The organism is uncultured Demequina sp. (genome assembly GCF_913055775.1).
In the GTDB taxonomy this organism is placed as follows: Bacteria; Actinomycetota; Actinomycetes; order Actinomycetales; family Demequinaceae; genus Demequina.
Map to the genome: position 1 here is coordinate 1 of NZ_CAJXJX010000001.1, position 57,671 is coordinate 57,671.

General features: G+C 67.0%; 45 protein-coding genes (1 of these 45 running past the window's edge). 10 read left to right on the forward strand and 35 right to left on the reverse strand.

The genetic code is table 11. The features are described from left to right. Positions 1-1,816: hypothetical protein (locus tag QZ483_RS00005; RefSeq protein WP_297080751.1), on the reverse strand; the 1,816-nt coding region annotated here is incomplete at its 3' end. A gap of 104 nt (positions 1,817-1,920) precedes the next feature. Between QZ483_RS00005 and QZ483_RS00010 the strand changes: the two genes are divergently transcribed. Further along, positions 1,921-2,520: a dienelactone hydrolase family protein gene (locus tag QZ483_RS00010; RefSeq protein WP_297080752.1), complete on the forward strand. Its 600-nt coding sequence runs from the start codon at positions 1,921-1,923 to the stop codon at positions 2,518-2,520. Positions 2,521-2,543: 23 nt separating this feature from the next. Here the strand turns inward: QZ483_RS00010 and QZ483_RS00015 are convergent, their stop codons facing one another. The 3 genes from QZ483_RS00015 to QZ483_RS00025 form a co-directional block, all read right to left on the reverse strand. Then, on the reverse strand, positions 2,544-3,476 hold the full coding sequence (locus tag QZ483_RS00015) for a thermonuclease family protein (protein ID WP_297080754.1): 933 nt from the start codon (positions 3,474-3,476) through the stop codon (positions 2,544-2,546). A gap of 123 nt (positions 3,477-3,599) precedes the next feature. Beyond that, positions 3,600-4,178, reverse strand: coding sequence for an aminoacyl-tRNA deacylase (locus QZ483_RS00020; RefSeq protein WP_297080757.1), 579 nt, complete (start codon positions 4,176-4,178; stop codon positions 3,600-3,602). A 56-nt stretch (positions 4,179-4,234) separates the two neighbouring features. Then, positions 4,235-4,621 carry a hypothetical protein gene (locus QZ483_RS00025; RefSeq protein WP_297080758.1) on the reverse strand — a complete coding sequence of 129 codons (387 nt, stop codon included), beginning with the start codon at positions 4,619-4,621 and terminating at the stop codon, positions 4,235-4,237. 276 nt (positions 4,622-4,897) lie between these two features. On the opposite strand from QZ483_RS00025, the gene QZ483_RS00030 reads away from it, so the two are divergent. Together QZ483_RS00030 and QZ483_RS00035 are read left to right on the forward strand one after the other, a co-directional pair. Further along, entirely contained in the window at positions 4,898-5,131 is a 234-nt protein-coding gene (locus QZ483_RS00030; RefSeq protein WP_297080760.1) for a hypothetical protein, read from the forward strand. 121 nt (positions 5,132-5,252) lie between these two features. Next, complete coding sequence (locus QZ483_RS00035; RefSeq protein ID WP_297080763.1) at positions 5,253-5,732, forward strand: CoA-binding protein; 480 nt, start codon at positions 5,253-5,255, stop codon at positions 5,730-5,732. Here QZ483_RS00035 and QZ483_RS00040 read toward each other — a convergent pair. From QZ483_RS00040 to QZ483_RS00100, 13 genes are all read right to left on the reverse strand, one after another. Beyond that, positions 5,729-6,190 (reverse strand): hypothetical protein, encoded by a 462-nt coding sequence (locus QZ483_RS00040; protein WP_297080764.1) that lies wholly within the window; start codon positions 6,188-6,190, stop codon positions 5,729-5,731. The genes QZ483_RS00035 and QZ483_RS00040 overlap by 4 nt on opposite strands. 20 nt (positions 6,191-6,210) lie before the next feature. Beyond that, the gene (locus QZ483_RS00045; RefSeq protein ID WP_297080766.1) at positions 6,211-7,542 is read right to left on the reverse strand and encodes a DUF2130 domain-containing protein; all 1,332 of its coding nucleotides are present in this window, start codon (positions 7,540-7,542) and stop codon (positions 6,211-6,213) included. Continuing rightward, positions 7,535-9,253, reverse strand: a complete 1,719-nt coding sequence (locus tag QZ483_RS00050; protein ID WP_297080768.1) for a DUF222 domain-containing protein — start codon at positions 9,251-9,253, stop codon at positions 7,535-7,537. The genes QZ483_RS00045 and QZ483_RS00050 overlap by 8 nt, the downstream gene beginning before the upstream one ends. 67 nt (positions 9,254-9,320) lie before the next feature. Next, positions 9,321-9,797, reverse strand: coding sequence for a hypothetical protein (locus QZ483_RS00055; protein WP_297080769.1), 477 nt, complete (start codon positions 9,795-9,797; stop codon positions 9,321-9,323). 94 nt (positions 9,798-9,891) lie between these two features. Further along, a complete protein-coding gene (locus QZ483_RS00060) occupies positions 9,892-11,490 on the reverse strand; it encodes an S-layer homology domain-containing protein (protein ID WP_297080771.1) in 1,599 nt (532 codons plus the stop codon). A 128-nt stretch (positions 11,491-11,618) separates the two neighbouring features. Then, complete coding sequence (locus tag QZ483_RS00065; RefSeq protein WP_297080772.1) at positions 11,619-12,347, reverse strand: energy-coupling factor ABC transporter permease; 729 nt, start codon at positions 12,345-12,347, stop codon at positions 11,619-11,621. Positions 12,348-12,365: 18 nt separating this feature from the next. Further along, the gene (locus tag QZ483_RS00070) at positions 12,366-13,193 is read right to left on the reverse strand and encodes a DUF6390 family protein (RefSeq protein ID WP_297080774.1); all 828 of its coding nucleotides are present in this window, start codon (positions 13,191-13,193) and stop codon (positions 12,366-12,368) included. Beyond that, entirely contained in the window at positions 13,190-14,113 is a 924-nt protein-coding gene (locus QZ483_RS00075) for a DMT family transporter (RefSeq protein ID WP_297080776.1), read from the reverse strand. The genes QZ483_RS00070 and QZ483_RS00075 overlap by 4 nt, the downstream gene beginning before the upstream one ends. After that, positions 14,110-14,334, reverse strand: a complete 225-nt coding sequence (locus QZ483_RS00080; protein WP_297080778.1) for a HypC/HybG/HupF family hydrogenase formation chaperone — start codon at positions 14,332-14,334, stop codon at positions 14,110-14,112. The genes QZ483_RS00075 and QZ483_RS00080 overlap by 4 nt, the downstream gene beginning before the upstream one ends. Next, entirely contained in the window at positions 14,307-14,822 is a 516-nt protein-coding gene (locus QZ483_RS00085; protein ID WP_297080780.1) for a hydrogenase maturation protease, read from the reverse strand. The genes QZ483_RS00080 and QZ483_RS00085 overlap by 28 nt, the downstream gene beginning before the upstream one ends. Continuing rightward, entirely contained in the window at positions 14,819-16,126 is a 1,308-nt protein-coding gene (locus tag QZ483_RS00090) for a Ni/Fe hydrogenase subunit alpha (RefSeq protein WP_297080783.1), read from the reverse strand. The genes QZ483_RS00085 and QZ483_RS00090 overlap by 4 nt, the downstream gene beginning before the upstream one ends. Further along, positions 16,123-16,953, reverse strand: coding sequence for a hypothetical protein (locus tag QZ483_RS00095; protein WP_297080789.1), 831 nt, complete (start codon positions 16,951-16,953; stop codon positions 16,123-16,125). Before QZ483_RS00095 ends, QZ483_RS00090 begins: the two co-directional genes overlap by 4 nt. A gap of 1 nt (position 16,954) precedes the next feature. Further along, positions 16,955-17,869 (reverse strand): FAD/NAD(P)-binding protein, encoded by a 915-nt coding sequence (locus tag QZ483_RS00100; protein WP_297080793.1) that lies wholly within the window; start codon positions 17,867-17,869, stop codon positions 16,955-16,957. Between the two features lie 204 nt (positions 17,870-18,073). Between QZ483_RS00100 and QZ483_RS00105 the strand changes: the two genes are divergently transcribed. Further along, positions 18,074-18,283: a hypothetical protein gene (locus tag QZ483_RS00105; protein ID WP_297080795.1), complete on the forward strand. Its 210-nt coding sequence runs from the start codon at positions 18,074-18,076 to the stop codon at positions 18,281-18,283. A gap of 14 nt (positions 18,284-18,297) precedes the next feature. On the opposite strand, the gene QZ483_RS00110 is transcribed toward QZ483_RS00105, so the two are convergent. Then, positions 18,298-18,732 carry a helix-turn-helix domain-containing protein gene (locus QZ483_RS00110; protein ID WP_297080797.1) on the reverse strand — a complete coding sequence of 145 codons (435 nt, stop codon included), beginning with the start codon at positions 18,730-18,732 and terminating at the stop codon, positions 18,298-18,300. A gap of 82 nt (positions 18,733-18,814) precedes the next feature. Beyond that, positions 18,815-20,002, reverse strand: coding sequence for a 4Fe-4S dicluster domain-containing protein (locus QZ483_RS00115; RefSeq protein ID WP_297080799.1), 1,188 nt, complete (start codon positions 20,000-20,002; stop codon positions 18,815-18,817). Between the two features lie 362 nt (positions 20,003-20,364). Between QZ483_RS00115 and QZ483_RS00120 the strand changes: the two genes are divergently transcribed. Continuing rightward, positions 20,365-23,454, forward strand: coding sequence for a hypothetical protein (locus tag QZ483_RS00120; RefSeq protein WP_297080802.1), 3,090 nt, complete (start codon positions 20,365-20,367; stop codon positions 23,452-23,454). A 39-nt stretch (positions 23,455-23,493) separates the two neighbouring features. Here the strand turns inward: QZ483_RS00120 and drmC are convergent, their stop codons facing one another. The 9 genes from drmC to QZ483_RS00165 form a co-directional block, all read right to left on the reverse strand. Further along, positions 23,494-24,237 (reverse strand): DISARM system phospholipase D-like protein DrmC, encoded by a 744-nt coding sequence (drmC, locus tag QZ483_RS00125; RefSeq protein WP_367117074.1) that lies wholly within the window; start codon positions 24,235-24,237, stop codon positions 23,494-23,496. Beyond that, positions 24,221-26,233: a DrmB family protein gene (gene drmB / locus QZ483_RS00130; RefSeq protein WP_297080807.1), complete on the reverse strand. Its 2,013-nt coding sequence runs from the start codon at positions 26,231-26,233 to the stop codon at positions 24,221-24,223. The genes drmC and drmB overlap by 17 nt, the downstream gene beginning before the upstream one ends. Beyond that, positions 26,226-29,948, reverse strand: a complete 3,723-nt coding sequence (drmA, locus tag QZ483_RS00135) for a DISARM system helicase DrmA (RefSeq protein WP_297080809.1) — start codon at positions 29,946-29,948, stop codon at positions 26,226-26,228. The genes drmB and drmA overlap by 8 nt, the downstream gene beginning before the upstream one ends. Then, complete coding sequence (locus QZ483_RS00140) at positions 29,945-33,610, reverse strand: Eco57I restriction-modification methylase domain-containing protein (RefSeq protein WP_297080811.1); 3,666 nt, start codon at positions 33,608-33,610, stop codon at positions 29,945-29,947. Before QZ483_RS00140 ends, drmA begins: the two co-directional genes overlap by 4 nt. Before the next feature lie 395 nt (positions 33,611-34,005). Beyond that, entirely contained in the window at positions 34,006-37,158 is a 3,153-nt protein-coding gene (drmD, locus tag QZ483_RS00145) for a DISARM system SNF2-like helicase DrmD (protein ID WP_297080813.1), read from the reverse strand. 104 nt (positions 37,159-37,262) lie between these two features. Beyond that, complete coding sequence (locus tag QZ483_RS00150; RefSeq protein ID WP_297080815.1) at positions 37,263-39,062, reverse strand: hypothetical protein; 1,800 nt, start codon at positions 39,060-39,062, stop codon at positions 37,263-37,265. Positions 39,063-39,067: 5 nt separating this feature from the next. Further along, on the reverse strand, positions 39,068-42,280 hold the full coding sequence (locus QZ483_RS00155) for a helicase-related protein (RefSeq protein ID WP_297080817.1): 3,213 nt from the start codon (positions 42,278-42,280) through the stop codon (positions 39,068-39,070). Beyond that, complete coding sequence (locus QZ483_RS00160; RefSeq protein ID WP_297080819.1) at positions 42,277-44,103, reverse strand: hypothetical protein; 1,827 nt, start codon at positions 44,101-44,103, stop codon at positions 42,277-42,279. Before QZ483_RS00160 ends, QZ483_RS00155 begins: the two co-directional genes overlap by 4 nt. Next, positions 44,100-45,302: a DUF6361 family protein gene (locus QZ483_RS00165; RefSeq protein ID WP_297080821.1), complete on the reverse strand. Its 1,203-nt coding sequence runs from the start codon at positions 45,300-45,302 to the stop codon at positions 44,100-44,102. Before QZ483_RS00165 ends, QZ483_RS00160 begins: the two co-directional genes overlap by 4 nt. Before the next feature lie 88 nt (positions 45,303-45,390). Here QZ483_RS00165 and QZ483_RS00170 point away from each other — a divergent pair, with 88 nt between their 5' ends. Beyond that, entirely contained in the window at positions 45,391-46,083 is a 693-nt protein-coding gene (locus tag QZ483_RS00170) for a DUF429 domain-containing protein (RefSeq protein ID WP_297080823.1), read from the forward strand. A 320-nt stretch (positions 46,084-46,403) separates the two neighbouring features. Beyond that, entirely contained in the window at positions 46,404-46,955 is a 552-nt protein-coding gene (locus QZ483_RS00175) for a hypothetical protein (RefSeq protein WP_297080825.1), read from the forward strand. Positions 46,956-47,022: 67 nt separating this feature from the next. On the opposite strand, the gene QZ483_RS00180 is transcribed toward QZ483_RS00175, so the two are convergent. Next, positions 47,023-48,408, reverse strand: coding sequence for a DUF2252 domain-containing protein (locus tag QZ483_RS00180; protein WP_297080827.1), 1,386 nt, complete (start codon positions 48,406-48,408; stop codon positions 47,023-47,025). 204 nt (positions 48,409-48,612) lie between these two features. Here QZ483_RS00180 and QZ483_RS00185 point away from each other — a divergent pair, with 204 nt between their 5' ends. From QZ483_RS00185 to QZ483_RS00195, 3 genes are all read left to right on the forward strand, one after another. Then, entirely contained in the window at positions 48,613-50,046 is a 1,434-nt protein-coding gene (locus QZ483_RS00185; protein WP_297080828.1) for a serine hydrolase, read from the forward strand. A 63-nt stretch (positions 50,047-50,109) separates the two neighbouring features. Beyond that, complete coding sequence (locus QZ483_RS00190; protein ID WP_297080829.1) at positions 50,110-50,385, forward strand: type II toxin-antitoxin system VapB family antitoxin; 276 nt, start codon at positions 50,110-50,112, stop codon at positions 50,383-50,385. Next, entirely contained in the window at positions 50,379-50,777 is a 399-nt protein-coding gene (locus tag QZ483_RS00195; RefSeq protein ID WP_297080831.1) for a type II toxin-antitoxin system VapC family toxin, read from the forward strand. Before QZ483_RS00190 ends, QZ483_RS00195 begins: the two co-directional genes overlap by 7 nt. A gap of 158 nt (positions 50,778-50,935) precedes the next feature. Here the strand turns inward: QZ483_RS00195 and QZ483_RS00200 are convergent, their stop codons facing one another. From QZ483_RS00200 to QZ483_RS00225, 6 genes are all read right to left on the reverse strand, one after another. After that, the gene (locus QZ483_RS00200; protein ID WP_297080833.1) at positions 50,936-51,892 is read right to left on the reverse strand and encodes a 5'-nucleotidase; all 957 of its coding nucleotides are present in this window, start codon (positions 51,890-51,892) and stop codon (positions 50,936-50,938) included. Positions 51,893-51,991: 99 nt separating this feature from the next. Continuing rightward, positions 51,992-54,295, reverse strand: coding sequence for an alpha-L-arabinofuranosidase C-terminal domain-containing protein (locus QZ483_RS00205; protein ID WP_297080834.1), 2,304 nt, complete (start codon positions 54,293-54,295; stop codon positions 51,992-51,994). A 69-nt stretch (positions 54,296-54,364) separates the two neighbouring features. After that, a complete protein-coding gene (locus QZ483_RS00210; RefSeq protein ID WP_297080836.1) occupies positions 54,365-54,751 on the reverse strand; it encodes a hypothetical protein in 387 nt (128 codons plus the stop codon). A 32-nt stretch (positions 54,752-54,783) separates the two neighbouring features. Beyond that, positions 54,784-55,701, reverse strand: coding sequence for a carbohydrate ABC transporter permease (locus QZ483_RS00215; protein ID WP_297080838.1), 918 nt, complete (start codon positions 55,699-55,701; stop codon positions 54,784-54,786). Further along, positions 55,694-56,569: a carbohydrate ABC transporter permease gene (locus QZ483_RS00220; protein WP_297080839.1), complete on the reverse strand. Its 876-nt coding sequence runs from the start codon at positions 56,567-56,569 to the stop codon at positions 55,694-55,696. Before QZ483_RS00220 ends, QZ483_RS00215 begins: the two co-directional genes overlap by 8 nt. A gap of 50 nt (positions 56,570-56,619) precedes the next feature. Then, a protein-coding gene (locus QZ483_RS00225; RefSeq protein ID WP_297080840.1) for an extracellular solute-binding protein crosses the window boundary here: on the reverse strand, positions 56,620-57,671 show its 3' portion. It continues 208 nt past the right edge of the window; the window shows 1,052 of its 1,260 coding nt (coding positions 209-1,260); its start codon lies beyond the right edge, outside the window — the gene reads right to left on this strand; its stop codon occupies positions 56,620-56,622.

The window sequence follows — 57,671 nt, forward strand, 5'->3', positions numbered from 1 at the left end:
AGTACGGCGTCGGCGCCCACGGGTGGTACAGCCGCGGCCAGAAGTTGGTGAGGTCCCACAGCACCCCCACGCCGCGGCGCGACTCCCGGTTCCCCGACGCCGAGAACACGAAGTACAGGACCGACGCCGCGGGCACGAACAGCGCGAGCACCACCGCGCCCATCGTGAAGGCGGTCGCGGGCACGGACGGGTGATCGATCCCCGCCGTGCCAGGGAGGTCGGTGTCGAGCCTCGCCCACGCGAGCAGGTCCACGCCGCCCTGGTCCACGAGCCACACCAGCGCCCCGACCGCAGCAATGCCCACCGCCGCGATGGCCAGCGCGCCCCGCCTGCCGCGGCACACGCGCACCACCAGATAGGCCACGAACAGCCAGCCCACCGCGCCCAGCACCATCCGCGGCTCGGTGAGAACGCTCGCCAGCCGCTCCGCCCAGGTCGCTCCCTCGAAGGCCAGGCGGAGGAGCTCGGCGAGCACCAGCACCAGCGCCGCGATGAGCAGCCCTGTCCCGGCGCGGCGCAGATCGCCGGTGGCGCCGTTCACGGCGGCACGCAGACGGCGAGCGGCGTCCACCCCATGCTCGCCAGCGGGCGCGAGCGGCCGGACCTCGCCCGCGATGCGCGCGGCCACCCACAGGGCGGCACAGGTCAGCACCACCGCGGAGTAGTCGATGAAACGGAACATGATCGCGGGCTCGGGGTCCTCGAGGAAGGCCTGCGGGCTCCCCTCGGAGGCCAGTCCGAGCAAACCATAGGACAGCGCACCGAACGCCGAGTACGACATGAAGAAGCCCAGCGCCGCGAAAGCCACCGAGTGCCCCGCCGATTCCCGCACGGGCATGCGCCGCTCCGCGAGCAGCGCCACGGCCAGCAGCACCGCAGCCGTGCCCGCGATCGTGAAGTGAGCGACGGTGAGCGCCTCGGGCCGCACGGTCAGCGCGCCGTCGGGATCGCCGTGGGACTGGACGGGGAACACGCCGGCGCCGTCGAGCGCCAGGCCCGCTCCCACCATCACCAGCGCGGCGACGCCCGCGACGACGGCACGCCTGCCCTCGGGCGGCTCGACGTCCGGCCCCGACGTCCGCGTCTGGAGCGCCGCCGCCGTGCCGAGCGCGAGACCGACCATGGCGACAAGGATCCCGATCCCGGCCACGGGACCCAGCGGATCCGCCCCGGCGACGATCCCGCCCAGCAGCGCGACCGTGCTCAGCCCGATGCCCAGGTGCCCCGCGCTGAGGCCGTGCAGCGAGTGCGCCCTCCCGAACACGTCCTCGTGATCCTCGTGATCATCGGGGGCGCCGCCCACCTTCGACAACAGGTGCAGCCCCAGCGGCACGAGGGCCGCCAGCCCGACCGAGGTGACGGCGGCGAGAGTGGCGACCGGCGCATCGGCCGTCACCAGGCCCAGCACCGTCGCCGCCGCCTGCACCGCGATCGCGGATGCCAAGACGGTCGCCGCAACGGTCACGAGGCGCATCGCGACGCGACGCACCTGGTAGGCGCTCCCGCGCTGCGACGCACGCGAGGGTGAGGGCGTCATCCAGCCCGCGACGTTGATGAGCGCGAGCGGAGCGAGGAACAGCCACAGCGCGGTCACGCGGCTGCGGGAGGTGAGCCCTCCCCAGCTGAAGGCCTCCGCGATCCCGGCCTCCGCATCGGCCTGCCGTGCGCGGTAGAAGCCCGCGTTGGCGTCGCCCTCGACGCGCATGGGAAAGGCGCTGAGCAGGGCCTGCGGAGGCGTGCCCGACACCCCGTGCACGCGCACCTCGACCGTGCGTGGCGGGACGCGGACCTGGACCAGCTCCTCGACGGGCTCCATGGGCACGAAAGTACACGCGGGTGCCGACATGCCGTCGGGGAGCCGGCGCCGATGCGGCGAAGGGTCACCCTGCAAGGTTGCGCGGGGAGGGGCAGACTGAAGGCATGGCGGAGTTGCTGCTGTTTCACCACGCGCATGGCCTCACCGAGGGGCTGTGCGCGCTGGCGGATCGGCTGCGGGCGGATGGGCACGTGGTCCACTCGCCCGATGCCTATGCAGGCAGGACGTTCCGCAGCCTGGACGATGGGCTCGAGCACGCGGCCCGCATCGGCCACGACGCGATCCTCGAGGTCGCGGGCCGGGCGGCGCGGCTGCACCCCGGGGCCGACGTGGTCGTCGGGTTCGCGATGGGCGCGGGACCGGCGCAGTACCTGGCCCAGCATCTGCGGCGGGTGCGCGGGTGCGTGCTGATGGGCGGGGCGTCGCCGCCGGAGATGTACGGCTCGACGTGGCGGATGCACGTGCCGCTGCAGATCCACGTCGCCGATCCTGACGACTGGTGCCTGCCCGACGAGCTCCACGCCGTCGAGCGCGCCATCCCCCACGCCGAGGTCTACCGCTACCGCAACAAGCGGCACATGTTCGTGGACCCGGCGGTGCACGACTACGACGCCGATGCGGCCGATCAGTTCGAGGAGCGGCTCGACGATTGGCTGGCTCGGCTCGATGCGGGGCGCGCGGCGCCGGCTCGGGCGGCTATGTAGTCCTCGTCACGCGGCGGGCCTCGTCAGCCGTAGGACTCGCAGGCCCATCCGTCGCCGTCCCGGTCGAGGCGGTGGTAGTCGGTGCCGGTGATCTGCACCACCTGCTGGATGTCGCTGCAGTTCAGGTCGGGGCCGGGCTGGTTCCACGGTTCCGTCGCGGCGTCGGCGGTCGTCGAGCCGTCCGCCTCGGACTCCTCGGCTACCGCATCCTGCTGGGCTTCCGCGTCCTGCTCGGCTGCACCTGTCGCGCACACGTGCTCGGTGTTCTTCGAGATCGCGCGGTAGCGGTCCTGCTGGGGGTGGCGGTCGTAGCCGTCAAGGCTGTCGTACCGCGCGTTCGCGAGCCCGGCCTTGAGCACCGCGGTGCCCAGGTCCGTGCCGCCCACCGTGATGTATCGCAGCAGGCGGTCGTACTTGTCGACGTCGTCGACGCTGGCGGGGTTGACGAGCTCGACCTGCTTGTCCAGCACGAGGTCCGCGACGAACGCCTTCGCTTCGCCGAAGCCGCACTCCCCGGTCTCGGGGGTGTCGTACCCGATCAGCCGGATCTTGCCGCCGTCGGAGGTGTAGACAGTGTCGCCGTCGACCACATGGGTGACGGTCACAGTCGCGGCGGGCTTCGCACCGCTGGTCGAGCCAGCCTGGGAGGCGCGGGCGTCGCCGTCGCCGGAGCTCTCGCTGGGCGCTTCGACATCCGTCTCGCTCTCGCCTGGCTCGCTGGGCGCCGATGCGGTTGCGGCGGGCTCCGACGGTTCCGTGTCGCTCGAGGAAGGATTGCTCCCGGGCGTGGGCTCGCCTGAGGGCTGGGCCGTGGGCTCGTCTGAGTGCTGGGCTGCGGCGGTGTCGGCGCCGGCCAGGTCCAGCGACGCCGCGTCGCCTCCCGACGGCACTGCGCACCCGGCGGCGACGATCGCGGTCGCCACGACCAGTGCTCCGGCCGCGATCGACCTCGGCATGCGGCCCCTCATCGCGTCACCTTGCCCCTCAGCTCGTTCGCGGTTGGGGACGACGCTACCGAGTCTGAGAATGACGGCGCGAGCGGGAGTGACGAAGTCCTCGCTGGCGGGGTCGAGCGCGAACTACAGCGCTTCGGTGACGTCGGCGACTGCGGCGTCCAGCGCCTCGACCAGCTGCGCCGTGTCGACCGTGACCGCGACGCCGTGAGCGCCGCCGCCGATCGAGACAGGGCCCTCGCGAGACACGATGAGCCGGTCGGCGATGACGGGCCAGGGCTTGCCAGAAGGGCCCGGAAGCGAGCCGAAGGGGGTGATGGTCCCGCGCTCGTACCCCGTGACGTCCTTGGCGACGTCCTTGTCCGGCATCGACAGCCGGCTCACACCGAGGTGCTCCCGGAGCTTAGGCCACGAGATCTGCCGATCGCCGGGCACGAGCACGAACAGATAGTCACCCTCGGCTCGCCTCACCACCAGAGTCTTGAGGATCTGCCGGGGGTCGAGGCCCCGCGCCTCGGCGGCCTCCTCGAGCGACCGCACGGGACCGTGCGCCGTCACGTGGTGGTCGATGCCGGTCTCGGCGATCGCACGAATGGCGGGGGTATCGGGCGCGCGAGAATCGGGCGCGCGGGCGTCGGGAGCGGAGCTGCCGTGATCGGGGCCGCCGGGAGCAGGGTTATCCGACGCCGCGGAGTCAGTGGTCATGCCTACTCAACCCGCAACACCGCGCATCGCTTCCCGCTCTCGGCGCCGAGCCTCCGTCACCCGACCGGTCGGAGCGCATCCGGCGCGCCGGGCAACAGGCCCATCTGCACGGCCGTGGACTCTCCGCCCACGAGCACACCGCCGAAGTCGAGCTGGATGAGCGGCGCGACGTCGGTGGTGAACCACCCGGCGAATGCATCGGTCATGGTGGTGATCATGCCGGTCGCGACGAACATGTACGCCGCGATCAGCAGAGCGATGATCATCGCGCCACGCACGAGCGTGGACCACGCGAGGATGCCGACACGGGTCTGCGCGGCGTGCTGCGCGCGCAGTTCCGCATCGGTCTTGACAGGGCGCGCGGCGACCGCGGGCACGGGGACGCGAATGCGGTCCCGTACCGCTGGCCTGAGCGTCACCACTGAGGGATGGGCGACTGTCACGTTTCCTCCAGAGGGGCTGGTATCGGCGTGCCATCTACTTCCTTAACCGCCGCCCAGCTCGGCATCCCGCGCGGCGAGAAGCCGAACCGTTATGTACGGTTTGCGAAGTTGTCATCTGGCGGCCAGGACCCCTCGGGCGTCGCACGTGCGTCCCACGATCCGGGGTGCGGCCGCGGCCTCCGCGGCCGCGTCCGGACACGCGCGCGGCGCGTGCGAAGGGCCTACAACTCGGCTGGCGACGGTGGCGCTGACGACCGCGCGAGCTAGATTGGCGCCATGACCGACCCTGTCCTGGTCGCCGCTGACGGCGAGCCGCTGCTCCCCGCGAACTACGACGTCATGTGGACGATCATGATGGTCGCCTTCGCGGCAGGCATTGTCGTCACGCTCGTCGCGCTCGTGAAGGCCTACTTGCGCATGCGGGAGCGCGAGCGCGAGGAGAAGCGCCGCCGCGGTGACGACTCGGGCAACGGCGACTCAGGCGGCGCGGACATCCCTCCCGGCCGCTGACCCGGCACGGGGCCCAGCGTCAGACCGCAGCACCCGGCACCCCTTGCGCGGCCCGACGCAAGCGAGGAGCATGGATCGAGGTCCCCACCGCGCGCGCCAGCGCCCAGTTCCAGGGGGAACCATGACCGCCATAGCCGAGGCAGCCGAGCGCTTCCTCTCGCACTCACGCATCGCCGTCACCGGCGTGTCCCGCAATCCGGCCGGCCACGGCTCGAACTCGGTCTTCCAACGGCTGGGTGAGCGCGGCTACGACGCCGTGCCCATCAATCCGAACGCCGACGAGATCGGCGGCGTCACCGCCTACCCCGACCTGAAGTCAGTGCCGGGCGTGGTCGAGGCCGTCGTGATCGGCACCGCGCCGGATCGCGCGCTCGCCACCGTCAAGGAGGCGGTCGAACTCGGGATCGGCGAGGTGTGGATGCACCGCGCCTTCGATGACGGCAGCGTCGACGATGAGGCCGTCGCCTACGGCCGCGAGCACGGGGTCACCGTCATCGACGGCGGGTGCCCGCTCATGTTCGGACCCACCGCAGACGGCTTCCACAAGCTCTTCATGTGCCCGTTCCTCAAGATGTCAGGCAAGGTGCCTCGGGAGGTCTAGAGGTAGGCGCCGTCCGCGTCGTCCGCGCCCCCGGGTCGGGAGAACCGGTCGCGGCCGATCGCGCGCAGCGTCGCGACCATCCACTCGCAGATCATCTCGTCGAAGTCGCCCTGCACACCGGAGAACGCGACGATCAGCCCGTCGCGGATGATCGCTCCCGGGTACTTGATGTCGCCGGGCCGGTACAGGTGCGGGAAGTCCTGGCGCACGCGCGAACTATCCAGTCCGGTCCGGATCGTGACGGCGACCTTGCCCTCGACGTTGCGCAGGAACTCGGGGGCGGGCTCGCCCACGTGCGCCACGAACACGGGCGCCGCGGGGTCCGGCTCGGCAGGGTCGAGCACCATGATCGTGCCGCGCAGGCCGTTGGTCAGACCGGCGGCATGCGCCTTCTCGATCGCCGGCACCAGCACGTCCCACGCCTGCTCGCATGTCTCAGCGGTCACTCCCGGGAACACGGGTCCTCCTTGCAACTCCCTCACTGCTCCCCCGACTCCAGCTCCGCGAACTTCGCGGCCATGGTGGGGTTGCCTCGCGTGAGCTTCTTGATAGTGAGGTCGTCGGCCTTGTCGTTGGCCAGGCGCAGGTTGTTGGCCGACTTGTGGAGCGCCTGCTTGGTCTTCTCGAGGTCCTTGATGGCCTCGTCGATGCGCTTGACGGCCTCCTCGAAGCCGTCCGACGCCAGCCGCCAGTTGCGCCCGAACTTGTCCTTGAACTCGTCGAGCTCGGCTTCGAAGTTGGTGATGTCGATGTTCTGCGCGCGCACCAGCGCCAGCTCCTGCCTGTACTTCAGCGAGTTGAGAGCGGCGTTGCGCAGCAGCGTGATGATCGGGATGAAGAACTGGGGTCGCACCACGTACATCTTCGGGTAGCGGTGCGAGACGTCGACGATCCCGCCGTTGTAGAGGTCGTTCTCCGGCTCCAGCAGGGTCACGAGCACCGCGTACTCGCAGCCCTTCTCGTTGCGGTCCTTGTCGAGCTCCTTGAAGAAGTCCTCGTTCTTGTGCTTGGTCGCGGTGGTGTCGGCCTCGTTCTTCATCTCGAACATGATCGAGACGATCTCGGTGCCGTGCTCGTCCGCCTCGCGGAAGATGTAGTCGCCCTTGGACCCGCTCGAGGCGTCGTTGTCCTTCTCGAAGTACGCGTTCTGGAAGCCCATGGGGCGCATGCGGTTGAACTCGTACTCGCAGTGCTGCTCGAGAGACTCGCCGATCATCTTGGTCGACAGCCGGGCCTTCATGTCCTTGAGGCGCTCGATGGCATCGTCGCGATCCTTGATCTGAATCTCGCGCGACGCGATCTCGGCGGCGTGCTTCTCCTTCAGCGAGGACTCGGCGTGCGACTTCTCGAGCGCGGCCTTCTCGAGGTCGCTCTTCAACTGCTGGATCTCCGAGGCCTGAGCGGCCGCAGCCTTCTGGAGCTCGCTCGTGAGCTTCGCTTCGGCCAGCTCGGCGGCCGATGCGCTGGTCGCCTTCGCCTGCTCCACCTGGCTGGCGAGCGCGTCGCGCTCCTTCTCGACGGCCTGCAGCGCCTCGGCCACGGCGAGCTGGCGCGCGACCTCGCCGGCGTCGAGCTTGGCCTTCAGGTCCTGGATCTCGGACTCCTTGGCGGCAGCAGCCTTCTGCGCTTCGCTTGCCGCCTTCGCGACGGCCAGCTCAACCGCCGCCTCCTTGTCGGCGTCGGCGAGGTGCAGGCGCTTCTCGAGTTCGGCGTCGAACTCCCGGGTCCGGACCTGACTGACGATGTCGGCGTAGCCAGCCTCGTCAACCGTGAACGCCTTGCCGCAATGCGGGCAGGTGATCTCATGCATCGATGGGCCTCCTCGTTGCCTGCGAGTGTAGGTGCGCAGGCGCATCGGGGACGCGCACCACCTGCCGCAACCAGCGTTCCAGCTCCGATTCCAGTGTTCGCTCGAACTCGCGCTCGATCGGGTCCGGCGGTGCTCGCCAGTCATCGACCTCCGCGGGCACCGAGACCCACGGGTCCCCCGCAGCCATGGCGCAGTTGGCCGATGCGGCCTCAGCATCGAGCAGCACAGCTTCCTCCTCGCCGGGCACACCTGCCGGCGCGGAGCCAGGTTCAGGTTCGGGTTCGAGCGGCAAGGCATCGAACAGTCTTCGGCCCCCGGGCCGCCGCTTGCGGCGGGGGTCAACGCTCGCGGGCGGTGTGAACCACACCTCGGACGCGGTCGCCTCGATTCTCCACCCTTGGTTGTGGAGATCCTGGTGGCACCGAACACAGAGCAGGACCCCGTTGTCCAAGTCCGACCGCCCGCCTTGGGACCAGTGGACGATGTGATGGGCGTCGCACCACGACGGCGGCGCCCCACACATCGCGCAGCCTCCGTCGCGCTCGACCAGCGCGATCCGCTGGGGCTGCGTGAAGCTGCGCTTCGCGCGCCCCTGGTCCAGGACCTGGGACGGTCCGCCCATGACCTCCGGGATCACTCCGGCCCGTGCCGCCGCCCGGCGCAGCGCTCCGGCGTCCAGCCCGGTCGCGAATCCGTCCACGCCCGCCCCGGCAAGCCCCTCGCGCAGCTCCTCGACGTTGGTGCGCACCACCACCGTCACACCTGCACGCGGCAGCACGTCCACCTCGCAGCCGCCCACGTGGCGCGCGAAGTCGCCCATGGCATCGGCCCTCACCTGCTCGGGGGTGCGCTCATCCAGCACCACCGACTCCCCCGCCTTGGCGAGGTCCTGCATCCTCTTGCGCAGGCGAAAGTGCTGACCGACCATCGCGTCCATCGCCATCAGCAGCGGCGCACCGTTCTCGGGATCAAGGCGACCGTTGATGGTGATCATTCCGTCCGCAGCCTCGCCGATGCGCAGGAATCGACGCTCACGCCGCTCCCGCGCCAGCTCCTCGAGATGCTCCCGGTCCAGCCGCTCCTCGGTCCGCGTGATCAGAGCCGCGAGCTTGTTCAGCCGCAGGTACCGCGCCGACGACACCAGATCCTTCTCCGCCCACGCCACCGCCGCCGCGTCACAGCGCTTCGCGACCCGCTTGAGCATCCGCGTGATCATGGTCGAGGCCTCGACACTGAGATCCCCCGCGTTCACGGCGGCGGCCACGGCCGAGAACACCGGCCCCGTCTCTGCAGGCTCCTGGTCACGAGGGGGCTCATCACCGCCACTCGCGCGCTCGGCATCCCGCAACGTCTCGCCCAGCTCGATCAGGCGCCCCGCCTCAGCCTCCGAGCCACCGGTCTGACCCGACACGAGACCCCGCTCATCTCCCTTGCCCTTCCGGCGAGCGAGTCCCTGCTGCTTGATCTTCGTGCGCGACCGCGCAGCCTGCTCCGCCGCGACGACGGCCATCATCCGGTCCGCGTCCTTGCGCACCGCGCCCAGCGCGGTCCCCAGTGCCACCAGGTCATCATCCGCAAGGCCGCTCACGCCGGCGTGCGTCATCTCACGCCGCTCCGCCAGCGCGGCCCGCACGCGACCATCCCAATCGCCGCCAGCAGGCACGCCAGCGTCGCTCCCCGGGGGAGCGAGCAGAGCGGGTGCCTCGGTCATGGATCCATCACATCAGAGGGGTCTGACATCGGCGGCGACGAGGCACGGTTCTCCACAGGAGGAAGGCTCAGCCCACCTCACCGAACGGGTACCGCACCGCCGCGAAAGGCCACTCCCGCGCGAGCCAACCCGGCAGGAACTCCCGCACCGTCTCCCCCAAGCCAGCCGGCGCATCGGCCGCCACCCAGAAGCTGACGTCGGCGGCTGGGCCAGCCACCGCATCGGCGCCTTCAGGCGGATCGATGTACACGCACCCATAGAGCGCAGCTTCAGAAGCGGGCAGGATCGCGTAGTTGAAGGACTCGTGCGTCACCATCTCGCGCGCGTGGCGGTCGAGGTCCTCGCGGTCGGCCTCGGCGGTCATGGTCGCCGGCGGCCAGCCCCACGCGTCGCCGTACTTGGCCCACAGCATCGGCTGGTTGCCCATGACAGCCACCATGTCGATGTCGGTGTCGTCAGGGCTGATGGGGCGCAGATGGACGCCGTCCGCCAGCGGCACGTGGAGGGGATGAGCGAAGCTCTCCGGGAGCCAGTCGAGGGTCACGAGGCGAATCTAGCGCCGGCGCGCCACACGGTGCAGCGCAAGCACGCGTTGCAGCACGAGCACACGGCACAGGGCCGATGCGCGCAGGCGGCACTCACGTGACGGTGCCGCCGCTCACGGTGAAGTTCCTGCCCTTGAAGAAGATGCTGCGGTAGGGCGAGGTGTAGAAGCGCTGGCCGGTGTTGCCGGTCAGCGTCGAGTTTCGGATGGTGAGCGAGCCCGTGAGGTTGTTGGAGACGTAGAACACGGCGGGACCGCCCTCGGGAGCCTTGTTGCCGGTGATGGTCGACCTCGTGATGGTGACGTTCTGGTTGGTGCCATCGAAGTAGATGGCGCCGCCGTTGCCGCCGCGCCCGCTGGAGGCACCCTGGCCCGTGGCCACGTTGCCCGTGAACGTGGAGTCGGTGATGCTCATGGGGGCCTGAAGCGAGCTCACCGCTCCCCCGTTGGCGCACCTGTTGTCGGAGAAACGGGAGTCGGAGATGGTGACGCCTCCGCTCACGCCCGTCACGCGGATCGCGCCACCGCCGGCGTCGGAGTGGGCGGTCACGCAGCGGTTGGACGTGAACCACGCGTCCTCCACGGTGAGCGTGCCGCCGCGCATCGCGATGGCGCCGCCACCGCCGCCGCCCGGGAGCACGGCGACTCCGGCAGGAGAAATGGAGGCGTTGCCCTGGGTGAAGCCGATGTTGCGGAACGTGATGTGCGGCGTGGTCGAGTTCTGGCAGCTCGAGGACAGCCACCCGAACGACTCTTCACAGCTGTTGGCGTAGAAGATGCCGCGAGAGCCCCCGCCGCTCAAGGTGATGAGCCCTCCGCCGTCGAGCGTCATCGAGGCAACGCGGGTTCCCCCTTGCCAGAAGTGTTCACAGGTATCGGTGTTGCACGTCATCAGCGTCTGATTGAGCCGGATGGTGAGGGCGCGTGGGCCGCAGTCGAAGGACACGTTCCCTCCACCGAGCACCGCGCGGGCCACGGCCGCCGAGGTGCACGACGCGGGGGTGCCGTTGCCCACCACCACATTCGAGCCGTTGCGCTTCACGACTCCGGCCCCGGTGCCGCCGGTCCGGTGCTCGAACCGGTACATGAAGGCCGCCATTGCATCCCGCGCGATGTTCCACTGCGGCCGGTACGTGTTGTTGGACGACCAGCCTCGCGAGATCCCCGTCTGAGCGAGCCAGGTCATCTCCTTGTAGAACTTCGAGGTGGGAGAGATGTCCGCGAACGGGGACCAGCGCGGCGCCGTGTAGGAGGGTTTGCCGGCGAGGCGGTACAGGAAGGCCGCCATCGCGTCGCGCTTGACCGGCTCGAAGGGTCGGTAGGTGCCGTCTGCGTATCCGGTGCTGATGCCCCTCTTCGCCAACCAGGTGATCTCTTTGTAGAACTTGGTGCGCGGCGTCACGTCGCGGAAGGGGGACTTCGCGGGCGCGGTGAACGCCGGCTCACCGGCCAGGCGATACATGAATGCCGCCATCGCGTCACGCGTGATGGGCAGGTGCGGCCGGAACGTCCCGTCCGAGTAGCCGGTGGAGATGCCCTGGCCCGCCAGCCACTCGATCTCCTTGGCGAACGGCGCGCCCTGGGGGACGTCCGAGAACGAGGGTGCTGCCGCGGCGCTCGAGGCGCTGACCAGCCCGCCGAGCATGAGAGCGAGAGCCGTGAAGGCGGATGCGGCAGCGCGGCGCCAGGTCATGACTGAACCCCCGAACGAGTGACGAATCGGACTTACCGTATCGGCTCGACGCCCGTTTCGACAGGACCTTGCGCGAGTCGCTCGCTCCGTTCGCACCGCGAATGACGCGCGGCGCCGGGCGGGGCGCCCTACACGACGGCCGGCACCTCGCCATCCCGCGCCTGAACCGCGTGCGGCGTCCGCGGCGACTCCCGCAGCCGCGCGACCTGCCCGCCCCACGCGAGCGCCACCGCCACGGCACCGCCGGTGACGATCGCCTCGAGCAGACCCCACGCCGCATGCTGCGGCAGGAGGGCCTGTGCGACGGAGACCGCCGCTCCCCCAGCGGCTTCCGCGGTGGCCAGGGTGAGGGCCGATGCGGTCACGCTCACCCACGCACCTGCCGCGGCCGCCACGGCGGCCACACCGGGCGATACGTCAGGCGGCACGTCAGGAGAGCCGCGCAGGCGCCCCACGACCAGCACGACGCCGCGATAGACCCCGTACCCCACCAGCACACCCACGACGCCCATCACCAGCACGTTCACGCCCAGCGCGGCCATCCCGCCATCACCCAGCAGCACGGCCTCAAGAACCAGGACGCCCGCCATGGTGAGCACCGCGAGCGCCGGCCCCACGGCCACCGCCAGCAGCGTGCCTCCGATGAGGTGCGCGGTATGGCCTCCATACAGGGGCACGTCGGCCATGTGGGCCACCGCAACCGCGCCCGCGCCGGCCGCGGCAAGACCCCAGCGCGGCGCCCGGCCTCGCACGGCACCACGCCGCACCGCCACCGCGGACCACGCCACCGCGCCCACCGACGCCGCGCCGGCCACCGCCAGAACACCAGGGTCCAGAACCCCATCAGGAATGTGCATGATCGTCTCCCTTGACCATCAGCTCAGCACCGCCGCCGGCGCCGAGTACGTACACGCATTCACCGCGCCCAGCTCGTGCGCGGTCGATCTCTTGAGATCCGCCAGATCCAGCGGCGAGAGCCGGTCGCACACCCAGTCCCAGTGCAGCGACACCACGTCCCCCACGGCCAAGCCGTCGACCAGCGCGTGCCCATCACGCCGCACGCGCACGCTCTCCAACACCGCAGCCCCGAGCCCCAGCCGGCGCCCGTTCCACGTCAGCGGCCGGCTCGCCACGGTGGCGGAATCACCGGTCACAGCAGTCACCTGCCCCCACCGGATCCGGCACCGGTCCAGCACCTCGAGCGGCTCACGCCCGTACCCACCGCGCAGCAGCCCTACCCACGGGTAGACCGCAAAAACATGGAAGCTGTGGTGCGGCGTCGCGCCCACGCGCGCGGCCTCCACCAGCCGCTCGAACTCCTCGCGCGACAAGCGCGGCCTGAAGCGCGTCTCGAGCGAGTCGACGAAAACGGCACCACCGCATCGGCCCAAAGGAGGCCCTCCCAGCCAATACGTCCGCACGACGAGCGGGTCCAGCGGCGCGCGCCCCAGGCACTCCGAGATGAGTTCGAGGTACGGCCACGCGCCCTCGAAGCCCTGCGCGACGTGCTCCAACTCTTGTCCGGAGGCGCCCTCGCTGACGCGCTCGAGCAGCTCGGACGCGCGGTCGGGACCGCAGTAGCCGCGCTCGTTCGGCGGCAGGGCGTAGCGCCCGAACAGCACGGCGCCGTCCGCCTCGACCGGCGCGGGATCGGCGGTGGGCCGGGTGGCGGTTGCGTCCGGCCGATGCGGGGTGACAGTCATGTCGCACCTCGCCTTCCGTACGCGCCCGGCAGGCGCGGGGCGAGCCAGATCATGACGCCCGCCGCGGCGATGAGCGCCAGCCAGGGGGCCGATGCGCCGACGGCCGCGCCGTCGAACGCGCCGGCCAAGGCGGCGGTCACGATCGCGCCGAGCACCAGCACCGCTGTGACGTCCACCGCGGGCGCCCGCCACAGCGCCTGGTGCCAGGTGAGGACGTAGCCCGCGAGCAGCACCCCGGTGAGCAGCACCCACCCCCACTGCACCGCGGTGGTCGGCCAGATCGCGCCCAGCGTCCCGGTCGCCGCGGACCACAGAAGCAGCGCGAGAGTCCCGCCCGCCATGCGCCAGATCGACACCGTCCAGGGAGTCACGTCGCGCAGGAGCCGCTTGGCGACCACCACCTCGACCGCCCACAGCAGAGTCGCGCCGGCGATGAGCGCCGTGCCCACGTCCGCGGCCAGCGCCACGTTGCCCGCGAGCCCGAACTGCGCCACCACGATCAGCGCGACCGCGCCCACGTGCCACCACGTGAGCTTCTCCTTGAGCGCGATCACGGCGATCACGGCCACCCAGACGATGAGCGTCTTGTGCAGGAACGCCGCCTGCACGGACGCCGTCGACGCCAGCCCCTCGAAGAACAGCACGAACGGCACCGCGCCTCCCAGGATGGCCACGTATGCCAACCCGACCCACTGCCCGGGGCGAGACGGGCGGGTCACCGCCACCGCATCGGCGCTGCCCACCGCCCGCGCGAGCACGAACGCCAGCGCGATCACCACCGCCGCCATCGTGTTCTTGGCGGTCGTGTACGCGGAGGCGGACCCATACGCGGCCACGCCGTTGGAGTTGACCCAGATCGCGACGCCCGAGATCAGCGCGGTCACGCCCGCGAGCGCGAGGCCCCGGTTGCGCGTGCTCATGTCGACGCCTCCTTCCCGCGGATCTTGAGCGCGTCCACGGCCTGCGACTCCGTGAGCCGCTCGAGGGCGAAGCCCGCATGGACCACGACCCAGTCGCCGGGCTCGATGTCGTCATCGGCGACGGTCATCTCGAGCACCTCCTGGCGCACGCCGTCGTGCTCGACGATGGCTCTGCCGTCGCGGTGGACCTCGATCACCTGGGCGATGGTTCCGAGACACATGACTCCTCCTTGATGCCTTCTTGGGCGAGCACGTCGGCCACGGCGGCGACGGCAGCGTCAATGTGTTCGCGTACGGGCACGGACAGGTGCCCGTACGCGAAGGTGCCGGCCTCAACGCCCACGATCGCGACGCGCTCGGGCAGGGTGTCGAGCGCGCGCGACAGCTCGACCGCGCCCGCGAGCCCGAAGGCGTGGCTCCCGCCGCGGCCGGATGCGGTGAAGGCGTGCGTCGGCAGCGGCGGCGCCTTGGCGCCAGCCTCCATCACGCGCACTGTCCCGGGGTTGCGTCCGGACATCACGGCGTCGACCACCACGGCGGCACGCTTGCCCTCCCAGGTGTGCACCAGCGCGGTCGGGTCCTCGCGCGTGGTGACGGTCACCATGCCCCCAAAGGCCGCGCGGATGCGGTCCGCGACCACCTCGCCGATGGCGTCGTCTCCCCTGTCGGGCGATCCCAGCCCGATCACGATCACGTCCCGGGCGCTCATGACCGCTCCACCCTCAGGTCCAGGAAGTGGGTCGCGCAGGAGATGCAGGGGTCGTAGTTGCGGATGGCCTCCTCGCAGCGGTGCGTGAGGGTGTGGTCGTCGAGGTCGACCCACTGCTGTGCGGCGGTGCGGAGGTCGTGCTCGATGCTGGCCTGGTTCTGGCTGGTGGGCGGCACGATCTGCGCGTCCTCGATGATGCCGTCGGCGTCGATCCGGTAGCGGTGCCAGATGGTGCCGCGTGGAGCCTCGGACGCGCCCACGCCCTCCCCCGCCCGAGGCTCCACGGGCACCGACGGCGGGTGGCCGTCCGTCCAGCCGTCGATGATGCGCAGCGCCTCCTCGAACGCATACGCGAGCTCGACGCACCGCACGATGATGGACTTGAACGGGTTGCGGCAGGTCTCGGCCAGCCCCGCGGCGAGCGCGGCCTCCTGACACCGAGAACTTAGCTGGTCAAAGCTGTTGGAATACCGGGCGAGCGGACCGACGAAGTACATGCCGCCGTCGAAGGTCGCGTGCAGCGCGTTGGAGTGCTCGACGTGAAACTCTTTAATGTGTGAAGCAATCTCCGCCACCGGGAAACGCGTGCCGTTCGACGCCACCACCTCGGTCCCGCGCTCAAGCGGATACCACTGCGGGTGGCGCAGGGACACGTAGGTGTACGTCTGCTCCATGTCGGGGAAGTCGAAGCCGGCGACCAGTTCGACGGCGGCGAGCGCGTCCTCGAGCCCGCGCTCCAGGTCCGGGCGCAACCCCTGCAGCTCCGCGACGGTGGGCATCCGGTAGAAGCCGCCCACCTTGACGTTCACGGGGTGGATCGCACGGCCTCCCACCACTTCCATCAGGTCGTTGCCGGCCTTCTTGAGCCGCAGCGCCATCTTCACCACGTCGCCGTGCGTCTTGGCCATCTCGATGACGGACTCGTACCCAAGGAAGTCGGGCGCGTGCAGCATGAAGATGTGCAGCGCGTGAGACTCGATCCACTCGCCGCAGTACAGCAGGCGGCGCATGTCCTGGATCGCGTCCGTGGTGGTGACGCCGCAGATGGTCTCCATCGCCTCCGTGGACGCCGACTGGTACGCCACCGGGCAGATGCCGCAGATCCGCGCGGTGATGTCCGGAGGCTCCGTGTACTTGCGGCCGCGCAGGAAGCCCTCGTAGAAGCGCGGGGGCTCGAAGATGTTGAGCTTGACGTCGACCACCTGGCGATCGCGGATCTCGATGTGCATGCCGCCCTCGCCCTCGACGCGCGCGAGCATGCCGACGTTGAGAACCTGTCCGCCGTCCTTCAGCTGATGCGTCATGACGCGCCTCCCGTCTCGACGGCGTTGCTCGCGGCCTCGAACTCGGGCGCCCCCGCGTTGAAGGTGCGATAGACGCGGACGATGTCCGCATCGGCCATGCCCAGTTCCGTCAGCTGCTGGGTGAGGGAGTCCGTGTTGGCGCTGTCCTGCGGGCCGAAGCAGCCGTAGCACCCGCGCCCATACGACGGACACAGCGCCCCGCAGCCGGCCTGCGTCACGGGTCCCAAACAAGGAGTTCCGGTCGCGATCGGAACACAGAGATTGCCCTTGAGCTTGCACTCCACGCACACCGAATACGACGGAATGCGCGGCTTGCGGCCGTTGAGGAACGCCGCGAGCACCTCGATGAGCTGCTTCTTGTCCACGGGGCAGCCGCGCAGCTCGTAGTCGACGTCCACGTGGCTCGCGATGGGCGTGCTCGTGTCCAGCGTCGACAGATACTCGGGGTGCGCGTAGACGATGGACCGGAACTCGTCGACGTCCGCAAAGTTGCGCAGCGCCTGGATGCCGCCGGCGGTGGCGCACGCGCCGATGGTCACCAGCGTCCCGGACTGCGCGCGGATCTCGTGGATGCGCTCCACGTCCTCGGGCGTGGTGATGGAGCCCTCGACCAGGCTCAGCTCGTAAGGGCCCTCAACCACGGCGCGGGTGGCCTCGGGGAAGTACGCGATGTGGACGTTCTCCGCGATGGACAGCAGCTCGTCCTCGCAGTTGAGGATGGAGAGCTGGCACCCGTCGCAGCTGGCGAACTTCCAGACGGCCAGCTTGGGGCGCGCCGATGCGGGGGCCGGGTTGGCGGTCGCGTGGTCGTGGGTGGCGGCGGTCATCTCACAGCTCCCTCACGCTCATGAGCGGCTCGAGCCGGTCGTAGCTCAGCACGGGGCCGTCGACGCAGATGAACAGCTCGCGCAGCTGGCAGTGCCCGCAGAGGCCTATCCCGCACTTCATGGACCGCTCCATCGACATGCGGATGTGGTTCGCGGCGACGCCGCGCGCGGTGAGCGCCTGGGCGGACGCGCGCATCATCGCCTCCGGCCCGCACACGAACGCCCACGCGCTGCGTGGGTCGAAGCCGGCGCGACCGATGAGCTCGGTCACGAAGCCCACGCGACCCTTGTAGCCGTAGGGGGCGTTGTCGACGGTCATCTGGACGTTGACGTCGTTGAGGTCGGCCCAGCGGCGCATCTCGTCGCCGTAGAGGATGTCGTCGGGGGTCCTCGAGCCGTAGAGCAGCAGGACCTTGCCGTAGGCGTCGCGCTCGGCCAGCACGTCCAGGATGGCCGGCCGCAGGGGGGCCAAGCCGATGCCGCCGGTAACGAAGACGACGTCCCCGCCCCGCGCATCGGCCGCATCCCAGGTGGTCCCAAAGGGGCCACGGACTCCAATCTCGGTGCCGGGCGCGGCATTCACCAGTGCGCGCGTGACGGCGCCGACGTTCCTGATGGTGTGTTCGAGAGGCTCGCCGGCGTCGGTGCCGCGCGGGTCGCCGGCGATGCTGATGGGCACCTCGCCCACGCCGAACGCGTGGAGCATCGTGAACTGGCCGGCGGCGAAGCGCAGCGGCTCGCCGTCGAGCGGCTCCAACAACAGGGTGAAGGTGTCGCGGGTGTCCTGGCGCACGCGGGTGATCGCGAAGCGGCGCGGCACCATCGGGGCCGGCGGCGGAGCGAGCGTGTCCGCAACTGACCCTGCCGCGACGGTCGCGCCGTGGCCGGGTATGGCTGGGTTGCGGATGTCGTCCATGACACGCCTCCACTTGCGACGCTATGCCGCTGAGGTAGAAGCGCCAGGGACCAAGGTCCGGGGAGAGGCGTAGGGGTCACTCGCGGCTGCTTCACGAATTCTTGAAACAGCGTGAGAGCCGTTGTGCAAGAGCAGGCACGGCGCTCTCCGGAGCGGCGCGCCCCTCGACCTCGCCCCCGTACTCTTGATACTTGAAGAAGGGCGGTGAATGGCGTGTCTGGCTACGTGATCTCGTACCACCGCAAGAGCGGCGCGAGCGAAGTCAAGTCGTTCGAGGGTCCCAACGGTCACCGCGAGGCCTTCGCGGAACGGTTGCGTATCGAGAAGTCCAACCACGACCCTGACCTTGAGATCGTGGGCGACTCTCTCGAGTCAGTCAAGCGCACGCATTCGCGATACTTCTCCCGCGCCTGACAGCACGTTCGACATCACTGAATGTCGAACTCGTCCTCCAACTTGAGGAGCTCCTCGAGGGCCTCGCGCTGCGCGCGCACTCGCTTGGCGCGCAGGTCAGCGACGTCGGCAGTCTTGACTCGGGTGTGCGTGCCCACCTTGTGTGAGGCCAGTTCCCCGTCGCGGATCAGCTTCATCAGCGTGGTGCGGCTGACGCCCAACTGCTCGGCAGCCACCGTCGTCGTGAGCTCCGGCGGCACGGAACCAACCGTGACACTGTGACCATCCGCAACTTCGTGGAGCACGCGCGAGAGGAACTGGACAAAGCCAGCGGAGAGCTCGGGAGCAGTTTGCAGGTCGAGCGATGCGCCGTGCGCAGGCATCGATCGCTCGAGGAAGTCGACGAGTAGTTGCGCCTCAGCACGCTCGGCCTCGTCAGCGAACACAGTGGACGATGCGGTCCCAGTCACGGCAGCCTCCCAAGCCACGGTCAAGATACAAGTATGCGCGCCTACACTGACATATGCAACTGAGTGCCAGTTACAACTGACATTACCCTGCTTCTGCCGTGGCCGGAGTCGGAGCGACGCCGCGTGCGCGTCCCAGCGCCGCGGCCTCCTCCACGATGTCGATGCCCGCGGGGCACCACGTGATGCAGCGGCCGCATCCCACGCAGCCGAGCATGCCGAACTGGTCCTCCCAGGAGGACAGCTTGTGGGTGATCCACTGGCGGTAGCGCGACTTCGCGGACTCGCGCATGGGTCCGCCGTGGATGTAGCTGAACTGCTCGGAGAAGCACGAGTCCCACACGCGGTGGCGCTCGGCGTTCTCTCCGGTGAGGTCGGAGACGTCGGAGACGGTGGTGCAGAAGCACGTGGGGCATACGAGCGTGCAGTTGGTGCACGCGAGGCAGCGGGTAGCGATCTCCTCCCAGCGGGAGGATTCGGCTGATGCGCGCAGAGTGTCCGCGACCGTGTCCGTGTCGATGGCTCGGCTTTGTTGCGTGGCCGCGTGGGAGGTGACGGCGAGGGCCTCGTGCGCGTCGTCGAGGGTGGCCGGCGTGGTGTCGATCGCGTCCGCGACCTCGAGGCCGGCGGCGCTGCCGACCTCGAGGACAAAGTGGTGCAGGTCGGGGTCGCTCGGGGCGATCTCCGTGAGCAGCAGGTCATACGACGGTTCGCCGGTCTGGGGGTTGGTGTCGCTGGGGCGCGGGCCGGTGCCCATGGAGGCGCAGAAGCACGTCGCGGCCGGGTCCGAGCAGGCGACCGCGACCACGAAGGTGCCGTCGCGGCGGGCGGCGTAGTGGGCGTCGATGTACTGTCGGCTGGCGAGCACAGTGTCGTGGATCTGGACGGCGCGCAGGTCGCACGAGCGCGTGCCGAGGAGTGCGATCTTGCGGCTGGTGTCGGGGGTGTCGCGCTCGACGGTGAAGTGGTCGTCCTCGCCGTTGTCGCGGCGGCCGCGCCAGATGACCTCCTCCGCCGGGAAGAACACGGGCTTCGAGGACTGGGCGGGGGCGGCGAAGCCAAAGTAGGCGCCATCGCCGCGCTCGCGCAGGCGGTACCGGGCGGGGTCCTGCTGGTCCCCGACCCCCTGCGGGAGGTCGGAGGCCGCACGGATCTCGCCGGTGACGATCGCATCGCCCCGGACCGTGGGCCCCATCACCTGATAGCCGCGCTGCCGCAACTCGTCGATGAGGGCGCCGAGCCCCGATGTCGAGAGGATTCGGATGTCGTCCATGACACGCCTCCACTTGCGACGCTATGCCGCTGTGCGCGAGGCGCTAGGGACGTTGGTCCCGACCTGCCGCGCGAGGCGATCTCAGCTACTAGGGTCGTCGAGGGCGGTGCGACCGAGATCACATCGGATCGTCTCGCCTGACTCCTTCGCACCGGCCGGTGTCGGGCCGCAAGCCCGCGACGTCCCGGAATGTGCCCACCGGACGCTTCGCTCATCGCGACTCGAGACTGGAGCGATCTGCAGAAGCGCCCGATAAGAGTTGAGACGGCGACAATCGCCCGTCGCAAGCTCAAGTGCAAAGCTGAGCTCCACACCGAGCCGTCCGAGCGTGCACTGAAGGTCACTTGGAGGTGTGTTACCGCGTGAACGAAACGGATGCCCGCACGTCTGCGACAACTCACGATGTCGTGCTCGCCTACAGACTCGCCAAGACCGATCTGTACTTCACCCAGAACGCTCGCGCTCTCGACTTGCTTGCGTACGAGGCTGACTTGGGCGAGCGCCTACGCTCGCTGCGCACCCGCATCAATGGCAAATGCAGCGATTGGGTCGATGACCCCGAGTTTGTCGGGGACAGCTACTTGGCGCCGAAGGGCTTGAAGGACTCGAACAACAGCACAACAGACGAGACCATTGAGCTTCGCCTGATGGCGCGCTGCAGCATCGATCTCCACGTCTTCTCCACCTACTGGATGATGACCGTCGGCGAGAAGATCGATGCCGCGCTCTCAAGCAGCGTCCTCGGCTACAGGTTGCGCAGGACTACCCGCGAGCGGTTCAACCTTCTTGGGAGTGGGTCTTTCCCTTCATACATGCCGCGATACCGCAAGTGGCGCGATGGCCCACTGGAAGCGTCTAGAAAGGCGCTCGAAGACGGTCGGGAAGTGGCGGTGCTCACGGGCGATGCCACCAGGTTCTTCCACTCGTTGGACCCGCGCTTCCTTGCAAACGCCGACTTCCTATTGCGATCGGGAGTAGAACTAAACGCGCACGAAACCCGCGTCAATCGCTTGTTCGTGCGAGCACTCGACAGTTGGAGAGAATGCGTGTCGCGCAAGCGGCCCTGGAATGCACAGGGCTTGCCAGTCGGGTTGCCTGCGAGCGCGGTAGTCGCCAACGCCGCACTTATCGAGCTCGACCGTCTCATCGAGACGGAGATCAAGCCGATCAAGTACGCACGCTACGTCGACGACATCTCAATAGTGCTCGAGAACGACGCCAGCTTCACGCAAGCAAGCGACGTATGGCGATGGATCGCACAGCGATCCGCGGGCGCGATCCAGGTCCTGGCGCGGGACGAAGACTCCGCCGAGCCACGGGTGGAGCCGATCTCTCAGGTACTGACAGGCGACGTCGCAGTTTTCTCGCCCGCCTATCTGGGTGGCGCAAGCGTCAAGTTTGGGAATCGGAAGAACTCGCTTCTCAAGCTCGCAGGCACAAAGGGAGCAGACCAACTCAACGCGCTCGCAGAGCGCATCCGCGAATCGTCGAGCGAGTGGCGCTTGATGTCCACCGTCCCCGACAAGCCTGAGGCTGTAGGAGCCGAGGTCGCACGAGCTGTCCAACCCAGCGGAGACCACGGCGGAACTCTCCGCGATGCGGACGTGGTCACGCTGACTCGATCACGGTTTGCGATCTGTGTGTCCGACTACGAGGCTTACGCTCAAGACCTCCCCTCGGCCTCGTGGGCCCCCCAGCGCCAGCGGTTCCTACGGGCTGTCAAGGATCAGGTTCTCGAGTCTGACGCGTTCTTCGAGCTCGGCTCTACCTTTTCGCGCGTCGTTGCTCTGGCCACCGCCTGTGGTGACTACGAGGAGGTCGCGGACCTTATCAATGGCGTTGCCACGTTCGTTGCACATGCCACGGCCACACATCCGGTGTCGATCGCGGGCGGCGTTGACCCCGGCGCCGGCCAAGCGACGATCGAATCAGTTTCCGTCTGGAATGCGTGGCGTCGAGATCTTGCCGAGGAGGCGTTTACGAGTGTTGTCGTGTCACTGCCCGTCACCCGCCAAGAAGCTTGGGATATGGGCACAATTGCGGACGCTCTGTCCTCGTTGGACCCCACCAGGGATTGGTTTCGCCCGGACGACGAACTAACCGAGACCGTTCGCGCAATCAATGCTAGAGACCTCGGTTACGTGGCGCTTCGGCGCCAGTTCTTGCATGGGGAGAACGTGCGCCTCGGAGCAACGGGCCCTCTCCCGCGCCTTGGAAAGGGCGCCAAGTACCCCACTGCGCTGGTGGAGAGTGTGCAGGCGATCTCCGACATTCTCGCGATACCGGCTGGCGTCCAAGCAGGGGTGATGTTCGCCACTCGGCCTGTGCGTCTCGATGAGCTGTACCTAGCCCAGGCAGACGGCGACTCGAGGCCCGCGAGCGATTCGCTCACGCGCGCAATGATTGGTGCGCGTGGGTACGATCCGCGCGACTCTCTCGCTACCGCGGTCGACGAACCCACGACACGGTCCAGGACGCGAAACCTCACGCACTCGGTGCTGAGGGTAAAGGGGGGACGCAAGCTCTCCAGTGCCCGCAAGGTGCATGTGGCGCTCGGCGTTACGCAAAGCGAAGGCGACACCTGGAAAGGCGCGGCGCTAGGCGTCCCAGAACTGACGCTCGCCAAGCGAAATCGGCTCGCACGGCTCGTAAACGACGCGATAGGAACCCGGGATCCCATTGACTACTTCGTACTGCACGAGCTTGCCATTCCAAGCGCGTGGTTCATGCGCATTGCGCTCAAGCTTCGCGCTCACAACATCGGGCTGATCTCGGGAGTGGAGTACGTACGCCGCGACCCAAACCTTGTGGCGAATCAGGTCTGGGCCGCGCTGCCCATTCATCACGCCGAGGTACCGTCCATGTACATCCACAAGCAGGACAAACAACTGCCAGCTCCGCACGAGGAGGAAGCTCTTACTGAACTCGGAAATCTGCGCCTCGAGCCGAGCGCGAGCCGCAATGGTCCTGAGGACATTCCTGTCATAGACCACGGAGGCTTCTACTTCAGCCTCCTAATCTGCCACGAGCTGACCGACATTTCTGCGCGGGCGTACCTTCGTGGAAAAGTCGATGCCCTGTTTGTTCCCGAGCACAACCAAGACACAAAGAGCTTCTCTTCTCTGGTGGAGTCGTCGGCGCTGGACATTCATGCCTACATCGTGCAGGCCAATGACAGGCGATTCGGAGACAGTAGAGTGCGTGCTCCGCGGAAGAAGGACTACCAACGAGACCTCGTGCGCGTATCCCGCGGTACACGCGACTATGTGGTCGCTGCGAAGCTCGATATCGATTCACTCCGGGTTCATCAAACCATGTATCGGCCGGACCCAAATGTGACTGGCTTCAAGCCCTGCCCAAGCGGATTCGAGATCACCCCGGCCCGCGCGAAGATACCCCCCGTCTCGCGACGCCAGACGGGCGATTCCGGCGGTCTCCCCCAGGAGGATTGACTTGGCTTGCTACAACCGCGCGTGCGGGTCTCACGAGCCTCAAAGATCCGAGGAGACCTGGGAATACAGCGACCCGCGGGCTTCGCGCATTTGACGCTCGAGGCGCTCGGAGAAAGCCGAGTCATTGACCCTAACACCCAGCTCGACGTTGGCGTTCTCGGCGCTCCAGGACATGTTTGCACTCGTGACCACTACGAACCGATGATCGACTGAGATGAACTTGGCGTGATTGCGCACGGCCCTGCCATCGAAGGGCTTGGTCGCGTAGATCTTTCCAGGAGCAAGCGTCTCGGCGATCTGCCTCGCATTCGGCCCGTAGCCACTGCCGGCTGCTTCTGCGTCGACGTAGACAGTGACCAAGACTCCGTCGCGCGATGCGGCCGCCTGGAGTTCGTCCCACATCCCGGATGACTCCTGGAAATTGAACGTTGATGCCACGACGGAGTGCCGCGCGCTCCGAACGAGATCTACCAGCGAGCCTGTCAACGCACCTGACTGAGCCAGGTGCCCCGGCATGGTCCAGATCGCGTCCACCGAGGTCACCTGCGACTTGGCACCCTCGATCGCCCACAGAGCCGCGACAAGGACCTCCCGTCGAGCACGCAAGCCGTGCGTCACAGCCAGTGCAGATACCTCAGCCCGCTGCTCCGCTCCCAGGACACTCAGCGCTGACCCGAAACTCTCGTCCGCATCAAGTGACGACGCAACAAGGCGTGCCTCCGTCCCGCTCAGAGTCTCTCCGAGACGGCGCATTGCGTCCCCGAGGTCAGGAGAAGAAGCCATACCCGCCGTACCCAGGTAGGTCCACTACGAGCCGGCGGTCAAGGAAGCGGTTGGCCCGCTCGCACGAGGTCTCGGACGCCATTGCGCAGGTGTGACACGCCGCCCCGTGGAGAAAGTCCTCCGGGTCCTTGGGCACTCGCTGCGCACATACTGGGTCGGACGAGCAGCGGTGCGAACGCGTCAGCGCCCGATCCACGATCCGGTTGAGCGACGACCGCTCGCTGAGGCTCACCAGGCCGCCGAGCGTCCCGTCCGAGTCCGATGCGGTCGTCACGATGAGCAGACCCGCAGCAGCAGGGCGTTCGTCAGTCGCTTTCCATGCGTACACACGCTCGGACAGGCTTGCCGCCGAATAACCCGAGTACATCGCCATCTCACGAATCAGCAGATGGCCAAACGTGTGCGCCAGCCAGTACCGCGCGGGCATGAACCTCGAGTCCGCGTCGACATCCTTCGAGGTCTCCGAGAACCGAGCATCGAAGTTCCGCTGGTGGGACGCCCGGTGCGCCTCCCAGAGGTCAGTCGACTCGATCTTGGCTTCCCACTCCGCAACCCGCGCTTCGTCAAGTTGGAGGAAGATGCCTTCGCCACGGTCTTCGGTCGCCACTGCCCACTCTGCACGGGCACTCCGAGTCAGCGGCACCAGCCTCGAAGGCAGGTCGTTCGCGCGCTCCATCTCGTCGATGCGCGTGAATCCCACAAGAGCATTAACCTTGCGCAGACTGTCGACCGCAAGCCCCCGGGACACCCCGAGTTCACGCAGATCGCGATGGAGGTCGCCCAACCCAGTAAGCGCCAGGCCAGTCTGCTCATCTACATGATGAGCACCAGCGGGATCCCGCTGCAGGTAGTTCCACTCCGGTACCAGTAGGTCGATCGGATCGAATCGCGCAAGCTCCGCTTGACGCTCTTCCTCGCTCGGCGGTGGCGCCATCGACGCGGCAATAGCAGCAACAAGGTCGTCGTCCGACAGATCCACCAGGCGCGATTCGACATCGTCCAGCTCCTCGCGGATGCGGTCCACATCGGCGTGGTACTTCTCGAGCTTCTTCGGACCGATCGCGGCCCGCAGCTCGTCACCACGAGTCATGACGGTTTCGGTCTCGCTCTCGGGCATCACGATGACCGACTGGGTGGCGGGAAACCACAGGTTCGAGGCACCGAGCAACATCACACGCGCCTGGTTCACGCACCCGTTCTTGGAGAAAGCCGCCAAGTGCGGGTGCCGCCCACGACAGCGCGGCAGCTTGTCGCGGCCAGCGTCACCTTGAGCCTCGTTCATGGGACGCCGAAGCCCACAGGCCTTGCACTCGATGGTGGCGGACGCACCCTTGCCGACGGTGCGCTCGAGCATCGCAAGTGGACGAATCTCCGCTCCGGATGAGCACGCCTGCCCCTGGTGCACCCACCAGTCGTAAGGAAACTCGTCGAGGTGACCGTCGGTGCACGCCAATAGGTAACGTGCAGCGACTACTTGCGAGGGGTTCTTGCGGATGCGGCCGTCCGGACCTGGGCACTTCCGGTGCTCAAAGCGTGCCTCGTCGGGGCGGAAGGGGTTCGTGTTGACGTAGTTGAACTGGCTGAGTGGCCCCAGCTTGTTGCACCCGGTGCACCTGAGCCATTGCGGGAAGATCCGCGCCGGAACACCAAGGTCCTCGCCCTCCTTGTCCGCGAAGGACCGGCTCGGTGCCCAGGGGAAGGGGCGCAATTGTGTGACACCTGGGAGGAAGTTCTTCACTACTGCTAGGAGGCGCGGCGCGTGAATCGTCGGCACGCTCTCACGTCGGTCCCAGATGCGGTCCCAGTCGTCGAGCCCTGCGGGCATGGCTGTCAGTTGCGGCAGGTCCATCACAGCGCCGGGACCGTAGGTGTACAGCAACGACGACGGTCGAGCCGCGCCAACCTTTGCGCGATTGCGCGACGTCTTCTGCGCACTCGTCGCGTCCTGGTCCCCAAGCGGATCGAGGACTGCCTCATTCGGCGATGTCTCAGTCATCGTCACTTCCCTGGGATGCCTGCCAAGCAGGAGCATGCGTCAACTCGAAGGCCATCAGCTTCTCCTTGAGCGGCGTCACGAGCACGTTGATCTCCGGCTGCACCTCACGCATGGAGTTGGCGACGATGAGCGGAGGCGTGTCGGGCGTGTCGGACAGCGCTCGCGAACTTTCAGGCGACAAGAGCAAGGCAGCCTGCTTCGTCTCATCGGTCACCCGCTCATAGACCAGTTCCTTGCCGTGCGAGACCGCGAACGCCTTTCGCTTCTCCCACTGGCCAAGCCGGTTCAGCAGCCGCTCGGACACCTCTTTCGCCTCCGACTCCCCGCCGGCCACTTTGGCACGCGAGACGATCACTTCGATCATGCCCTTGAGCCGGTCTTTGGCCGTCGACACATTGCCCGCACCCTTCTCGGTGGACACCGTGTCCTCCGCCCGAGTGTCGAGGACGCGTGCGGCACCCACAAGGACACCATCAAACAGGCGCTCGATCGCTGTCAACGAGTACGGCGTGACCGAGAGCGGCTCCACCTGCGAGTAGAACGTCTCGTGGTAGTGACGGAACTGCTCGAAGTGCGCCAAGTCGCGGGGCCGTGCCCAGTTCCCCAGAGTCACGACGAGTCCGGGCCGGCCCGCGTCTCGACCCACACGAGAGGACGCCTGAATGTACTCGGCGGTGTTCTTGGGCTGGCCCACCACCATCATCAAACCCAAGCGAGTGACGTCGACACCCACCTGAAGCATCGACGTCGCGAGCACCGTGTCGAACGGAACGACGTCTCGATACGAGATCGTCTCTCCTGCCCTGCGGTTCTCGGCACGGGCGCGACGTGCCGCTGTCGTGTCCCACTCGGCACCAAACTCCACCGCCATTTGATCCAAGGTGGCGGTGATGTCGGTAGACGATGCGCGGGACGTCAGCTCTGCGATGTGCAGCCCGTTCGGTTCAGTGCCAAAGCGCTGCGGGAAGTTCTTTCCCGCTCGCTTCTTCCGCACGGCAGTCTGCACGTCATCGCGCATGTAGCGGGCCATGCCCGCCAGTTCACGGGTGGCATTGAAGTAGGCGACGAGCGTCATGTAGGGGTCCGCGCTGAATGGCGTGCTCGCCGAAGCCCGGTCCCCCAGCAGCTGGCCCGCCGAGAGCAGGGTCCCGGCAACGACAATCTCGGCAGCAGTCAGACGTACCCCCGTGGTGCTCACGCCCACGTAGCGGCGGCCGGGTGTCTCACGTGAGACCGGGACTTCGGCAGAGAAGTAGGTGTCGGAAACGTCGAGAACCTGCGGAGGGAAGATCGTCGGCTTGCGGCCATACAGGCCCCGGATCTGCGCAGCAGCGTTGCGAACCGTAGCCGTCGACGCCACGACAAGCGCCCGCACCGGCCGTCCCTCGCCGTCCCTCCAGCTGCACATCAGGTCGATCGCCGTCTCAAAGGCGCCGACAGCGGTTCCCAGTGCGCCCGTGATGAGGTGTAGCTCGTCCTGGATGACCAGGTCGGGCGGACGTAGCCGCTCCACGGGGGCCTTGCCCTCGGCTGGTCGGCCATCCTTGGCCGGGTGCTTGCCGCCAGGCGACAGGTCACAGCCCGAGGAGTCGGGGTGCACGCAACCGTGTCGCGCGCACTTCTCCGTCACGTACCCGAATAGGGAGGCCGCCTCCCCTTCGCGCGCCAACCGCGCGAACTTGTCAACGGTGGCGATCACGAAGGAGGGCGTGAGTCGATAGATCTCCTCGTCGACGGTGAGGACCGGCAGCCCCTCCCCCGCAGAGCCACCTTCGGAGAAGGGACAATCGCCGAACTCATCGCCGCAGTACACGCGGATGCGGCGCTCGACGTCGGAACCCTTGACGTTCTTGGCGTCAATCGGCGACCCGCACCATGGACAGCGCTTGAGCTGCAGGACCGTCAGTCCGCGCTTGCTGCCTTCAGACGATGCTTTCGCGAGTTGCGCAGCCGCCTCGGGGTAGCGCTTGGGGGACACGGCAGTGCCCACCCACAGGCCGATGCGGAAGGGCTCGTCGCCCCAGAACTCCGGAGCCCTGAGTCGTGCAACCTCCGCGGCACATACCAGCGCCGTCGCTCGCTGGAACTGCTGCGCCGTGAGCAGGCGGAGCGTGTAGCGCATTAGCACCGCGATGCCGGCGCACCCGTCGAGCTTGCCGTCGGGAGACTCGATCACACCCTGGCGCCGCCGGATCGCGAACGTGAATGCAGCGAGGCCCAGGTAGGCCTCGGTCTTGCCACCACCGGTCGGGAAGAACAGAAGCTCGGCTCGGGCGACGTCGCTTGACCTACGGTCCAAGTGAGGCTTGGCCAGCGCTTCGATTTGCATGAGCACGAAGGCAATCTGGAACGTGCGCCACGAGTGCGCCTTGGGGCCGTCTGCCTTGACCTGCTCGACGGCCTGCGCCAATGACAACCCGGGCTTCGCCTTTCGCTTCTCAGCGGCCTGGCTCTGAATACGTTGGTCAGCCATCACACGGTTCATGAATCCGAAGCACAGTTGCGTTTCCGCGTCCACAGTGAGGAAGTCCAGGCCTGCGCGAAGTTGCACCGCAACGGCAGTAGCATCCTCAACGGCGTCGAGGGCGGTCTCGCGCAGGTGCTCCGGCAGCCCCTCGGCTTCCAACTGACGCTCGGCAATCCACGCGTCATAGCCGTCGACGATGGGGCGCAGCGCGTTCGCCAACGCTGTGCCGTCACCGGCGTCGGCGAGATCGGCGAGTGCGAGCATGTCCAGAGTGGCACCTTCAATCTCGCGAGCGCGAGTCTGAGGCGTCTCGGAGACGGGCAGCCACGTGGTCCGCACGTGCGTCGTACGACGCGATTCAGGATTCATCGGCGCCCAGTCCACCGAGCACGTGCGGCCCACGGCGAACTCGAGCCTGTCACGATACTGAAGCTCGAGTCGCGCGAGTTCGTAGTCGGTCTCAGCACCACCGTCCGCGAGCGGATCGGTGACCGGCAGGAACACGTCGTTGCCACCGGCGTCGATGTCGAGACGCGTCTGATAAAGCCACGCATCGACGGGGATGCGACGCGGGGTGTGCTTGTCGTTGCACAGGGCGAGTTCGACGATGCGCATGTCGCCTTGGTCCATCACGTCGACACGGAGCACCACTCGGTCCTCGAGCACGATGGTCTCCGTCTCGCCGGGCGTGAACGACTGCACCGGGACGATGCTGTGGTGAAGATGGTCCTTTCGCGCGTAGCGGCGTACGGGGCGGCCAGAAGGCGTCTCCTCGTCTGAGCGCTGCGAGTGATAGGTCCCCCACGAGGAGTGAACCGTCACCGACTCCAGGTCGCGGGGCACCTGGAAACGTAGCCCCATCGAGGCGGGGATCATGAGGCCGCGCCGCAGGGGGGCGTCCTCGCCTCCGTCGTCATCATTGGCGACGGGATCGTTGCCGTCCGGCTCGACGGGCACGCCGCGGTCGAGATGCTCGGAGTCATCAACAACTTCGCTGTCAGTCTCGTCGTCACCGCCCGCTGCAGGAGTGGGCCCTTCGACGAGTTTCGCGGGTGCGATGCGACCGACCAGGTATAGCGCGTCGGGCTGGGCCTCGAGCACCTCGTTCTCGCCATTGGCGGGACCGAGCAGCTCGCGCTCGAGGATGTCGGTGAGGTTCTCTCGGTCGGTCCACGAGGCCCCATCCGGCGCGTGTGCCAGCGCGTATTCGACGGGACGGTCAGGCTTCGTGGTGGGCGTGTCCGTCACTCGACGTCACCTTCTTCCTCGTCGTCGTCTTCGACCAGTGCCGCGTCGCCTTGAGCGCCGGCACGTCGCAGATTCTCCTCCAACAGTCGATCGAGTACCTCGACGCGAGCGGCAGGGCTCACGGTCCAGCGTTCCATCTGACGGTAGGTGTGAAGACCGTGGTCGAGTGGAACGTCGTCCCAGCCGTAGGCCGCCATGACCGCCTCGTCGAGCTGGACGTGAATCTCTCGCATGCGCGCAACGTCAGCGTCAGCCGAGTCCACGACCGACGGGTCGTTCACGAGGTTGTAGAGCTTGGTGAGACCGAGATCGCGGCGCAGCATGATCTCGCGGCGCTCAGATTCCAACACACGGCCAACCTCATCGAGCTCATCCGTCGACTCGGGCCGGGGGAAAGTCTCAAAGACGTCCGATGGCGTATAGCGCAGATCCTTGCGCATGGTGGTGCCGTATTTTGATACCCACAACTGATGAAGGGAACTGCTGACTACCGCCTGGAACGCCCGAGACTCGGTCGCAAACACAATGAGCGCGTGGCTCGGAACGATTCCCGCGGATGCTCGCACGGGCATTAGGGTATTACTCGTCTGCGCAATCGCCACGTATTCGCTAAGACCTGCGATTGCCAAACGCATCTTTGCTCGACTTCGAAGAAACTGCCACCATGGCACTGATCCCGTCGATTTGGTCTTCTTTGCCCGATCAGGACGTACCATCCTGTCCAGCCGCATGAACGGCTCCTTGAAACACTCCGCTTCGCTCAATGTGCGGTCTCGCATGTCAATGACCCAACGCGACGGCGCACTGTCAGGTCGGGAGTTGAGATCGTCGCCGTTTAGGTAGGGCCGGACTACTTCTCGGTTCTTTGGATCCGCCTTGATTAGCGCTTCCGCTTCGCTCGGGTCGAGCACAAAGCCGTCGCCAAAAACGATGCACCCCTGAAACGCGATGCCAGAATTCTCGCTCAGACGCGCGGGTCTCGCATCAATTCGCCCCGCGGCCTCGAGCAAGGATGAAATGCGTCGGACCTCCAGGCCGTCAGCGAATCTCGACACCAGCTCCGAGACCGCGCCATCGCTCCCCCACAAAGCCGCGTACTCCAGGTTTGCACTCTTGGCAGGCCACGCGCGCGACTGGACACAACGTGCGATCGTGAAACCCGACGACACCAACTGATCGAGTCCGACTTCTCGCGTGTCCCCTTGCGCCACCGTATTTGTCGCAATAAGACCCAATGAGCCGTGAGGAGAGGCCAGCGAATGTGCACGTAGCAGGAAGTAGGCAACGAGGTCAGCGGATCCGCGAGTTCCGCCAGCGAGTACGTTTACGAACCAGTCGCGGACTCTGGCACCAACAGCAGCCGTCAGCTTCTGCCCGCCAAGAAATGGCGGATTGCCGATGACCGCGTCGAAGCCGCCGCGCTCCATGACGTCCGGCACGGCGAGCGGCCAATGGAGAGGCTTCCAGCGCTCGTAGTCCGTCTCGACCTCGGGCGTGAGCCCCACGTCGACGATGGAGTCGAGCATCGTGGAGTCTCCTCCACCCGCGCCATAAGCACGGTCGACAGCGATGCGAAGGCTCTCGTACGCCTCGTTCAGCTTCTTGCCTGGCTTGCCGCCGAGTGGAAGCCCTGCGGCGATGATCCCGTCCGCGACGTGCGCAAGTTGCGCGACGGTCTCCTGGTACTCGTCCCAGAGGCGCCGCTTCGTGCGCGATGAGCGTTGGGGATCCGCATCGTCCACCGCCGTCGCGAGGTTGCGCCGCAGGTCGACCGCACGACGAATCGTCGCATCCACGTCGAGCGACTCCACGTAGCCCGCTTCATCCCCTTCGGCCGCCCAGAGGAGGCCGGCGTGCTGGCTGCGCGACCGGGAAGCGACCGCATCGGGATCAATGTGCAGCGCCTCGAGCTGCTTCGTCGACGTGATGCCCAGGAGCGAGTTGCCATGCAACACCTTGTCGTCCACGAAGGAGAACGGCAGGTCCGGGTCGAGCGAGACAAGCCACAGTGAGATCTTGCACATCTCGACTGCCATGCCGTTGATGTCAGCGCCGTACAGGCAGCGCGCGACCACCTGGCGGCGCGCTCTCACGCGGAGGTGCTCGGCCTGAGCGGATGCAACACCCTCATCCGTCCACGCCTCGATCACCTTGTCGGCGAGGTACTCCGCAGCCGAGACAAGAAACGCTCCAGAGCCGCAGGCGATGTCCGCGACCTTCAGATTGAGGATCTGATCCGAGGAGAGGAGGCGCCACTCGTCCCTGTTGGGCGTCTGATACGGCCCAGGCTGGTAGACCACGGGCTCGAGCGCGTGCAGCACTACTTCTCGCGCGAGGTCCTTGGGCGTGTAGTGCGCGCCTGACGTTGCTCGAGACGGCGTCTCGGCGACGATAAGGCCACCTACCGGAATGACCACCATGCGGTCACGGAGGTCGCGGCGGACAGCCCCAGCGAATGGTCGCAGACGGTCGCGCAGGACCAGGTCGCGCGTCACTGCCACGAGCGCCCTCTCGGCGTCGTCGTCAATGTCGGCTGCGAGTGCCTTTGCCAGAGCGGCTCCTGAGGGCGCCTTCGCCGCCGGCTGAGAAGCCTTGACCCATGCGAGCACGCTCTGGGAAAGCTTCTTGAGGTCGGGGCTCTCCGCGGCCAGGCCCTCCATCGTCTCAAGGGGGATCTCCGGTTCCTCACCTTCGCGTCCGAGCAGGCCCAGCGTCGTCTCATCGACCTCCCGCGCCGTATAGCCGAGCAGACCCTCGTAGATGTAGCCGATCTGCTCGACATCCACGTCTCGGAACGAGACCGGACGCCGCTGACCGCCGATGGTGGCGTACTGCAGTGCCCGGAGCACTTCAAGCATGACGCGGTCGGAGACGGTCACGGCAAGGGCCCCGACCTCGTCGCGGGACTCGAGGAACTCAAACCTCGACGGGTCGAACAGGGACCCGCCGTATGAGGGAAGCCGCATGTCTTCAGCACTGACGCCCTCGTATAGGGCACGCGAGGTCGCCAGAAGCCGGTGCCAGGTGTCGCTTGTCGCGTCGAGCGACTCGGCGTCTTCGTGGTTGAGGCGCCGTTCGAGGGCTCGCAACTGGCCGCCCATACCGTAACCATCGACGTAGAGCGCGGACTGCGGCATCATGGCGCGGTCCTCGGCGAAGAGCAGGAACACGACGCGCATCATCACCGTCACCGCCGCGTCATAGACGCGATGGCGATCCGCGGGCAGCGGATCCGGCTTGCCCGTCTCACGCGCTGACAGCAGTCCGTCCGAGAAGGCGCCCACCAGCAGTTCGACCGCCCGGCGCACCTGAGTGCCCAGGGCGACCGTGAGGTCCTCAGCTGCTGTCACCGAGTCCGCGAAAATGGCGGCCGTTCGCTCCTCGGGCTTGCCTCCTGCGAGTCGGATGGGGCTCAGGAGCGCGAGGAACCCGTCGCGCACGTCTGGCTCCTCGATCCACGTTTGGGCGTCGACGATTCCGGACGCCACCAGGGCATCCTCCGGCGCGCTGACAAGACCCCACCATCGGCCGTCCGTGACGACCCCGACGGGCACCTTGTTCTCTCGCAACAGGTGTTCCATGCGATCGATGGGGCTCGCCGCCCAGCCATCGGTTCCTGGCTCGCGCAGGTTTGTGGCCGCGTCGACGGCTAGAACGAGCATGTGCGCCGAGCCTTCTCGCGAGAAGGCGAGCGTGGGAGCCACTGAGACGGAGCCGTCTGGAGACTCGATGGGCTTCAGGTGAGGCGAGGATGCTGCGTCAACCAGATGGGTGCCCCACCCCGCTGTCGACTCGAGAACTACCCTGACCCACGCGTCCCGGGCGTCGCGGTACGAGACTGCCGCGCCCTCCGCTGAGGGGTCGCTCGTGTGCGCGTCCCACGTACGCTCAAACTGCGGCTTCGCGTCGCGAAGCGCGGCCTTGGCACCGTCGTCCATGGCCGGAACGCCTTGCGGCCACACCTTGCGCAATGCGGGGACGGACACGAAAGGTCCGTCGCGATCGACCAACTCGAGCCACTCGCGATAGCGCTGGGCAACCGGCTTCACAGGCGGCTTCATGACACCCTCCCTGCCGCCGCATCGGCCGGCGTCAGCGCGAACACGACGGCCGCCGCAGAGACGTACGGCTGCACATCCACGTACCGCGCCCGAAGCTCGGCGATCTCTCGCGCTTCCTCGTCGGCTAGTTCGTTGAGTCGCCGCTCAATCGACTCGATGTCCTTGCGGTACTGGCGCAACTGGTCGGGGTTCATCGAGAACAGGGCCTCGCGCTCCTCCTCGAGCGAGCGCCGCATCGTCGCCACGGACTCTTGCAAGTTGAGCCGGAATGCGCCATAGATTTGCTCCGCGCGCGCGATGTCCGCGGCCTCGCGCTTCTCAAGGTCGCTACTCACGCTCTCGCGCCGCGCATCGGCCCGGCGATGCATCGCGTTTTCCAAACGCGTCCGCAAACGCCCTCCCTCGGCAGTCCATAGCTGCGAGACGTGACTGCGAAGGTCTGCGTCGGCGAGCGTGAGATCCGGGTCGTCCAAGGTGCGTTCGAGCAGCGCCTCGACCTTCGCCTCCGCGAGCGCCTGACCTCGCAGACGTACGCCCGCGAGGAAGACCTCCTCATGAAGGCGGAGACCCCCGCGACCCACGAGTACGAGACGGCTCGCGGCGGCGACGCAGGACTCCTCGAGATCGTCGACCACCACGGCCGTGACGCGGTTCATGGCGGCGTCGGCGCTGAAGAGCGATGCCCGCAGGGTTCGCGACGCCTTCCGCATGAGCGCATGACCCAGGTGCACCCGCACGATGGTCTCGTCGGGATCGTCCTCAGCGATGTCGTCTGCGAACGTGATGGGACGGAGCGTGTCCGGCTGCAGGCGCGTGGCGAGCCCTGACGTCGCGTTCTGCCAGCCGCGAGCCAACGGAGGGAGCTCGAATACCTCAGCGTCTGTCAGGTCACTGCCGACCTCGCGAAGCGCAGGCTGCGCGGTCACGGCGAGGGCTGTGTCGACGACCCTCCTGCCGTTAGACGCAGTGAGGTGCATGCGCTCCTTCTGAGAGTCGAAGGTGCGAGCCAGTTGCGTGAGTTCTCGATTGAGCTGGGCGCTGCCCGCCATCGCGCGGTTGACGGCTTGGGTGTTCTTGTCCGCACCCGCCTTTTCCGTTGCTATCGCGATGCTGCCGAAGTGACCCTGAATGTCAGAGTCGATGACGGGGTTCACGGAACCGAGGTCACCCGCAATGGTGGACACCTTCTCGGCGACGCGCCGCATGAAGTCCATGTCTGCGGCATACGTCGCTGCGGTCGACTCGGGCAAGAACTGGAAGATCTGCGGAGTTTCGGTCTGTCCGTACCGGTCGATGCGGCCGATGCGCTGCTCGAGCCGCGACGGGTTGAACGGGACATCGAAGTTGACGAGACGATGGCAGTGATTCTGAAGGTCGATGCCCTCGCCTGCCGAGTCGGTGGCGACGAGCACGCGAATGGGATCCTGGGCGGGATTGGCGGTGAAACGCGCGCGCACGTCGGCGCGTTCCTCCGCATCCGTCGAGCCCTGGATGACTCCCAGGCGAGACTCGTCGTATCCGCGCTGCCGGAGGTTGCTGACGATCCACTCGAGCGTGGAAGCGTACTCCGTGAAGATCACCACGCGCTCGTTGGACCAGTGAGGCTGGGCCGGGCGACAGATGGCGTCGAGCCACTCGATCAGGGCGCTCAGGCGGGAGTCCGGCTTGTGCTCGTACGACAGGCCCCATGCGCTGAGTGTCGCGATCTGCTCCGGCGTCGCCGCGACCAAGGGATTGTTGCCCTTCGACTTGCGGAGGGCATCGAACTCCGGGTGCTCGACGGCGCCCTCTTCCTCGTCGCTCTGGCTGCTCCCTAGGACTTCCAGGTAGTAGTCATCCTCCGGTTCCCACTCCGAGCTCCCTGTTGCGGCTTGGGCGTAGAGACTCAGCGTGGACGCGAACGCGTACGGACTCGACAGGAAACGCTTCTTGAGCAGCATCGACACGATGTCGCCGCCGCGCTTCGTGTCGTTGGCGCGTGCACTCTCGGTCAAGATGCTGTCGAGCGTTTCGAACGCCTCCGCCTCGTCATCAGAGGGGCTGAAGGTGATCGTCTTGACTTCGCGCTTGCGGAAGTTCTTCTCCGCGATGTCGCGCTTGAGTCGGCGCACGGTGACCTCGGCGAGAGCCTTCTCGTCGACGAGTGCGCCGCGGCTGAAGCGGCGGTCGTCGACCATCTCGAGGAGAGCGGTGAACGACTCGGTGTGCCCGTTGTGCGGCGTGGCGCTGAGGAACAGGCGATGCTCGCATTGCTTCGCTAGCGCGCGTACCGCTCTCGTGCGCTGGCTGTCCACTGCGTAGCCGCGAGCCTGGCCAACCCGCGACGGGCTCGAGGGCGCGGCATGGTGAGCCTCGTCGACTACGAGGATGTCGAACGCGTAACGCCGCGCTGAGTTTTCGATGCCGACGTCGCTCAGGACGTCGCGCACCAGGCGCTGGGCACGCAGGCCGGGGAGCCACGCCATGCTGATGATGACCCGGGGGAAGAGCTTGAGCGGGTTGGCCCCGAGCCCGTGGGTGCGGCGGACCTCTGCCATGAGCTCGCTGTTGACGATGACGAAGTCGAGACCGAACTTGTCCCGCATCTCCTCCTGCCACTTGGTGGCGAGGCTCGGAGGACACACGACCGCCACGGAGCGGGCCCGGTGACGGAGCAGGAGCTCCTGGATGACGAGACCGGCCTCGATGGTCTTTCCGAGGCCCACGTCATCTGCGAGCAGCAGGTTGGCGCGCGGTGCCTGAAGCGCCCTCCGCAGTGGCTCGAGTTGGTAGGCCTCGACGTTTGCGCCAGAACGGAAGGGAGCTTGGAAGGCCGAGGGGTTCGCGGTGGTGACCGCTCCCCACCGCACAGCGTCTACGTATGCCGCGAGCATGTTGGGGTCATCGAAGCCGTCTTCGGAGATCACCTCCGGCAGACCTTGATCCGGCGCGATCGAATGACCGACCTCGAGTTCCCAAACCACGTCGAGTTCCTCGCCCAGGCGGTCTTCCGCGAGGGACTGGAGCGACACCACGTGGTTGAGGCGCGGCCGACCGTCGTCTGCAGGGCTGCGTGGCAACGCCTGTTCTCGCACGTCGGAGACGGCCCAGACCTCTCCGCGGACGTCAACGATCTGGCCGGGCTCTGGCGTGGTAGGTACGGCAGTCAAGGATCTTCCCTATCGCGAGGCAGCACGCGGGCGTGCAGTTGGAGCTTCTCGGAGACTATCGGGCGCGTCGATCCGCTGGCGAAGCCGTGTGACGCGCGTCGCACTCAGGCACCTTCGCTGTGCGCTTCGGCCTCGATCATGACGCTGTCTGGCGGCACCATGCCTCGGGTTACCATCCACTCCATCAGACGCTGAACGCCGTCGACCTTCTTCTTCGCATCCTGCGTGAGCTTCTTGCCCTGCCCGGAAGAGTCGTTGAGCTCCTCGAAGGCAAGCAGCTCGTCGGTCGCTTCGATGAGTGCATTGCCGGCAGCTACCCACTCAAAGCCCGGTGCCGTGTCGACTCCAATGCGTTCGGCGACGAGGCGTGCCGCGAGGAGGTCTCGGAGTCCCGCGAGAACCGCCTCCGACGATTGAGCGCCGAGCGTTCTCCCGAGCGTGACCGCGGCGCCACTCCCTACGCCGGCGACGCCACCAACCACCATCAGGCCGCCTGCGATGCCTCCCGGCCCCAAGGCCGACAGCCCTGCAAGAAAGGCTGCTCCTCCGGCAAGACCTGCAGGTGCAGCCGCGACGGCAAGAAACGGTGCTGCCACCACCGCCACACCTGCCAGAACAACTGCCGTTGCCAGCGTCGCGACGCGCTTGACTGCCCGTCCCTGTTCCTCCCCAACTGTCTTGACCTCGTCGACCGCACTCTCGACGATGTCGACGTAATTCTCGAGAATGCCAAAATCCATCGCTACTTGGCGACGCACTCCGGGCGCGACTTTGGAGTAGTCCACGCTGAATGGCAGTAAGGGATCCACTCGATAAAGGTGGACCAAGAACATCGGGATCTGTTCCGGAGCAACCCTGCCGTGCAGCCAAGGCTTCATGTCTCGGTCGAGGTCATTGAAGATCGGCCGCGACCCAGAATCCTCTGCGGCCTTCAGCGCCTGCGAGGCCAACCACTCGCGTATACCACGGACACGTTCCCGCTTGTCTTTAGCGCCTCGCTGAGGCGAAGTCTGCAGAGCCATCTCAATGCGGTAGGAGTGCTGCATCGTGACAGCGGTCAGGAGGTCGCTGCCCGACCACTCGTCCCGATCGGGACCTTCCCTAGACGGCACGACCCCGCGCTCTCGGACACCATAGAGGGCGTTGCCGATCTCCCTGCAAATCTGCGGCTGCTGCAGCGCATGCGCAACGCCGTGGTCCCTGAATCGCCCATTGAGCGCAAGATTGACAGCCTCCGGGATCGGGCCGCCAATCCCGCCCGCGTTCGGCACGAAGTCCAACGAGTTGTACACGTTGACCCACGCTTCCACCGCCGCAAGGTTCGCGTGCTTGTACGACTTCTCTGCGAACTTTCTGAAGGTTTGGCGCCCGAGCGGCGAGCCGAGAGTCAGGAGCAGCTTGATATTCATGCGCTCCGGAAGTTGACCGAGCAATTCCAACGCGACCGCGGTCCCAAGAGAGTGCGCGATAACGACCCAGTCACCTTCAGCGTTTCCGAGGCCGTGGAGTACACGCCTGATGATAGTTGGATGGCTGTCGGCGGCGAGGAACGCACGTACCTGGGCAAACATCGGGAAGGCCGCCACGCTCACCTTCTCCAGCGTCGCATCGTCCAGCGGCCCTCGGCCGGGAGCAAACCTCGCACCTGCGATGCGATGCGCCACCACGCTTTGCCGCGCAGCGAAGTCAGATCTGGCTACACGATCAGTGGCCTCGAGCGGCAATGTCCCTTCATCGCCGGCGCCGGTCGAGAGCAGATCGTCGTAGTGCGGTTCCACGGCATCCGTCAACTCAACGGGCGAACGCTGGCAGTCCGCCAGCGCCTCATTCAATGGCGTGCGCCAGTCCACTACCTCAGCACTATTGATTCCGTGCAGGAAAAGCACCCTCACTTGCTCTGCCATGGAGGCTAGCCTACAGATGGCGGCATTCGCCGGGAGCGCACGACGTCGAACCGCAGGGCGCGCGTCTTCGGCGCTGACAGGTCAACTCGCATCCACTCCGCCGACTCGCCGACCGCCCTTAGGAGATCGTCCTGCCGGGGTTGGCCAAGCAACTGACGGTAAGTGACGACCGTCCGAAGCAAGCGGTTGTAGTGCTGGAGCTCTCGACTCAGCGGCTGGGCAGGCACATAGCGCTCGATAGCGGCGCCGTCGGAGCTCGGGTAGACCCAGAACGGCACGACCTCGGACTCGGCATCGGCCCGGCGTGCCACCGCGGACGAGAACGCGGCCTCCCAGGGGTCGTGGTAGCGGGCATTGAGAGCCGCCGCCCGATGATCATGCGCCACGTTCTTCCGCACTGCGTGACCCTTGTATCGATGGACCCGCCCCTCGCGCTGCTCAAGATCGACCGGGTTGCCGGGCAAGTTCCAGTGGACAATCGCGTGGCTATAAGTGTGAAAGTCCAAACCCTCCTGGCCCACGGACGTCGACGCAAGCACAAACGGCCTGAATGGCGAGTTATAGGCGACGCGCACGGCACCTTCGCGCACCACTGCCTTGTCATCGGACTGCGCGCGGCCATAGCGCGCGGCGAAGTGACTGCCGACGCGATGTGGCGTGAGCTCGATGCGCCCCGATTCGACCGAGACGTCTTCGACCACGTTGGTCGCGGTGCGTGTCGAGAGCGCCTCGCCGATCACGGCAGATAGCCGGTCGGCGCGCGCGCCCGGAGCGGCATCCTGGAGCCCCTCCGACTCGAGCAGGACGTGGACATACTCATCGAGCACTGCCTGCAAGCCGCCGTCGATGCCGTGGTGCAAGACGCCGCGCCAGTACGCCTCGCCGTCGTGCGACCGCAGCAGCGCGATGATCTCCGGCTTGTTGAACATCGACCGCAGGCCCAGTGCGATCTCCACTGCGCCGCCTCGAAGTGCAGCGTCGCCGAGTGCATCAGCGCCGCCTGCAATGCGCGAGAGTGCGCGCAAGCCGACGACTCCAGGACCTGCGATAGCGACGTCAGTGAGCACCCCGGCGAGGTCGTGCGGAACGGCGCCCAGGCCGAGCGCGACCGCGCCGGACGGCTCTTCGACAGAGTCCAGACGTGCCAGAAGTTCGAGGTGCTCTCTCAGCCGGCTGGTGCCATCGCCCTCGTCGATCGCTCGCGCCCGGATCAAGCGCGAGAGCTCACGCGCGCTCACGCCCTCGACGTGCCGGTCGAGCATCGCCGCCACAACCCAGTACCACCGCGAGTCCGTCGCGCCCCCGACGTCCGGAAGCGGCGGCAAGCGACCGAGCAGAGTCTCGATCCGCTCTCGAACAATCCCGATCATGTGTTCGCGATCCATCGGCATCGCGCCAACCTCTCGTGCGATGGCGAGCGGATCGGCGACGCGTGCAAGCGCGGTCGACGGGTAGAGCAGAGTCATGGTCGTGCCCGCAGGCCGGTACTGGAGCGGCGCGGTGGTGGCGCGCTGCTCGTCGTACGTCCGCCCGGCGAGCCCGGCGTGCTCGAGCGTCAGCCGCTCGGCCTCGTAGCTCGTCATCACTGCGATGGCCTTGGGAACCACAGCCCATGCCGAGAAGATCAGCCGCTTGGTGAAGCGACGCAGCTGCTCGTCCGCGTAGTCAGCTCCGAGCTCGTAGTAGGGCATCGACGGCGGGAGCCATGCGAGCTTCCATGCTCCGCGGTCGAGCACGTCGGCGAACAGCCCTCGGAGCTTGGCATTGCCTGGGTCGATTCGCGCGTACGACGCGATGTCGACTCGGCTGAGCATCCCGGACGCTTTCTCGAGGAGTCGTGCCAGCGACGGGTCACCGGTCTCGACAGCCGCCTCGAAGCGCTTGCGGATCTGGTAGGTCCCCCGCTCCATCAGGTTCAGCGGGTACGGACTTGAACGCCAGTACTCGAAGACATCGTGGCGGTCGAGATGCCTGGCAGCTGCGTCGAAGGTCACCCATGACCGTAGGTCCGCGCGATCGATCACCGCTCCGGGCATCGGCGCCTCGCGCAGCATCCCGTCACGGTCGGGTGTCGAGGCCAACCTCTCCATGCGGCTCATCACACGCCGCAGCGTCTGCTCGACGCGATCGCGGGCGCAGAGCGCCTCAGCGGTCGGCCCACCAGCCACTGCCGCTTCCCTCATCACGCGCAGATCGTCGCGGACACCCCGTGCCGCGTCCTCACCCGCGAGGAAGCCGACGGTGCGTTGGAAGTCGTCGTAGTGGTCATCGCCACTCGGCTCGTCGGGAAGTGTGTACATCTTGAATGGAGTCGCGGACAAGAGCAGCACACGCGCCTTCTCGTGATCGAACACCTCTCGCGCGAGGTCCGATCCGTAGCCTTCGCCGTCGAGCACGTCCTTGAACCGCTGGAACTCATCGAGGATCACGAGGTCGGGCTCGAGGTGCTCGACCGCAGCGCGGGCGACCACGTGGCGTAGCCGGCCAACAAGGAGGTTGCGTTCGTTGCGGAGGGTCGAATTGGGTTGGCCGCGGGTCTTGCGAAACCTATCGACGCACGCCTCGAGTTCGTCAACGAGAGGTCGGCCCCGCGGCCCGATCGCGTGCTCAACGGCTCGACCGAAAGAGGAGACCAACTCATGGTCGAGGGTGCCGCGATCGAAGTCTCGGAGGTATTTCAGGAAGTTCTCCTCTCCCACTCGCCCCTGAAAGAAACGCCTCCAGGGGCGAGTCGCAAGCTTGCGCCTTCCCCAGTGCGCAGCAAGCATCCAGTAGAGAAGGACCCGCTCTGGGTACGCGCCGTCAGACGCGCCGTCGCTGAACGAGGTGCCAGGCGTGAACGAGATGAAGTTGACCTTCTCTGCGCGCAGGTCTTGCAGCGCCTTGGGTAGGAGCGTGAGCCGGTCAGCGTGCCGCAGCTCGGCGCCTCCGACGACATTGAGACGGCTGAGGTTCTGTCGCGCGATCTGGGTGTTCGAGCAGATGTAGACGATGTCGATGCGGTCTTCCTTGTCCCACAAGTACTCGACAGCCTTGGCGATGACGCCCTTCGCAATCATGGTCTTGCCGAGCCCGACCTCGTCGGCCACGAGGAACCGCTTGGTCCAGTCCTCATCCGCCCATAGCCGCTGGAACGCGTAGTCGACCGTGCGACGCTGGAAGTCCTTGAGGCTGCCGAGAATTCTCTCGGTGTCTGGACGCTCTCGGGACGCACTCATGAGCGCTTCTCCGTGTGGACGGACCACACGACGTTCCAGAGGTCCTCGAATCCCTCTGGCATCAGTTCGGCACCGCCGCGCGCCTGCCTGAGCTCGTCCATCGCCCCGGCGATGCGCGCAAGCGCCGCGTCGTCGCGCCCGACCGCGTGCACGAGCGGTTCGAACAGCGCCACGTCTTCGTTGGTACCGCGGTACCCGCCTTCCCAGGCCACCGCATCGGCGCCAGCAAGCTCCGCGAGCAGCGCGTCGTACGCGGGGTCACCGAGCAAGAAGATCAGGTATCGCAGCACGTCACGCTGAGACTTGAGCACCGAAGCGAAAGCGTTCTTGCGACGGTCGCCGACGTCGCCGGTGAGCTCCGCCTTCACCACGCACCGACGGCTCACCTTCGCGTCGCCAATGCCCGCCGTCGTCTCCAGGGCGACGAACGGCGTGACGTTATCCGTCGCCAGGGTCCAATCCATCACCTCAGCGAGCTCGCGAGCATGGCCGTCACGTGCGATGGAGATCGGCCATGCGACGGTGCTGCCCGGCGGCTCGGGCGGCACCACCAGCGCGACAGCCACCTGCGCGCGATCGTCGTCGATCGTCGCGACGTGAGCAGAGACGCCTGCCTCCGCGATGGCGCGATGGAATGCCTCGATCTCATACGTGGTCGCGATCTGGGCGTCGTCGATCCCGTCCGCTTCGGCAGCCGATGCGGGCTCGAGCATACGTATGAGACCCGGCGCCTCTTCGGTCCCATCGAGTACTTGCTTGACGCCACATTCGCGCGTCGCGCCGCGCAGTACGACGTCGAACTCGACGTTCCCTCCCCAACGCGCGCTCGTGAGGTTGGCACTGCCAGTGACGACCTCGGACGTGCCTCCGTCGAGATCCACGATGAAGGTCTTGGCATGAAGTCCTTCGTTGGCGCCGCCGAACTCGAAGCCGACGGCTTCGGCCTCGCCAACCTCCGCGCCGGCCTCTACCTCTGCCAAGCGCTGCAGGACGTTCGTGTCCCAGCCGGCGAGCGCATCGGCGCCAAGAAGGTCGAGCGACTCTTGCCGGGTGATCAGCGTCCGCGAGCTCGCAAGAGTGCCGAGCGAGCGAACCCCAGCGCGCGACAGGAACGGGCTGATTGCGAGGACTCGTCGAGCACGGTCCGGGAAGGGCCACACTTCGGCGCCGTCAATGCCGATCGGCAGCAGCTCGCCCGAGGTGAAAGGCGCCGGCACGACGAGCCGAGTCTCCCGGAGCGTGCTCGCGAGGCTGGCGATCTGCTGAGCGCGGTCCGTCGCAAGCGGGCGCAAGCCGAGACCGGGCAGGGCCTCAACGAAACCGGCCATCGGCGCGGCGTCGATGGTCCCGCCCGGGGCCTCGTCGAGCACGAGCGCCGTATCCCACGACCGATCGAAGGTGATGTTCCGGCTCAGCACGACGACCCGGTGAAGGAACGAGGACCGTGACTCGTCCGCGAATCGAAGCACCCAGACCTTGGGATGGAAGATCGCGCCGTCTCGTGGCGCCACCACCTCGCGGACGCTTTCCTCCACGAACAGCAAGATGCTGCGGTAGTTCGGCGGGACATGGATGCCGCCCGCCTGGCAGAACACTGTGGTCCGGTCCGCGTAGCGGCGTACAGCCTCCAGCAATCGCACAGGGTCCGCTGCGTCCAGGTCCGAGCCGGCGATACGGTCCTCAAGCGCAAACGAGAGCGGCGCCAGAAGCATTGCGGTGAGGTCCATCGAGTACGTGGTGCCGACCGCGACGTCCACGCCCATGCCAGCGGGCGGGCGCAGCGCATCTGTGAGGAGCACGCGCGTCTCAGGGGTGAGTGTCATGCGGCGCCCCTCGCCTGGTAGAGGTCGCGCAGATGCGCTGAAGTGTTGGCCCAGCGGAAGTCGAGATGACCAAGGCCGCTCGATCCTGACCAGCGATCGAGCGCCGACTGGTTCACGAACCGGGCACGGCTGCCCTTGATCTGGCGCTCGCGGGTCTCGGCGAGCCGCGCCGCGTCGCTGCTCGTCAGGAGATCGCCTCGGGAGCTCGCGATGTCCACCCAAGAATCCACGAAGGCCCGCGTCGTGTGGCGAAGCTGAGGGTTGTGAGTTCCGATGAGACGCCACCATGCAGCCCGGTCCCACGTCGCGGCGAGCTCGCGTGCGCCGGAGTCCTGCCACTCGGCGAGCGAATGCTCGTGGCCGACGAGCACATCCTCTCGTGCGCCTTTGCGCGCCAGCGCCACGTTGTAGACGAGTGCGGCGCCGTGAACAAGGACGCTGAAGCGCTGGGCGTGGTCGACGAGGTCGCGCAGATCCTGTGGGAGCTGATCCGTATTGCCAATTTCCCACGGGTAGCCCGCGGAATCCGGACCGTCCATGTTGGGCGGTGGGTTGCGCGTAAGCCACGCGAGAAGCGTTCCGCGTGTTCGCGAGGAGATCCGGTACGAGAGGTACTCCTCCTCGCGGGCAGTCAGTTCGAAGGTCACCTGGCCCAGAAGTCCATCGGGTGGCGGAGGAAGCTCGGCGTCGATGCCGTCGCCGGGCAGCGTCATGTGCGAGTCGATGTCGTCGGCGTCGGCGGTCCTATCCCTCAGGGACCTGAAGTCCGACAGGCGACGGTAGTAGGCGTTCGGGGAAGATGCGTCCACCAAGCCCCAGTTGCCGAGCGCCGACCAGTAGACGTCACTAGGTAGCCTCTTGAGTGAACGCCGCGCGACGTTGCCCATGACGCCTTCGGTCTCACCACCCGCGAGCAGGCTGTCGATGAGGCGGTACTGCAGGTGCCGGAACTCCGCAGACATCTCCGCAGGCGTGTGCTTGCGCGACGCGGCTTGCATGAGCCACGGCAGGAACAGGACATACCGAAGTCGTGTGTGCAGGGTGGACGTGCCGGGGAACATGGCATTCGCGAGGGTGTCGCGGATCGCGCCGATGCCCAGCTCGTCAATGGTCCCCTGCTCCCGGAAGAGGTCGACGACCTCCAGCATGCGGCGGCGCTGCTCGTCGTCATTGTCGAGCCATCCGAATGCCGAAGCCATGATGTGATCCTGGCGCAATGGTGCGACATTTCCAACAGGTCGACGTGCCACGGTTGGCAATGTCACAGGGCTCTGCCAGGCTCACGCCATGACAGTGTTGGGCTTGGACGGATGCAAGGGCGGATGGGCCGCCGTCGCCATTGACGACGAGGGTCTTGTTGGCTCGTTCGTGGCCGCGAGCATTGCCGATGTGGAAGCCGAGGCGAATGCGCGCTGGAACGTCGCGACGATTGTGGTCGATATCCCCATCGGACTGCCGGATAGAGGCCCTCGACAAGCCGACATCGAGGCTCGTAAGTTCATCGGGCCCCGCCGCAACAGCGTCTTCCCCACCCCTGTGCGCAACGCGGTCGAGTCGTCTACGTACCTCGAGGCATCAGCAGCATCAATCGCTGCGTCTGGCAAGAGCCTCAGCAAGCAGGCTTGGGCAATCACGCCGAAGATTCGCGAGGTGGATGCTCACATCAAGTCGGGTGACGCCTCCGCTCGCATTCTCGAAGGACACCCGGAAGTGTCATTCCGCGCAATGGCAGGAGAGTCGATCGACCACTACAAGAAGTCGCTGTCTGGTCTCCTCCTGAGGCGAGAGTTGCTTGCAAGCGAAGGAGTAGCGTTTCCTGAGGGCATCGAGCGCGAACTCAAGGGCTGCGACCTCGACGACCTCCACGATGCCGCCGCGATGGCATGGACGGCGCGGCGGGTTGAGCGTGGAGAGGTAGACAGCAAGCCGAACGCTCCCGAAGTCTTCTCCGATGGGCTGCCCAGTGCGATCTGGTACTAGCGAGAGCTCTAGGAGGGCCGCATATTCACGGCTCCTACGCTTCCTCAAGTGGATGCCGCCGTACGCCAGTTCTTCAGAGAAGGCCTATGCAAGGTCGAGCCAACGCTTTCTAGTCTGGAGCGGAGCGGTGGCTGCAACCTCGTGTTGCCTGGCAACAGGCCTAGTCTTTCTCCTGGTACTTTCTCTGACTTCGGAGTCAGCGGAGTCTCATATCGGCGCACTGTCGGTGCTGTCAATCCTGTGGCTCTGCTCAACAGCATGTTGGCTCATAGCCATGTCTCTCGCACCGAACCCCGACCTCGAGGTGCGGGTGAGTATAGATGAGTGAGACAGTTTTCGGAGCAGTTGCATTGGCCCTCTTGTTGGCTTCGCTGCTCCTCAGTGCGGGATACGTCATCAAGGTTGTGGCACTAAGGCGGGAGTACACACGGCGTCTCTCTGGCGTGCCTCCGATAGAACGCAATCTCGAGTTCTCAGCGGTCGACCCAGAGGAGGTCGCATGGTCGCTCACTGAGTTGCAAGTCCGCGGGTACCCTTCGCGCAGCCAGTTTCAAGAGATGGAGGAGTCGTCACGGCTTATCTACGCTGCATCGCTCGAGGGCAAGGTGCGCACGAGTGGCCTCTGGGCGACCACGTTCGCGACCGTTTCGACGATTGTCGTGTCGATCGGCGCAACGCTGCTCGTCGGGAGGATCAGTGAGGGCAGCCCGCTGAGCGCGACGGAAATCGCGACGAACGTGCTCGTAGGAGCCGTTCTCGCGGCATTCGCGATGGTGCCTGGGTTCTCGGCAGTGATCGCGACGAACCAGCGACGGCGATGGGAGAGCCTGCTCGAGTCCTACCGGAGCTCGGGGCGTGGAGGACAGCCCTGAGCTCCGATACCCGCACGCCTCGAAACTCAAGCCAGCCCGCGCATCGGCCCTCCCGAGCCGCGTGCGCCTAAGCGCCCTCAGCCATCGGCAGCCGCCCAGACTTGACCGCCGCCAGCAGCGCCTCGTGGTCCGCTTCCGTCTGGTCGGCATAGGCGCGCGCGAAGCGGGCCATCGCCTTGTCGACGTTCTTGCCGGCGCCCAGGTAGCCGGCGATCATCGACGCTCCGCTGGTGCGCGCTTGGCCCTTCGCGAGCAGCCGCCCGGCCAGTCCCGCATAGTTGGCCAGCGCACTCGCGGAGATCTTCTTGAGCGACACCGCGCCCTTCATGTTGCGGAACTGGCGCACGTAGAAGTCGCGGCTGTCCACGGTGGTCCAGCCCAGCAGCGGATCGCTCACGGTCTGCAGCGCCTGCTGGTACTCGACCACGCGCTCGCCCTGGTGCCCGTGACGTGCGTTCTCGCCGTGCACGTACTGCGCGAGCACCGAGCGTCGCGCCTGCTTGAGCTGCAGAAAGATCACGTCGTCCCCGCTCGAGCCCTCGAGCAGCGCCACATACGCGCGCAGGCCCACGGACCCCACGCCCACCACCTTGTGCGCCACATCCACCAGCGTGTAGCCGCCCAGCATGCGCCGCCAGTGCGGGTCCAGCGTCTGCAGGTAGTCGTCAAGGCCCTCGGCGAGCATCTCCGCCTCCGCGTCCGGCAGCCGGGGGATCAGCGGCGGCTCCTCGACAATGCGCCGCTCGCCCTTGTCCTCCGCGGTGAAGCGCGGCAGCGCACGGTCCGAGGTGCGCTTGCGCGCACGCTTGGCCGCCCGCTTGAGCTCGGAGTCCAGCGAGCTGTCCGAGGCGTGATGGGCCAGGCGGTCCATGTCGAGACGCTCGAACGATCGGCTGAACAGCGGCTGCTCGGCCAGGTAGCGCATCTCGTCGCGATACGCCCCTGCGCACGCGCGCACCGCCTCCTCGCACTTCTTCTCCGACGTGCCGTTCTCACGGCCCGCGACCCAGGTGCTGGCCACCAGCCGGCGCAGGTCCCACTCCCAGGCACCTGGGTGGGACTCGTCGAAGTCGTTGAGGTCCATCACCAGGTCGCGCTCGGGCGAGGCGTAGAAGCCCACATTGCCCAGGTGCGCATCCCCGCACACCACCGGCGTGATGCCGGTGGACGGCAGCCGAGCCACGTCGTCGGCCATCACCACCGCCGAGCCCCGCAGGAACCCGTACGGCGACGCCGCCATGCGCGCCACGCGCACGGCCACCAGGTCAGGGATGCGGCCCTCGTGGTTCTTCTCGATGAGCCCGATGGGGTCGCGGTCTTGTGCGCCGATGCGCCACTCGGCCAGGGCGCGACGCGGGACGTTCTTGCGTAGCGACTTGCCCAGCGCGTAGCGCTCGGCGCGGGTGTCCGGCCGGGTGCGCAGCGACTCGTAGGCGACGCGGTTGTCGTCCACGTCGGTCTCTGTCAGGACACCGTGTGACTGCGGCTCTTGCTGTTGCACGTGCGCACTCCCCTCCGCCCCGCTCGGACCGAGGGAGACCCCGCCATCGTTGCACGCGCACCTCCCGCTCCCCCACCCTTGCCCGCACCAGGGGCGTTCGCTACTGTCAGAAGGCCAATCGCGCGTCCGACAAGCTGGGGGGGTCCCGTGCGACCCATGCTCGCCATCGCGGCTCTCGCCGCGAGCCTCACTGTCGCGACCGCGAGCGTCGCGGCCTCCGCGTCTCAAGAGGACATCGACGCGTTCATCGCTTCTGCGATGCCGCAGTCCAAGGTGCCGGGCCTGGCGTACTCCGTGGTCGAGGAGGGCAGCACCGCTGTGGCCGATGCGCGCGGCGTCACCCTCCAGGGCACAGACGTAGCGGTCACGCCGGACACTCCGTTTGTCATCGGCTCGATCTCGAAGAGCTTCACCGCACTCGCCGTGATGCAGCTGGTCGAGGCGGGCGAGGTCGAGTTCGACGGCGCGCTCGAGACGTACCTGGACGGGTTCGCCGGACAGCCGGCGGGGCCGGTCACGGTGCGCCAGCTCCTGAGCCACACCAGCGGATACTCCACCCTGCAGGGCAACACCCCGCCGGTCGAGACCACCGGCGACGCCGACGACCTCGCGCGCGCCGTCGACGCGCTTGCCGACGTCGCACCGGCCTATGCTCCAGGCTCGCAGTGGGAGTACTCCAACACGAACTACCAGATCGCGGGGCGGCTCATCGAGGTCGTCAGCGGCGAGGGCTTCGCGAACTACGTCGAGTCGCACATCCTCGAGCCGCTGGGCATGGACAGCAGCTTCGTGGCGGACGGCGAGGAGCACCCGTCGATGGCCACCGGTCACACCCCGTGGTTCGTCACCAAGCGCCCGGTGCCGGACGGCCCCACCCAGCCCCTCTACGCACCGCAGGGCGGGGTGATCGCGAGCGCGAACGACCTGGCGCTGTACATGGCCGCGATGATGAACGGCGAGGACGACGTCCTCAGTGCCGAGGGCAAGGCCACGATGATGCGTCCTGCCAGCGCCGCCTTCTCGTGGTACGGGCTCGGCTGGTTCATCGACACCGCCGCGGGCACCGTGTGGCACTCCGGATCCACGCCAGGCATCGAGACGCTGCTCACCATGGACCCGGGAGACGGCACGGGCGTCGCGGTGCTGACCAATGGCGGCAGCGGCATCGGCTTCGGCGAGACCACTGAGCTGCGCAACGGCATCACCGCCCTCGCGCTGGGGCGCGACTACGACGGCGAGGGCTCCGCCCTGGCGCAGCAGGCGCTGTTCGTGTCCCTCACCCTCCTTCCGCTGCTCTACCTCGCAGCGATGGCGTGGGCGTGGTGGCACCGCCCTGCGATCCGCGCCAAGCGGTCGAACATCGGCGGTCTCTTCAGCCTGTGGTTCCCGCTGCTGACCACCATCGCCGCCGCCGTGGTGATCCTGTGGCTGGTGCCCAACCTCATGGGCGCTCCCCTGCCCACCCTCCGGGTCTTCCAGCCCGACATGGCACTCGTCATGACCGCCACGGCCGTCATGGGCGTGGTGTGGTCGGTGTTCCGGCTGACGGTCGCGTACACCGGGGGTCGGCGCATGGTGGAGCAGGGGTAGTTCTCGCGGTCGCTGACCCGGCCGATCTACCCTGTCTACCCTTTCGGGGGTAGACTTCTACCCATGGCATTGAACATCAAGAACGAGGCGACCGTCGCTCTCGTGCGCGAGCTGGCCGAGAAGACCGGCCAGTCCCAGACGAGCGCCATCGAGTCCGCGGTGCGCGAGGCGCTGCAGCGGGTCGCCGACGACGACCACGCGAGCCGCGCGCAGGAGCGCTACGACCGGGCGATGGCGATTGTCAAGGAGATCGATGCATCGCTGACGGACGAGGATCGCGAGAGGCTCCGCACCGCACAGGACGACATGTACGACGAGGACGGTCTGCCCGTATGGTGATCGACACCTCGGCGATCATGGCAGTCCTGCTTGCGGAGCCTCGACGCCCGGAGGTGCTCCGCGCGATCGCGGACGCGCCGTCGTGCGTGATCGCGGCTCCCACGCGCGTGGAGCTCACCGTCGCGCTCCGGCACACCATCGGAAGCGCGGCGGAACGGCGCTCAGAGTCGTGGCTCAAACGCTTCGAGATCACCACGGAAACCTTCACCGCCGAACACACGGCGATAGCGATCGATGGATTCCGCGACTACGGACGCGGCTCCGGCCACCCCGCCCGCCTCAATTTCGGAGACTGCTTCAGCTACGCACTCGCGATCGCTCGGGAAGAGCCACTGCTGTTCGTGGGCGACGACTTCACCCACACCGACGTCCAGGTGGCGCTCCAGCGCTGACCCGACCCGCGCATCGGCCCAGCGCACGCCACTGAGTCCGTCGACTATCAAGAAGACGGACAATATCCTCCATCAAACGAGAACAGCATGGGCGCACTGTCGAAGTGCGCGTCGCGCCGACCAAGTGACCAGAAGCACCGGCCTGTGACCTAGCGCCACTAGATCTCGATCCCCGCGGCCTCGGCCAGCGTCTCGTTCGCCACCCCATACGGCACGTGGACCCCCGCCACATGCGTCAGCGCCCCGGTCAGGTGCCCGTCCTGGTCGTCGAAGAACAGGTGCGGTCGCAAGACCTCCAACACGCGCGCCTTCTCAATCCCGCCCAGGAAGAACGCGTCATTGATGGTCACGCCCCACGAGCGCAGCGACTGCACGGCGCGCTCGTGCGCGGGCGCGGCACGGGCCGTCACCAGCGCGATGCGCACGCGCGGCTCATAGTCCGGGTCCTCGGCCTGCAGGGCGGCCTCGATGCGCTGGATCCGATTCAGATCCTCGACCAGCGGCTTGAGCAGCCCGGGCGCGTGGGCGACGTCGCGCTTGGCGACCTCGTTCGCCACGAAGCCCTCGAGGCCGTCGGTCTGGAACACGCGCTCGGACTCGTCCGTGGCGAGCACCGCGTCGAAGTCAAAGGCGATCCTCAGATCCCGGTCCCCCACCTCATACGCCGCCGAGTTCGGCAGCACGTGCCCCGCAGGGTGTCCGGCGCGGACGGCGGCCAGCACATCGTCCCTGTTCTGCGACAGGAACAGGCTCATGCCCAGCGCCGGGATGTAGTCCAGCGGCGACCGGCCCTGCGTGAAGAACGCGCGCGTCACCGGCAGCTGATGCGCCTCGATGGACCGCATCACCCTCAGCCCCGTGTTCGCGGCGTTGCGCGACAGCACGATGACCTCCACGAGCGGATCCCGCGGGCGCAGGTCGTTGAGCTGCAGCAGCCGCTGGATGAACGGGAACGCAGGCCCTGGCTCGAGCGTGACGTCGATGTGCCGGTCCTGGTAGTCCGAGTACGCCGCCACCCCGTTCTCCTGGAAGAACGCGTCCGACTCCGTCAGATCGAACAGCGCGGAGGACGCGACGCCCACCACCAGCCGGTCGGACAGGTCATAGGCGGGCAAGAAGACCTCCAGGGGCGTACGGCGGGACGATGCGCGGGCTGGCTTCCGCGGCGAGGTTCCACGATATCGGTGGCCGCGTGCGTGACGCACCCCGCAGAATCACCCCAGCGCGCGCACCACTGCCACCGTGAACGACCACGGTGGCACCCGCCACGTCTCCTCGGGCGCCACATCGACCACCTGCGCATGAGGCGTGACGGGCGACGGCTGGAACGGCTCGCCTTCGTCGGGCCCTGCTCCGGCGAGAACCGTGGCGCTGCCGACCACCCGGCTGGGGCCGCCCGGCAGGGCGATCGACAGGTCGCGCGAGTCATCGGTCGCGTTCACGAGCCTGAGCACGTACTCCTCCTGCCCGTCGGCGGCGACTCGTGCGGCGCACCCGGCGACCACACGGCGCTCAGGGCGCCTGTCGTCGAGCACGTCATGGCGAAGCTCGCCATCGACCCACACTCGCAGCCGCTCGCCCTCGAGAGCGGCACGCACATGCACTGCCACACCGGTCGAGAGCCCGGACCACGGGTGCGGGCCGTCGACGTCGTTCGAGATGCCGTCGGAGTGCGCATGCACCACCGTCGACTGGTTCTGCCAGCCGCCGAGTTCCACCTCGAAGTAGTCCTCGTCGCCCGCGCCGCCGATCCGCACCGCCACACCCCGCTGACCGGTCACGCGCTCGAGCATGAAGTCGACGGCGCAGTCCGCACCGACCGGCCCCAGGACAGCCTCTCCCCCGTTCACGTCCACGTCTCCCACGGGCGCGCCATCGAGCGTCACATCCCAGACCCGCACATGCGCTCCGGTAGCGCTGATGCGCGCGATTCCCGGCTGGCGCGACGGCACTGACACGTCGAGATCTCCATCGAGGTCGACCTCGATCATGCGCTCGCCGCGTTCGACGGAGAACATCTGCTGGACGTAGTAGGACGGGCTTGGCAGGACGGTATCGGCGTCGAAGTAGATGAGGTCAGGGACCCACTGCGTCGTCCCGATCCTGGCGAGCAGCGGCGCGTAAGACGCCAAGGTCACGATGTCGCTGTTGCGTTCCATGCCGATCATGAACGCCGCCTCCGCGAGCGCCGAGCGCACGCGGTTGGTGCGGGCGGCGTACTCGCCGAAGTACACGGCTGGCCCCCCGCGGTCGTAGCTGTCGTACCGGTCGAGGTTCTGGTGGAACCACCGCGGGGTGCGATAGGCGTGCTCGTCCACGACCGCGACCCGCTGCTCGCGCGCGTACTCCCACCCGCGTTCGAAGTCCTGCCCGAAGGGCTGCGGGCCTGCAGTGCCGATCACGGTGACGTCGGGGTGCGCCGCCGCAAGCGCATCGGCGATCATCGCGAAGCGCACCTCGAAATCCTGAGTGATCTCGTCCTCGTTGCCCACCCCGATCATGCGCAGCCCGAAAGGCTCGGGGTGGCCCACCTCCGCGCGCCGCGCACCCCACCGGGTGCCGACGTCGCCATTGGCGAACTCGACCAGGTCGAGGATGTCCTGCACGTACGCGGGCATGTCCTCGAGCGGGATGCACGCGGCACGACCTCGGAGGTTCTGGCAGCTGACGCCCGCCGCCACAATGGGCATCGGGCTCGCACCGAGCCGTTCGCACAGCTCGAAATACTCGACGTAGCCGATCTGTCGAGACTGGTGGTATCCCCACGTGTTGAAGCTGGGCTCCCGCTCGTGCCGGGGTCCCACGGTCTTCTTCCAGTCGTAGAGGTTCGCGAGGCCCAGCCCGTGCGCCACGCACCCTCCCGGGAAGCGCAGGAATGACGGCCGAAGTTCCTGCAGCACCTCCACGAGATCCTCCCGGAACGTGAGCGGCTCGCCGTCGTCGCCTCGGGGACGGAGCGACACCACGTCGATCTCCATGACCAGGCCGCGGGGGACGTCGATCTGCAGTCGCCCGTTGCCCCCGCGGTGAGCGGTGAGGTCGACGCCGACCTCGTTCCATCCACGCTCGGGAACCACTAGCTCGGCGGTCGCGATCGCGTCACCCGCGTCATCGACAATCGAGACGGACGCGTGGCCCACGCCTTGGACCCGCCAGGTGAACGCCGCCAGACGGAAGGACTGGCCCGCGGCGACGCGGACAGCGTCGAAACCCTCGTTCTCCAAGCGCACCGGCCCAGCCAGGCGTACGTACGTGCCATTGTTCGGGTGCACGGGATCCTCGCTGCGGACCTCGACCGAGCCTGCTCCGGTGTGGTGCCACGCCGTCAATGGCCCCCAGCCAGGACGGTCGGCAGCGGTGAACTCGAAGTCTCCGTTGCGCAGCAGCTCAGCGTTGAGCCCGCCGTCGAGGCTCCAGTTGATGTCCTCGAAGAACAGCCCCCACAGGTCCGGCGCGACCTCCACTCCGGTGGGATCGCCGAGCGACACAGACAGGGACCGGGGATGGGTTTCAGACATGACTTCCGTTCTGGACCGCGCACGCAGGCGCAGGAGGACAAGGGTTAGGGGGCACCGGACGGAGGGCTTTCATGCAGCCGATGCGCGGACACTCGCCGCTCGGGCGAGCGCACGGCGCTGGGCCACGACCAGGGCGACCGTCACCATGAGCAGGATCGCGCCAATGACGTCACGCGTGAGGACGGCCCCGGCGCCGCAGGCGACGAGCCATGCGACCGGCGCGCCCGACCACGGCATGGGACGTCGCCACGCCATCCACACCGTGACGAAGCCGGCGATCAGGAGCACGGAGCCGTAGATGCCGATCACTGCGGAGGTCTCGGAGATCAGCAGAGCCGTGCTCTCCGCCGAGCCCGATTCGAGAAGCGACGTTCCCGTCGACCGGAACCACAGCAGGTACGGAACCAGGGTCACGACCGCGAGAACCACCATCCACGTCCCGCTCGCGAACACCATGCGTCGAGGCACTATTGACATGCGCATCTGTGTCATCCCTTCAACCCCGCCGTCAGGTTCAGAGAACTCACGAAGTAGCGCTGAGCAACCAGGAACAGTGCGGTGGTGGGAATCATCGCGATCACCGCGCTCGCCATCAACTGCCCCAACGCCGTGTAGTCCCCGAAGAGGTTCTGCAGCAGCTGCAGCCCCGCCGTGATGGGCATGTTCGAGATGTCGTTGAACACGATCGTCGGCCACAGGAAGTCATTCCAGGACCCGGTGAAGGCGAACAAGAAGATGACGATCAGAATCGGCCGGATCATCGGCAGGATGATGCGCATGAAGATCGTGAAGTCCCCCGCGCCATCAATCCTTGCCGCCTCATCCATCTCGCGAGGGATCCCGCTCATGAAGCTCCGCACCAGGAAGATGTTCGCTGCGGTGGCGACACCCGGCACGATCATCGCCCACGGCGAGTTCACCCAGCCCAGCGTCTGAACCACCTTGTACAGCGGGATCAAGTTCACCACGCTCGGGAACAGCGAGACAGCCAGGAGAACGAAGAACAGCACATCGCGACCGGGGAAGCGCATGCGGGTGTAGCCGTAGCCGGCGATCGACACGACCACCACCATCAGGACTGCGTGGCCGGTGGACATCACCAGCGAGTTGCCGAACCACCGCATCACCGGATACGTCGAGACGCCGTCGAAGAGCGCCAGGTAGTTCTCAGCGACCCAGTTCGCGGGCAGCAGACTGAAACCGGAGAACGCGATCTCGGTCGGCGACTTGAACGACGTGGTGAGCGCGAAGAGCATCGGGATGATCCAGATCGCGGCGAGCGCCGTGACCAGGGTCATCGCGATGGCGAGGAGGATCACGCTGGAACGGCTGCGGTGACGCTTTCCGGTGGACTGCGGCGTCGCGTCCTCGACGCCCGCTTGCTTGACCTGCATCACGTCAGTCATCGCTGCTCCTGAACATCACTCGGAACTGGATCGCCGAAATCGCCATGAGCACCAGCCCCAGCATCACCGACATCGCGGCCGCGATACCGGCGATCGCCGGGCCGTCGCCGAACGCCAGGTCGCGGATGTCCATCATGAGGACCGTCGTCGTACCTGCAGGCCCACCCTCGGTCATCATCACGGGCTGGCCGTAGACGTTGAACGACAGAGCCGTCGTCATCACGAGCGTGTAGAGGAGGGGGAACCGGATCGACGGCAGCACCACCGCGAAGAACTGGCGCACAGACCCGGCGCCATCGAGCTGCGCGGCCTCACGCAGCTGTTCGGGAACGTTGGCGATGGCGGAGCGGTAGATGATGAGGTTGCCGCCGATTCCAGCCCACACCGTCAGGGTGAAGATCGTGACCCATGCCCATGGCTGTGTGGTGGTGAACGAGATGTCGGTCCCAAACACGTTGTTGATGAAGCCGAAGTCACGATTGAACATCAGGCTCCACGCGAGCGCGCCGGCGGACACCGAGATCAGGCCAGGGATGTAGAAGACTCCTTGAAAGATGTTCGCGCCTCTGTCGTTGATGCCTCCGATCGCGAGCGCGAGCAGCAGAGGGACGACGATCAGAAGCGGCACGGCGATGCCCACGAAGATGAGCGTGTTCGCCAACCCCGAGCGGAACTGCGAGTAGAACGGTGACTCGGGCTCGAAAAGGATCTGCTGGAAGTTGTCGAACCCGACCCACGTCGGCTCGCCGATGATGTTCCATCGTGTGAACGCGATGTAGAAGCCGTAGACGGTGGGGATCAGCGCGAAGATCGCGAAGATCACCAGGTGTGGCCCGATGAAGGGCAGCGCGCGCAGCGTGGCTTTCACGGTTTCTCCCGAGTCGGCGGGGGCGGCCCAGGGCCGCCCCCGCGTGCTCGTCAGTTGCCGGAGGCCGCTTCGGCCTCGGCGATCTTGCCGGCAACCTCGTTCTGCATCGCCGCCAGCGCCTCTTCGACGGGGATCCGGCCGCGCACGATGTCCTGCGAGTTGTCCCACAGCGCGCTCATCACGTAGGAGGTGTAGATGTACTCGCCTGTCGCCAGGGTCGACCGCGCCTCCTCCGTGTTGGTGAGCAGCGCCTGGGGCAGCTCAGAGTAGGCAGGGTCCTCGAACGCGACGTTGCTGGCAACGACCTGCCCAGCCTCACCCCAGTAGGCGGAGTTCAACCGCAGGTATTCGAGGAAGTCGGCCGCGCATCGGTCCGCAGCCTCGCTTCGCCCGCCATCGATCAGCTGCACAAACGAGTGCGACTCGAGCATGTTCACGGGCGACGACGCATCCGCCTGGAGGTTGTACGACAGCCCCCAGTTCAGTCCGTCGATCGAGTTGCGGTTCGAGATCGCCCACGTGCCGTCGGGGAACACGAGCGCCTGGCCGCTGTTGAATACCTGGTAGTCGTCCGAGTCCTCGGGCGCGATCAGTCCAGCCTCGTCCAGAGCGAGCAGGTCGGAGTAGATGTCGACCATCGCCTGCTGGGTGAGGTCGAGCTCACCACCGGGCGCGAACTCGCTGCCCACGTTGAACAGTTGGGACTCGACAACCGCGGGCACGAACAGGCCCGGCATCGCGTACACCCCATCAGGGAGCTGGCCCTCGACCTCGAAGAGCTCCTCCGTTGTCACAATGCCGTCGTCGAGCCAGTGCTCCACGCCGTAATCGGCGAGAAGATCGGCGTTGTAGTACGTGACGATCCCATGCAAGTCCAGGGGCACGGCGTACTCGACGCCGTCGAACACGCCAGCATCCCAGGCGACGTCGAGGTAGTTGTCGCGGTTCAGCTCGGGGTTGATCTCCTGCAGACTCGCCAGGGGCTCCAGCAGTCCAGCTCCGCCAAACTCAGTCACACGCGGGCCGTGGATCAGCAGCAGTTCAGGTATGTCCTCACCCGTGTTCACGACGCTGTAGAGGCGCGGATAGAGGTCGTCAGCCG

Excerpts from the sequence above, each read along its gene's own strand:
- QZ483_RS00215 (WP_297080838.1), bottom strand. The coding sequence starts at position 55,701 with ATGACTGACGTGATGCAGGTCAAGCAAGCGGGCGTCGAGGACGCGACG.
- QZ483_RS00060 (WP_297080771.1), bottom strand. The coding sequence starts at position 11,490 with ATGACCTGGCGCCGCGCTGCCGCATCCGCCTTCACGGCTCTCGCTCTC.
- QZ483_RS00160 (WP_297080819.1), bottom strand. The coding sequence starts at position 44,103 with ATGACACTCACCCCTGAGACGCGCGTGCTCCTCACAGATGCGCTGCGC.
- QZ483_RS00155 (WP_297080817.1), bottom strand. The coding sequence starts at position 42,280 with ATGAGTGCGTCCCGAGAGCGTCCAGACACCGAGAGAATTCTCGGCAGC.
- QZ483_RS00190 (WP_297080829.1), top strand. The coding sequence starts at position 50,110 with ATGGCATTGAACATCAAGAACGAGGCGACCGTCGCTCTCGTGCGCGAG.
- QZ483_RS00210 (WP_297080836.1), bottom strand. The coding sequence starts at position 54,751 with ATGGTGTTCGCGAGCGGGACGTGGATGGTGGTTCTCGCGGTCGTGACC.
- QZ483_RS00170 (WP_297080823.1), top strand. The coding sequence starts at position 45,391 with ATGACAGTGTTGGGCTTGGACGGATGCAAGGGCGGATGGGCCGCCGTC.
- QZ483_RS00070 (WP_297080774.1), bottom strand. The coding sequence starts at position 13,193 with ATGACTGTCACCCCGCATCGGCCGGACGCAACCGCCACCCGGCCCACC.
- QZ483_RS00050 (WP_297080768.1), bottom strand. The coding sequence starts at position 9,253 with ATGACCGAGGCACCCGCTCTGCTCGCTCCCCCGGGGAGCGACGCTGGC.
- QZ483_RS00115 (WP_297080799.1), bottom strand. The coding sequence starts at position 20,002 with ATGGACGACATCCGAATCCTCTCGACATCGGGGCTCGGCGCCCTCATC.
- QZ483_RS00075 (WP_297080776.1), bottom strand. The coding sequence starts at position 14,113 with ATGAGCACGCGCAACCGGGGCCTCGCGCTCGCGGGCGTGACCGCGCTG.
- QZ483_RS00195 (WP_297080831.1), top strand. The coding sequence starts at position 50,379 with ATGGTGATCGACACCTCGGCGATCATGGCAGTCCTGCTTGCGGAGCCT.
- QZ483_RS00030 (WP_297080760.1), top strand. The coding sequence starts at position 4,898 with ATGACCGACCCTGTCCTGGTCGCCGCTGACGGCGAGCCGCTGCTCCCC.
- QZ483_RS00065 (WP_297080772.1), bottom strand. The coding sequence starts at position 12,347 with ATGCACATTCCTGATGGGGTTCTGGACCCTGGTGTTCTGGCGGTGGCC.
- QZ483_RS00035 (WP_297080763.1), top strand. The coding sequence starts at position 5,253 with ATGACCGCCATAGCCGAGGCAGCCGAGCGCTTCCTCTCGCACTCACGC.
- QZ483_RS00080 (WP_297080778.1), bottom strand. The coding sequence starts at position 14,334 with ATGTGTCTCGGAACCATCGCCCAGGTGATCGAGGTCCACCGCGACGGC.
- QZ483_RS00100 (WP_297080793.1), bottom strand. The coding sequence starts at position 17,869 with ATGGACGACATCCGCAACCCAGCCATACCCGGCCACGGCGCGACCGTC.
- QZ483_RS00165 (WP_297080821.1), bottom strand. The coding sequence starts at position 45,302 with ATGGCTTCGGCATTCGGATGGCTCGACAATGACGACGAGCAGCGCCGC.
- QZ483_RS00175 (WP_297080825.1), top strand. The coding sequence starts at position 46,404 with ATGAGTGAGACAGTTTTCGGAGCAGTTGCATTGGCCCTCTTGTTGGCT.
- QZ483_RS00150 (WP_297080815.1), bottom strand. The coding sequence starts at position 39,062 with ATGGCAGAGCAAGTGAGGGTGCTTTTCCTGCACGGAATCAATAGTGCT.
- QZ483_RS00095 (WP_297080789.1), bottom strand. The coding sequence starts at position 16,953 with ATGACCGCCGCCACCCACGACCACGCGACCGCCAACCCGGCCCCCGCA.
- QZ483_RS00085 (WP_297080780.1), bottom strand. The coding sequence starts at position 14,822 with ATGAGCGCCCGGGACGTGATCGTGATCGGGCTGGGATCGCCCGACAGG.
- QZ483_RS00140 (WP_297080811.1), bottom strand. The coding sequence starts at position 33,610 with ATGCTCGTTCTAGCCGTCGACGCGGCCACAAACCTGCGCGAGCCAGGA.
- QZ483_RS00020 (WP_297080757.1), bottom strand. The coding sequence starts at position 4,178 with ATGACCACTGACTCCGCGGCGTCGGATAACCCTGCTCCCGGCGGCCCC.
- QZ483_RS00185 (WP_297080828.1), top strand. The coding sequence starts at position 48,613 with ATGCTCGCCATCGCGGCTCTCGCCGCGAGCCTCACTGTCGCGACCGCG.
- QZ483_RS00090 (WP_297080783.1), bottom strand. The coding sequence starts at position 16,126 with ATGACGCATCAGCTGAAGGACGGCGGACAGGTTCTCAACGTCGGCATG.
- QZ483_RS00205 (WP_297080834.1), bottom strand. The coding sequence starts at position 54,295 with ATGTCTGAAACCCATCCCCGGTCCCTGTCTGTGTCGCTCGGCGATCCC.
- QZ483_RS00010 (WP_297080752.1), top strand. The coding sequence starts at position 1,921 with ATGGCGGAGTTGCTGCTGTTTCACCACGCGCATGGCCTCACCGAGGGG.
- drmC (WP_367117074.1), bottom strand. The coding sequence starts at position 24,237 with ATGGCTTCTTCTCCTGACCTCGGGGACGCAATGCGCCGTCTCGGAGAG.
- QZ483_RS00045 (WP_297080766.1), bottom strand. The coding sequence starts at position 7,542 with ATGCATGAGATCACCTGCCCGCATTGCGGCAAGGCGTTCACGGTTGAC.
- drmB (WP_297080807.1), bottom strand. The coding sequence starts at position 26,233 with ATGACTGAGACATCGCCGAATGAGGCAGTCCTCGATCCGCTTGGGGAC.
- QZ483_RS00015 (WP_297080754.1), bottom strand. The coding sequence starts at position 3,476 with ATGCCGAGGTCGATCGCGGCCGGAGCACTGGTCGTGGCGACCGCGATC.